Source organism: Vibrio toranzoniae (assembly GCF_024347655.1).
GTDB lineage: Bacteria > Pseudomonadota > Gammaproteobacteria > Enterobacterales > Vibrionaceae > Vibrio > Vibrio toranzoniae.
The window spans coordinates 115344-172721 of record NZ_AP025514.1; the positions used below are offsets into that span (position 1 = coordinate 115344).

General features: G+C 44.5%; 58 protein-coding genes and 1 riboswitch (2 of these 59 running past the window's edge). Of the genes, 30 read left to right on the plus strand and 28 right to left on the minus strand.

Annotated elements, in window-relative coordinates:
- Positions 1–79, plus strand: the 3' end of a protein-coding gene (locus tag OCU50_RS00520; protein ID WP_060466916.1) for a type II secretion system protein M. Its footprint begins 410 nt before the window's first position; the window shows 79 of its 489 coding nt (coding positions 411–489); its start codon lies beyond the left edge, outside the window; the stop codon is at positions 77–79.
- A 1-nt stretch (position 80) separates the two neighbouring features.
- On the plus strand, positions 81–860 hold the full coding sequence (locus OCU50_RS00525; RefSeq protein ID WP_060466917.1) for a type II secretion system protein N: 780 nt from the start codon (positions 81–83) through the stop codon (positions 858–860).
- A gap of 119 nt (positions 861–979) precedes the next feature.
- Here OCU50_RS00525 and cysQ read toward each other — a convergent pair whose 3' ends face one another.
- The 4 genes from cysQ to OCU50_RS20710 form a co-directional block, all read right to left on the minus strand.
- Positions 980–1807, minus strand: a complete 828-nt coding sequence (cysQ, locus tag OCU50_RS00530; RefSeq protein WP_046223426.1) for a 3'(2'),5'-bisphosphate nucleotidase CysQ — start codon at positions 1805–1807, stop codon at positions 980–982.
- A 57-nt stretch (positions 1808–1864) separates the two neighbouring features.
- Positions 1865–2416 carry an ADP compounds hydrolase NudE gene (gene nudE / locus OCU50_RS00535; protein WP_060466918.1) on the minus strand — a complete coding sequence of 184 codons (552 nt, stop codon included), beginning with the start codon at positions 2414–2416 and terminating at the stop codon, positions 1865–1867.
- A 293-nt stretch (positions 2417–2709) separates the two neighbouring features.
- Complete coding sequence (nfuA, locus tag OCU50_RS00540) at positions 2710–3294, minus strand: Fe-S biogenesis protein NfuA (protein WP_029626881.1); 585 nt, start codon at positions 3292–3294, stop codon at positions 2710–2712.
- Positions 3295–3403: 109 nt separating this feature from the next.
- A complete protein-coding gene (locus OCU50_RS20710; RefSeq protein WP_167346758.1) occupies positions 3404–4117 on the minus strand; it encodes a ComF family protein in 714 nt (237 codons plus the stop codon).
- Between the two features lie 93 nt (positions 4118–4210).
- On the opposite strand from OCU50_RS20710, the gene bioH reads away from it, so the two are divergent.
- Together bioH and OCU50_RS00555 are read left to right on the plus strand one after the other, a co-directional pair.
- Positions 4211–4987 (plus strand): pimeloyl-ACP methyl ester esterase BioH, encoded by a 777-nt coding sequence (bioH, locus tag OCU50_RS00550; protein ID WP_060466919.1) that lies wholly within the window; start codon positions 4211–4213, stop codon positions 4985–4987.
- A gap of 193 nt (positions 4988–5180) precedes the next feature.
- Positions 5181–5654 carry a hypothetical protein gene (locus OCU50_RS00555; RefSeq protein ID WP_060466920.1) on the plus strand — a complete coding sequence of 158 codons (474 nt, stop codon included), beginning with the start codon at positions 5181–5183 and terminating at the stop codon, positions 5652–5654.
- Between the two features lie 207 nt (positions 5655–5861).
- Here OCU50_RS00555 and OCU50_RS00560 read toward each other — a convergent pair whose 3' ends face one another.
- The 4 genes from OCU50_RS00560 to lhpI form a co-directional block, all read right to left on the minus strand.
- On the minus strand, positions 5862–8192 hold the full coding sequence (locus OCU50_RS00560; protein ID WP_060466921.1) for a Tex family protein: 2331 nt from the start codon (positions 8190–8192) through the stop codon (positions 5862–5864).
- A 177-nt stretch (positions 8193–8369) separates the two neighbouring features.
- The gene (locus OCU50_RS00565; protein ID WP_060466922.1) at positions 8370–9665 is read right to left on the minus strand and encodes an NAD(P)/FAD-dependent oxidoreductase; all 1296 of its coding nucleotides are present in this window, start codon (positions 9663–9665) and stop codon (positions 8370–8372) included.
- Positions 9666–9699: 34 nt separating this feature from the next.
- Positions 9700–11190, minus strand: a complete 1491-nt coding sequence (gene nhaC, locus OCU50_RS00570) for a Na+/H+ antiporter NhaC (RefSeq protein ID WP_060466923.1) — start codon at positions 11188–11190, stop codon at positions 9700–9702.
- A 127-nt stretch (positions 11191–11317) separates the two neighbouring features.
- Positions 11318–12277 carry a bifunctional Delta(1)-pyrroline-2-carboxylate/Delta(1)-piperideine-2-carboxylate reductase gene (gene lhpI / locus OCU50_RS00575; protein WP_060466924.1) on the minus strand — a complete coding sequence of 320 codons (960 nt, stop codon included), beginning with the start codon at positions 12275–12277 and terminating at the stop codon, positions 11318–11320.
- Between the two features lie 168 nt (positions 12278–12445).
- On the opposite strand from lhpI, the gene OCU50_RS00580 reads away from it, so the two are divergent.
- Positions 12446–13228 carry an AraC family transcriptional regulator gene (locus OCU50_RS00580; protein WP_060466925.1) on the plus strand — a complete coding sequence of 261 codons (783 nt, stop codon included), beginning with the start codon at positions 12446–12448 and terminating at the stop codon, positions 13226–13228.
- A gap of 30 nt (positions 13229–13258) precedes the next feature.
- Here OCU50_RS00580 and greB read toward each other — a convergent pair whose 3' ends face one another.
- Positions 13259–13732, minus strand: coding sequence for a transcription elongation factor GreB (gene greB / locus OCU50_RS00585; RefSeq protein WP_060466926.1), 474 nt, complete (start codon positions 13730–13732; stop codon positions 13259–13261).
- Positions 13733–13902: 170 nt separating this feature from the next.
- Here greB and ompR point away from each other — a divergent pair, with 170 nt between their 5' ends.
- Both ompR and envZ read left to right on the plus strand, forming a co-directional pair.
- Positions 13903–14622, plus strand: coding sequence for an osmolarity response regulator transcription factor OmpR (ompR, locus tag OCU50_RS00590; protein ID WP_017055626.1), 720 nt, complete (start codon positions 13903–13905; stop codon positions 14620–14622).
- Between the two features lie 328 nt (positions 14623–14950).
- Complete coding sequence (envZ, locus tag OCU50_RS00595; RefSeq protein ID WP_060466927.1) at positions 14951–16252, plus strand: two-component system sensor histidine kinase EnvZ; 1302 nt, start codon at positions 14951–14953, stop codon at positions 16250–16252.
- 76 nt (positions 16253–16328) lie between these two features.
- Here envZ and recG read toward each other — a convergent pair whose 3' ends face one another.
- From recG to gmk, 4 genes are all read right to left on the minus strand, one after another.
- Positions 16329–18407: an ATP-dependent DNA helicase RecG gene (recG, locus tag OCU50_RS00600; protein ID WP_060466928.1), complete on the minus strand. Its 2079-nt coding sequence runs from the start codon at positions 18405–18407 to the stop codon at positions 16329–16331.
- A gap of 316 nt (positions 18408–18723) precedes the next feature.
- The gene (spoT, locus tag OCU50_RS00605) at positions 18724–20850 is read right to left on the minus strand and encodes a bifunctional GTP diphosphokinase/guanosine-3',5'-bis pyrophosphate 3'-pyrophosphohydrolase (protein ID WP_060466929.1); all 2127 of its coding nucleotides are present in this window, start codon (positions 20848–20850) and stop codon (positions 18724–18726) included.
- Between the two features lie 53 nt (positions 20851–20903).
- The gene (rpoZ, locus tag OCU50_RS00610; RefSeq protein ID WP_060466930.1) at positions 20904–21176 is read right to left on the minus strand and encodes a DNA-directed RNA polymerase subunit omega; all 273 of its coding nucleotides are present in this window, start codon (positions 21174–21176) and stop codon (positions 20904–20906) included.
- A 116-nt stretch (positions 21177–21292) separates the two neighbouring features.
- Positions 21293–21916 (minus strand): guanylate kinase, encoded by a 624-nt coding sequence (gmk, locus tag OCU50_RS00615; RefSeq protein WP_060466931.1) that lies wholly within the window; start codon positions 21914–21916, stop codon positions 21293–21295.
- A 324-nt stretch (positions 21917–22240) separates the two neighbouring features.
- Positions 22241–22340, plus strand: a riboswitch (purine riboswitch).
- 58 nt (positions 22341–22398) lie between these two features.
- On the opposite strand from gmk, the gene OCU50_RS00620 reads away from it, so the two are divergent.
- The 3 genes from OCU50_RS00620 (at position 22399) to cspE (ending at position 24889) form a co-directional block, all read left to right on the plus strand.
- Positions 22399–23769 (plus strand): NCS2 family permease, encoded by a 1371-nt coding sequence (locus tag OCU50_RS00620; RefSeq protein ID WP_060466932.1) that lies wholly within the window; start codon positions 22399–22401, stop codon positions 23767–23769.
- Positions 23770–23939: 170 nt separating this feature from the next.
- Positions 23940–24365 carry a phosphate-starvation-inducible protein PsiE gene (locus tag OCU50_RS00625; RefSeq protein ID WP_060466933.1) on the plus strand — a complete coding sequence of 142 codons (426 nt, stop codon included), beginning with the start codon at positions 23940–23942 and terminating at the stop codon, positions 24363–24365.
- A 311-nt stretch (positions 24366–24676) separates the two neighbouring features.
- Positions 24677–24889, plus strand: coding sequence for a transcription antiterminator/RNA stability regulator CspE (gene cspE / locus OCU50_RS00630; protein WP_017055634.1), 213 nt, complete (start codon positions 24677–24679; stop codon positions 24887–24889).
- A gap of 332 nt (positions 24890–25221) precedes the next feature.
- On the opposite strand, the gene OCU50_RS00635 is transcribed toward cspE, so the two are convergent.
- Positions 25222–26088, minus strand: coding sequence for a YicC/YloC family endoribonuclease (locus OCU50_RS00635; protein ID WP_060466934.1), 867 nt, complete (start codon positions 26086–26088; stop codon positions 25222–25224).
- Positions 26089–26421: 333 nt separating this feature from the next.
- Between OCU50_RS00635 and rph the strand changes: the two genes are divergently transcribed.
- Both rph and pyrE read left to right on the plus strand, forming a co-directional pair.
- A complete protein-coding gene (gene rph / locus OCU50_RS00640) occupies positions 26422–27138 on the plus strand; it encodes a ribonuclease PH (protein ID WP_060466935.1) in 717 nt (238 codons plus the stop codon).
- Between the two features lie 115 nt (positions 27139–27253).
- Complete coding sequence (pyrE, locus tag OCU50_RS00645; RefSeq protein ID WP_060467030.1) at positions 27254–27895, plus strand: orotate phosphoribosyltransferase; 642 nt, start codon at positions 27254–27256, stop codon at positions 27893–27895.
- 73 nt (positions 27896–27968) lie between these two features.
- On the opposite strand, the gene lpxL is transcribed toward pyrE, so the two are convergent.
- The 3 genes from lpxL to coaBC all read right to left on the minus strand — a co-directional run bounded on the left by lpxL (position 27969) and on the right by coaBC (position 30975).
- Positions 27969–28949, minus strand: coding sequence for an LpxL/LpxP family Kdo(2)-lipid IV(A) lauroyl/palmitoleoyl acyltransferase (lpxL, locus tag OCU50_RS00650; protein ID WP_060466936.1), 981 nt, complete (start codon positions 28947–28949; stop codon positions 27969–27971).
- A 55-nt stretch (positions 28950–29004) separates the two neighbouring features.
- Positions 29005–29595 carry a nucleoid occlusion factor SlmA gene (slmA, locus tag OCU50_RS00655; protein WP_060466937.1) on the minus strand — a complete coding sequence of 197 codons (591 nt, stop codon included), beginning with the start codon at positions 29593–29595 and terminating at the stop codon, positions 29005–29007.
- Positions 29596–29733: 138 nt separating this feature from the next.
- Complete coding sequence (gene coaBC / locus OCU50_RS00660) at positions 29734–30975, minus strand: bifunctional phosphopantothenoylcysteine decarboxylase/phosphopantothenate--cysteine ligase CoaBC (protein WP_060466938.1); 1242 nt, start codon at positions 30973–30975, stop codon at positions 29734–29736.
- Positions 30976–31200: 225 nt separating this feature from the next.
- On the opposite strand from coaBC, the gene radC reads away from it, so the two are divergent.
- The 6 genes from radC (at position 31201) to OCU50_RS00690 (ending at position 35260) form a co-directional block, all read left to right on the plus strand.
- A complete protein-coding gene (gene radC, locus OCU50_RS00665) occupies positions 31201–31875 on the plus strand; it encodes a RadC family protein (protein ID WP_060467031.1) in 675 nt (224 codons plus the stop codon).
- Between the two features lie 291 nt (positions 31876–32166).
- A complete protein-coding gene (gene rpmB / locus OCU50_RS00670) occupies positions 32167–32403 on the plus strand; it encodes a 50S ribosomal protein L28 (protein WP_004728407.1) in 237 nt (78 codons plus the stop codon).
- A 13-nt stretch (positions 32404–32416) separates the two neighbouring features.
- On the plus strand, positions 32417–32584 hold the full coding sequence (gene rpmG / locus OCU50_RS00675; protein WP_002535344.1) for a 50S ribosomal protein L33: 168 nt from the start codon (positions 32417–32419) through the stop codon (positions 32582–32584).
- 206 nt (positions 32585–32790) lie between these two features.
- On the plus strand, positions 32791–33351 hold the full coding sequence (locus OCU50_RS00680; RefSeq protein WP_082710310.1) for a hypothetical protein: 561 nt from the start codon (positions 32791–32793) through the stop codon (positions 33349–33351).
- Positions 33352–33354: 3 nt separating this feature from the next.
- Positions 33355–34164 (plus strand): bifunctional DNA-formamidopyrimidine glycosylase/DNA-(apurinic or apyrimidinic site) lyase, encoded by an 810-nt coding sequence (gene mutM / locus OCU50_RS00685; protein ID WP_060466940.1) that lies wholly within the window; start codon positions 33355–33357, stop codon positions 34162–34164.
- Positions 34165–34255: 91 nt separating this feature from the next.
- On the plus strand, positions 34256–35260 hold the full coding sequence (locus tag OCU50_RS00690) for an NAD-dependent epimerase (RefSeq protein ID WP_060466941.1): 1005 nt from the start codon (positions 34256–34258) through the stop codon (positions 35258–35260).
- Positions 35261–35324: 64 nt separating this feature from the next.
- Here OCU50_RS00690 and coaD read toward each other — a convergent pair whose 3' ends face one another.
- Both coaD and OCU50_RS00700 read right to left on the minus strand, forming a co-directional pair.
- Entirely contained in the window at positions 35325–35807 is a 483-nt protein-coding gene (gene coaD, locus OCU50_RS00695; RefSeq protein ID WP_060466942.1) for a pantetheine-phosphate adenylyltransferase, read from the minus strand.
- Entirely contained in the window at positions 35804–36910 is a 1107-nt protein-coding gene (locus tag OCU50_RS00700) for a glycosyltransferase family 9 protein (RefSeq protein ID WP_060466943.1), read from the minus strand. Before OCU50_RS00700 ends, coaD begins: the two co-directional genes overlap by 4 nt.
- Positions 36911–37005: 95 nt before the next feature.
- Here OCU50_RS00700 and OCU50_RS00705 point away from each other — a divergent pair, with 95 nt between their 5' ends.
- Positions 37006–37722: a 3-deoxy-D-manno-octulosonic acid kinase gene (locus tag OCU50_RS00705; protein WP_060466944.1), complete on the plus strand. Its 717-nt coding sequence runs from the start codon at positions 37006–37008 to the stop codon at positions 37720–37722.
- 25 nt (positions 37723–37747) lie between these two features.
- Here the strand turns inward: OCU50_RS00705 and waaA are convergent, their stop codons facing one another.
- On the minus strand, positions 37748–39010 hold the full coding sequence (gene waaA / locus OCU50_RS00710) for a lipid IV(A) 3-deoxy-D-manno-octulosonic acid transferase (RefSeq protein WP_060466945.1): 1263 nt from the start codon (positions 39008–39010) through the stop codon (positions 37748–37750).
- Between the two features lie 132 nt (positions 39011–39142).
- Here waaA and OCU50_RS00715 point away from each other — a divergent pair, with 132 nt between their 5' ends.
- From OCU50_RS00715 to pseI, 9 genes are all read left to right on the plus strand, one after another.
- Positions 39143–40174 (plus strand): UDP-N-acetylglucosamine 2-epimerase, encoded by a 1032-nt coding sequence (locus OCU50_RS00715; protein WP_060466946.1) that lies wholly within the window; start codon positions 39143–39145, stop codon positions 40172–40174.
- Between the two features lie 9 nt (positions 40175–40183).
- Positions 40184–40972 carry a glycosyltransferase family 2 protein gene (locus OCU50_RS00720; RefSeq protein WP_060466947.1) on the plus strand — a complete coding sequence of 263 codons (789 nt, stop codon included), beginning with the start codon at positions 40184–40186 and terminating at the stop codon, positions 40970–40972.
- A gap of 13 nt (positions 40973–40985) precedes the next feature.
- Positions 40986–42065 carry a glycosyltransferase family 4 protein gene (locus tag OCU50_RS00725; protein WP_060466948.1) on the plus strand — a complete coding sequence of 360 codons (1080 nt, stop codon included), beginning with the start codon at positions 40986–40988 and terminating at the stop codon, positions 42063–42065.
- A 79-nt stretch (positions 42066–42144) separates the two neighbouring features.
- On the plus strand, positions 42145–43158 hold the full coding sequence (pseB, locus tag OCU50_RS00730) for a UDP-N-acetylglucosamine 4,6-dehydratase (inverting) (RefSeq protein ID WP_060466949.1): 1014 nt from the start codon (positions 42145–42147) through the stop codon (positions 43156–43158).
- Positions 43155–44330 carry a UDP-4-amino-4,6-dideoxy-N-acetyl-beta-L-altrosamine transaminase gene (pseC, locus tag OCU50_RS00735; RefSeq protein ID WP_060466950.1) on the plus strand — a complete coding sequence of 392 codons (1176 nt, stop codon included), beginning with the start codon at positions 43155–43157 and terminating at the stop codon, positions 44328–44330. Before pseB ends, pseC begins: the two co-directional genes overlap by 4 nt.
- Entirely contained in the window at positions 44330–45019 is a 690-nt protein-coding gene (gene pseF, locus OCU50_RS00740) for a pseudaminic acid cytidylyltransferase (protein WP_060466951.1), read from the plus strand. The genes pseC and pseF overlap by 1 nt, the downstream gene beginning before the upstream one ends.
- 3 nt (positions 45020–45022) lie before the next feature.
- Complete coding sequence (gene pseG / locus OCU50_RS00745; RefSeq protein ID WP_060466952.1) at positions 45023–46090, plus strand: UDP-2,4-diacetamido-2,4,6-trideoxy-beta-L-altropyranose hydrolase; 1068 nt, start codon at positions 45023–45025, stop codon at positions 46088–46090.
- A complete protein-coding gene (gene pseH, locus OCU50_RS00750; RefSeq protein ID WP_060466953.1) occupies positions 46071–46628 on the plus strand; it encodes a UDP-4-amino-4,6-dideoxy-N-acetyl-beta-L-altrosamine N-acetyltransferase in 558 nt (185 codons plus the stop codon). The genes pseG and pseH overlap by 20 nt, the downstream gene beginning before the upstream one ends.
- Entirely contained in the window at positions 46621–47670 is a 1050-nt protein-coding gene (pseI, locus tag OCU50_RS00755) for a pseudaminic acid synthase (RefSeq protein WP_060466954.1), read from the plus strand. Before pseH ends, pseI begins: the two co-directional genes overlap by 8 nt.
- A gap of 4 nt (positions 47671–47674) precedes the next feature.
- Here the strand turns inward: pseI and OCU50_RS00760 are convergent, their stop codons facing one another.
- The 5 genes from OCU50_RS00760 to rfaD form a co-directional block, all read right to left on the minus strand.
- Positions 47675–48781 (minus strand): polysialyltransferase family glycosyltransferase, encoded by a 1107-nt coding sequence (locus OCU50_RS00760; RefSeq protein ID WP_060466955.1) that lies wholly within the window; start codon positions 48779–48781, stop codon positions 47675–47677.
- Entirely contained in the window at positions 48778–49530 is a 753-nt protein-coding gene (locus OCU50_RS00765) for a glycosyltransferase family 25 protein (RefSeq protein WP_060466956.1), read from the minus strand. Before OCU50_RS00765 ends, OCU50_RS00760 begins: the two co-directional genes overlap by 4 nt.
- Entirely contained in the window at positions 49523–50725 is a 1203-nt protein-coding gene (locus tag OCU50_RS00770; protein WP_060466957.1) for an O-antigen ligase family protein, read from the minus strand. The genes OCU50_RS00765 and OCU50_RS00770 overlap by 8 nt, the downstream gene beginning before the upstream one ends.
- An 11-nt stretch (positions 50726–50736) precedes the next feature.
- Positions 50737–51693: a lauroyl-Kdo(2)-lipid IV(A) myristoyltransferase gene (gene lpxM, locus OCU50_RS00775; RefSeq protein ID WP_060466958.1), complete on the minus strand. Its 957-nt coding sequence runs from the start codon at positions 51691–51693 to the stop codon at positions 50737–50739.
- Between the two features lie 134 nt (positions 51694–51827).
- Positions 51828–52769 (minus strand): ADP-glyceromanno-heptose 6-epimerase, encoded by a 942-nt coding sequence (gene rfaD / locus OCU50_RS00780; protein ID WP_060466959.1) that lies wholly within the window; start codon positions 52767–52769, stop codon positions 51828–51830.
- Positions 52770–52920: 151 nt separating this feature from the next.
- Here rfaD and OCU50_RS00785 point away from each other — a divergent pair, with 151 nt between their 5' ends.
- Both OCU50_RS00785 and OCU50_RS00790 read left to right on the plus strand, forming a co-directional pair.
- Complete coding sequence (locus tag OCU50_RS00785) at positions 52921–54084, plus strand: nucleotide sugar dehydrogenase (protein ID WP_060466960.1); 1164 nt, start codon at positions 52921–52923, stop codon at positions 54082–54084.
- 142 nt (positions 54085–54226) lie between these two features.
- A complete protein-coding gene (locus tag OCU50_RS00790) occupies positions 54227–54865 on the plus strand; it encodes a TetR/AcrR family transcriptional regulator (protein ID WP_060466961.1) in 639 nt (212 codons plus the stop codon).
- Between the two features lie 61 nt (positions 54866–54926).
- Here OCU50_RS00790 and OCU50_RS00795 read toward each other — a convergent pair whose 3' ends face one another.
- The 3 genes from OCU50_RS00795 to gpsA all read right to left on the minus strand — a co-directional run.
- Positions 54927–56078, minus strand: coding sequence for a murein hydrolase activator EnvC family protein (locus OCU50_RS00795; protein ID WP_060466962.1), 1152 nt, complete (start codon positions 56076–56078; stop codon positions 54927–54929).
- A gap of 97 nt (positions 56079–56175) precedes the next feature.
- Complete coding sequence (gene cysE / locus OCU50_RS00800) at positions 56176–56997, minus strand: serine O-acetyltransferase (RefSeq protein WP_060466963.1); 822 nt, start codon at positions 56995–56997, stop codon at positions 56176–56178.
- 47 nt (positions 56998–57044) lie between these two features.
- A protein-coding gene (gene gpsA, locus OCU50_RS00805) for an NAD(P)H-dependent glycerol-3-phosphate dehydrogenase (protein ID WP_060466964.1) crosses the window boundary here: on the minus strand, positions 57045–57378 show its final stretch. The gene runs 713 nt beyond the window's last position; the window shows 334 of its 1047 coding nt (coding positions 714–1047); its start codon lies off the right edge, out of view — the gene reads right to left on this strand; it ends in the stop codon at positions 57045–57047.

A 57378-nucleotide genomic window follows, 5' to 3' on the forward strand; every position in this document is an offset into this window, starting at 1 on the left:
GGTTGAGTTTATGGATATTGATCGCTCTGATAACCCTGGGGTTATAGACGTCAACCGACTACAGTTTAAACGAGGTTAATGTGAAACGCGGTTTATCTCTTAAATATGGCCTGCTATTCAGTGGCACCTTTATTGTCTTTTTCTCTGTCAGCCTGTTGCTGCACTTACCGGCATCTTTTGCTCTTAAGCATGCACCTGCTGTACGCGGTCTGAGTATCGAAGGTGTTGAAGGTACAGTTTGGCAGGGTCGCGCCAACAATATTGTGTGGCAGCGAGTCAATTACGGAGCAGTGCAGTGGGATTTCCAGTTCTCTAAATTATTCCAAGCTAAAGCAGAGCTCGCCGTGCGTTTTGGCCGTAACAGCGACATGAACTTGTCAGGTAAAGGGCATATTGGGTACAGCATGAGTGGTGCATATGCGGAAAACTTAGTGGCTTCAATGCCTGCTATGAACGTGATGAAATATGCCCCAACCATCCCAGTGCCTGTTTCGATTGGTGGACAAGTTGAATTGACGATCAAGCACGCGGCTCATGCCCTGCCTTGGTGTCAATCGGGCGAAGGTACAGTGGCATGGTCTGGTGCGGCAGTGGATTCCCCTGTTGGTTCGTTAGACCTAGGCCCTGTGATTGCGGATATTAGCTGTCAAGATAACGCCATTTCAGCCAAGGGAATACAAAGTAGCCCACAAGTGGGCAGCGAGTTTTCTGCGAGCGTAACGCCGAATCAAAGCTACACCTCATCGGCATGGTTTAAACCGGGTGCTGAGTTTCCGCCTGCGATGCAGAGCCAGCTTAAGTGGTTAGGCAACCCTGATAACCAAGGGAAATACCAATTTACCTACCAAGGTCGTTTTTAGCCCGGTATCTACTTCTGAGCTAGCATCCGTTGGTTATCAAACAGCGAGATATAAAAAATGGGCACCTCACTGAGGTGCCCATTTTATTTGAATATCAGATTGTCATGGCACTACGCGATTTAGTCTTTACCTTGTAAGATCTCGGGCCATGGTAAGTCTGCATCACCAAGCACGATGAAATTCGGGTTCTCAAGCGTCTCTCTTTCATTGTAAGAAAGCGGCTCTAACTGTGTACTCAAAATACGACCGCCAGCCTCTTCAACAATACACTGTGTCCCTGCGGTATCCCACTCGCCCGTTGGTCCAAGTCTGAGATAACAGTCCACCGCCCCCTCAGCTACTAAGCAGGCTTTAAGCGCGGCTGAACCTAGCGGAACCAAATCATAATTCCAAGCTGAGTTCATACGGCTAGTGATGCGATTGATGTCTTGGCGGCGACTGATTGCCATTGCGATGGATTGGTTTGGCAGTTCATGACGATGCGTTTTGATTTTAACGCTGTCGTTAAGGTCTGGGATCTTCCAAGCCCCTTTGCCACTGTAAGCGTAATAACTCACACCGGAAACAGGCGCATACACCACCCCCATTACGGGTTTATTATGCTCAATTAGGGCGATAATTGTCGCGAAGTCGCCACTTCTTGCGATGAACTCCTGAGTTCCATCTAGAGGATCAACCAACCAGTAGCGATCCCATTGAGAACGTTGCTCTAGGCTGATGTCTGCAGCTTCTTCAGATAACACGGGAATATCAGGGGTGAGTTCACTGAGTTTTTTCGAGATCAGTTTATGCGCTGCAAGGTCGGCACTGGTGACCGGTGTGTCATCGCTTTTGGTGAACTCTTCGTAATCTTTCTTCTCGTATATCTCTAAGATGAGCTGTCCAGCAGAACGAGCAATCTCAATGACAGAGGGAAGGAGGTGAGAAAAATCTTTTGTTATTGGCATAAATGTTCTCTTACTCTTCGATCGAGCTTGTTTGGTCTTCGAGTGCGATCGTTTGTTCTAATTGTTATTTAAGACTCGAAGGGCTAATAGTAGGGCAGTAATAGATCGAGCCTCGCAGAAGTCGAGGTGTGTTAGCAGCTCTTCGGCTTGCGAGAGCGGCCATCGCACGACATCTAGTGGCTCTGGTTCATCCCCTTCGAGTTTCTCTGGGTATAGTTCTTCTGCAATGAATAGTGTCATTTTGCTAGAGAAATAAGAGGGCGCGAGGATAACCTCTTTGAGTGGAGTGAGTCTGTTGGCACCATAGCCGATCTCTTCTTTTAGCTCTCGAACGGCGGCTTCAGCAGGTTGTTCACCAGCATCAATGAGTCCTTTCGGGAAGCCAAGTTCATAGCGTTCGGTCCCTGCTGCGTATTCACGCACTAACAGAATATCGCCGTGTTCAGTAATTGGAACCATCATTACGGCATTGCGGCCACTGGGCTTCATGCGTTCGTACGTGCGCTCTTCACCGTTTGAAAAGCGTAAATCGAGCGACTCTATAGAGAACAGTTTTGACTGAGCGACAGTTTGCTGAGCCAATATTTCCGGCTTGGTCCTTTTTGTCATGCGCCCACTCCTTAACTCATTGGATTTTTCGTAGAAAGTCATTCTAATATAGGGGAAATGACGCTGAGTTCCTAGAGGCGAGTTTTCATATCCTAGAATTATTGAACAGGAACCGATTGCGATCACTGCTATTGTTTAAATCAAAGTGGAATCGGGCTTCTACGGCTCAGTGAGTTGATTGAAAAGTGGCATTTTGAATGGCAACAGACAGACGTTCTCTACCTTTAAAAAACAAAAAAAGGTTGATGCTGGTGCATCAACCTTTTTATTCGTTACTAACGCTGAATCAGTGATTAGTAGTAAGAGTGCTCACCACGATCGTGTTCTGTTGCGTCACGAACCGCCGTTAGTTCACCTTCAAATTGTTGAAGAAGTTCTTTCTCGATGCCTTCTTTTAGGGTGACATCAACCATAGAACAACCGTTACAACCGCCACCGAATGCAACGATAGCCGCACCATCTTCAGTGATTTCTACCAAGCTAACGTGGCCACCGTGACCAGCCAGTTGCGGGTTAACCTGTGTTTGAATTGCGTATTCAACACGTTCAGTAAGAGACGCATCATCTGATACTTTACGCATTTTCGCGTTTGGCGCTTTAAGCGTTAGTTGAGAGCCCATTTTGTCTGTTACGAAGTCAATCTCAGCTTCGTCTAGGAATGGTAGGCTTAGCTCATCTACGTACGCAGAGAAAGCGTCGAAAGACAGTTTAGTGTCAGACGCTTCGATAGCATCTGTTGGGCAGTAAGAAACACCACACTCAGCGTTTTGTGTGCCTGGATTTACCACGAACACACGAATGTTTGTACCTTCAGGCTGCTGTGACAGCAGATTGGCAAAGTGAGTTTGAGCTGTTTCTGTAATAGTAATATTTGACACGACGAATACCTGAGTAGATTTGTAGGTTATTAGCGCCATTCTACCCCTGTCAGATTTGTAATTCAGCCCTTTTTTGTTGGATTGCTGTACAAGTAGCGATCCACAGCTGTTATCCAGAGGGCTCAGGAGTGCGGCAGATGCAGTAAATATCAATCCTTTTCACGCCCACTTCAAGTAGTAATTGGCATAATTGATACACAGTGCTGCCTGTGGTTACAACATCATCAATTATCGCGACGTGAGCATAATTGTTCGTTGAAAAATTCATATTGCGCAGCGTGAAAGCGTTTTTTAGATTGATCTGCCTTGCGGACTTGGTTAATCCTTGCTGCGAAACCGTTGAACGAGAACGACGAAATAAAACCGCGCTTTTGACGTCCAACTCTTGGGCTGCGTAATGGGCTAATAACTGACTCTGGTTAAAGCCCCTGTGAATATACCGTCCCCAATGTAGAGGCACACTGGTTATCAATGGCGCTGGGTGTTCAATACGTGGCGCTAACAGTTTTGATAGATCGCGCGCAAACCAAAATTTATCGGCGTATTTCATCTGTTGGATATAGTGTGCTGTTGGAAAGACGTAGTCACCCACACAATAGAGACGATGCCAAGGTGGTGGATTCGATAGACATTGACCACATTGTTCGACGCTAGTTAAGGTTTTCAAGCCACATTGCTGGCAGCGTGGCTGTTGGCAAAAGAGACCGAGGCAAGTCTGGCACCACCGAGGATGAGTATCGCTGGGGAGTTTGTCTAGTTTGCACAGGTGGCATTGTGATGTGACCAGGCGCGGTGTGTGTTTTTGTAGCCAATCGGATAACATAGCTTGTGATGCTTTTGGGTTATGGTGTTCCTTTTACTCACCATAGTGAAAAATGCAGGTTATTGCTGATGGAAAAAGTAGGGAATATTGAGAATGAGTGACGCGTTGTATTGGCATGTATCCGGGCAAGGAACGGATTTGGTCTTGGTTCACGGTTGGGGAATGAATGGGGCGGTATGGCAGCAAACCGTGGATGCTTTAGAGGCTAATTTCCGAGTTCACGTTGTGGATCTTCCGGGGTATGGACACAGCGCGCATTCCCACGCTCAAAACCTTGAAGAAATTGCTCACCAACTGATGGTCGACGCACCAAAACAAGCGATTTGGGTTGGTTGGTCGCTCGGTGGTTTGGTCGCGACACATATGGCTTTGCATCACTCTGATTACGTAAGCAAACTGGTGACGGTCGCGAGTTCGCCGAAATTTGCTGCTGCAAAAGAACCTGTACTATGGCGAGGTATTCAACCCAACGTATTAACGGCTTTTACCGAGCAGTTAGTGGAAGACTTTCAAACTACTATTGAACGCTTTATGGCATTGCAAGCCATGGGGAGCCCTTCTGCAAGGCAAGATGTAAAACAGCTCAAGCAAGCGGTGTTGTCCCGTCCACTGCCTAACCCTAAGTCGTTGTTAGCTGGTTTGAAAATGTTGTCAGATGTGGACCTCCGTGACCAGTTACCTGAGATTTCAGTGCCTATGTTGCGCTTATACGGTCGATTAGATGGATTGGTGCCAATCAAGGTCGCCAAAGACCTGGGCACAGCCTTGCCTCATACCGAGCAATACATCTTTACTCAGTCTTCGCATGCGCCATTTATGACAGAAGCGGATGCCTTTTGTAGTGAACTGGTCAGCTTCGCTCAAAAATAACTGCTAAATTAATAAATAACTTGGTCGATATATAGACTACCCCTAGAGTAGTTCATATGAATTAGGCCAATGTGGTTGTATTCGCGGTATGGATTTGAACTAGAGGGGCTATGTTTGTGAGCGTTGAGTTGTTGAAGATGATGCTCGCGGCAAACTAGCAATAGCGATGGGCGATTCTTGAGGAGAGTTCGCGATGATTGTGTCACCTGCAACTGCAGTGAGTGTGCCACTAATTGCCCCATCCGTTAATGTGCAAACAGAGCAAGTTGCGCGTGATAATAGAGTTCGAGTACCCGTCGCTCCCGCAGTAGCATTGGCCAAAACCAATGCAGAACGAAAGGTAAAACCGGACGATAAGCGAAGGCAGCAGTCAGCTTGGGATCCTTCAGACCATCCTGGTTATGAAATGGAAAACGAGTCAGAGGCCAATTCGATTAGCCATGAAGAACCTCAAGATCCTTTTGAGCGGTTATTCAGCTTATTGGCACTGAGAACATACAGTGCTGACCAAGGCAAAGGCTATACCATGCGTTTCCGCCTGCCAAAGCATGTTTTAGGTGCGGCGATTCAGGAAGGGCAGATGGAGAAACGACGTAAGGTCATAAAATATCATTATGGTCATGCTGTTGCGCCTCATGCTCCATCGGAAGTGTTGGTTGTATTGTGATTATACTCTTCATACTTGTTGCCTCGCAGCAACTCCAATTATTTTGAGTATAAATACGTAGAATACAGCTAAGCTTTGATGTCTTTTTTGAACACATAATAAAAAACCTGCATACCCTTAGGGGTGCAGGTTTTCTGTTTTAGCACGTCAGTTTTGTTGAAGATGAAAACTGACTCGTTAGTCGCCGATTATTCGCTTTAGCGCACCTTATTTCTTCGCTTTCGCAAAGGCAGCAGCGAAAGCACCGCCCATCGCAGCGTTTTGTTGCGGTTCCTCACGACGGCGCTGTCCACCTTGTGAATTTTGATTCGGGCGGTTTTGCGTACGAGGCGCACTTGAACGTTGTGCGCGGTTGTCTTGGCCTGGCTCATCTTTCATGCGCATACTTAGTGCAATACGCTTACGTTGAGCATCGACTTCCATCACCTTCACCTTGACGATATCACCGGCTTTAACCACTTCTCGTGGGTCTGAAACAAAGCGATCGGTGAGCGCAGAGATATGCACCAAGCCGTCTTGGTGAACACCAATATCAACGAAGGCACCAAAGTTGGCCACGTTTGACACCACACCTTCTAGAATCATGCCCGGCTCTAGATCTGAAACGCTGTTTACGCCATCAGCGAAGGTTGCTGTTTTGAACTCAGGGCGAGGATCTCGACCCGGTTTATCCAGCTCTTTAATGATGTCGGTTACGGTTGGTACACCAAAGCTTTCGTTGGTGTAATCAATCGCATGTAAGCCTCGTAGGAAATCTGTATTGCCCACCAGAGACTTGATGTCTTTGTGGTTTTTCTCAGCGATGGTTTTCACCACGGGGTAAGCTTCTGGGTGAACCGATGAAGCATCCAGCGGGTTCTTGCCATTCATGATACGTAGGAAGCCGGCACACTGTTCAAAGGCTTTTGGCCCCAAACGAGCGACTTTTTTCAATGTGGTACGCGCTTCAAAACGACCATTCTCATCACGGAAATCCACGATGTTCTGAGCGATGGTGTTAGACAGACCAGCGACGCGAGTTAGCAGTGCGGCAGACGCAGTATTCACATCAACACCCACGGCGTTTACACAGTCTTCGACAATCGCATCTAGGCGTTTAGCGAGCATGGTTTGGCTAACGTCGTGCTGGTATTGGCCCACACCGATCGATTTAGGGTCAATCTTCACCAGCTCTGCCAGTGGATCTTGTAGACGACGAGCGATAGACACCGCACCACGAATCGATACATCCATGTTCGGGAATTCTTTTGCTGCTAATTCAGACGCAGAATACACCGATGCGCCCGCTTCACTAACAATAATTTTTTGCGCTTTTAGATTGCCGCGCTTAATTACGTCAGCCACAAAACTGTCGGTTTCGCGTGAAGCGGTACCATTACCAATCGCAATCAAATCAACATTGAATTGGCGAACCATCTGCTCAACCACGTGTGCAGACTTGTCGTATTGCTTTTGTGGCGGATGAGGGTAAATGGTTTCTGTCGCGAGAACCTTACCGGTTGAATCCACAACGGCGATTTTCGAACCGGTACGTAAACCCGGATCCAAACCCAAAGTTGCTCGAGGGCCAGCAGGCGCCGCCATCAACAAGTCTTTCAAGTTGGTCGCGAATACTTCAATCGCTTCGATCTCTGCGCGCTCTTTCATCGCGCCCATCAATTCGGTTTCCATGTGCATAGACACCTTGATGCGCCATGCCCAGCTGATCACTTGCTTACGCCAAGCATCCGCAGGTGCACTGCTTAGGGTTATGCCGTAGTGATCAGAGATAATGTTTTCGCAGTATGAACCACGAACACCTTCTTCTTGCTCTGGGTCTGCATTCATTGCCAGGGTTAGGAAGCCTTCATTGCGGCCACGTAACATCGCAAGCGCACGGTGAGATGGCACTTTGCTGAGCTTTTCGTTGTGTTCGAAGTAGTCTTTGAACTTCTCGCCTTCTTGCTCTTTGCCTGCCACAACGCGCGCCACTAGCTCCGAGTTGCGTGTGAGGTGTTGGCGAATTTTCTCAAGCAGGTTGGCGTCTTCAGCAATGCGTTCCATGATGATCGCACGTGCGCCATCGAGTGCCGCTTTAGTATCAGCGATGCCTTTATCGTTGCTGATAAAGTTAGCGGCTTCAGTTTCAGGATCGTGCTGTGGTTCATTCCATAACGTATCGGCGAGTGGCTCTAAGCCTGCTTCAATGGCGATCTGACCTTTAGTGCGACGCTTTGGTTTGTACGGTAGATACAGATCTTCTAGGCGCGTCTTGCTGTCAGCCTGAGTGATATCACGCTCGAGTTCTGGCGTGAGTTTACCTTGGTCTTGAATCGACTTAAGAATCGTTTGGCGACGATCATCAAGTTCACGAAGGTAAGAAAGGCGACTATCAAGGTTACGTAGTTGGGTATCGTCTAAGCCTCCCGTCACTTCTTTACGATAACGGGCAATAAAGGGAACGGTGTTACCGTCGTCAATTAGGTTTACTGCGGCGGTGACTTGCTCAGAACGAACATTCAGTTCTTCAGCGATCAGTCGACAGATAGCTTGGCTCATCCGATGAATCTCTAGTTTGATGTTGATGGCCCTATTCTACGGAGTAAAGTAGCGCAAGCAAGCGGTGATATGTCAATGATGTGTAAGCATGAAGCGATATGTGAAGCGGAAAAATCCGCTTCTCTCGGCCTGTTAAAGATTGGGTTTCAATGGGTGGCTAGCGGCAATCGGTAAGGCTTAAAACCTATCCACCCTATAAGGAGCAACATCAAACTCAGGCTCTGTTTTACGCAACAAGCTGATCACCAACTCCGCGCTAATAGCGGCTTGAGTCAATCCTAAGTGCTGATGGCCAAAAGCAAACAATAATTGTGGATGATGTGGGTGTCGATCTATCACCGGCAGTGAATCGGCAATCGTGGGCCTGTGTCCCATCCATTCACTCACTGGCAACGCCGAATTGTTCAATAACGGCAGCAGTTGCCTGCTGTGATGACGTAGCACATGAAACCTGTGAGTAAACGCTGGTAAACGCAAGCCTCCTATTTCTGTTATCCCCACGACCCTTAAACCAGACGCCAATGGGCTCATAACAAATTTACGCTCTGCTGAGCCAATAGGATGTTTGAGTGGCTTAGATTTCAAATCCGTTGTATCCAAGTCCGTTGTATCTATCGTCAAGTGATACCCACGCTCAGCTTCGAGTGGAACGGAAATGCCCACTTGTTGTAGTAATGGTTTCCCCCACGCTCCCGTGCAAAGTATTGCATGCTCAAACACATGCAAATCCGTGGTGACCACTCTAACGAAATTACCTTGTGGGTGAATTTTGTCTACTTCAGCTTGTTCAAAGCATCCCCCGCGGGCCTGAAAAACCGCAAATAAATGTTTTGATAGGAGGTAAGGGTCTTTAACTCGGCAAGCATTGGGAAAAAACAGAGCATGACTGACCGTCTCAGCCAGCCCCGGTTCTTTTTCCCTCAGTTGTGCTCCTTGCAATAAGACACTTTCTACTTCCCACTGTGCAAGGTAAGCAGCGTGCGCTTTTGCCTCTTCTAATTTGCTTGCTGATTCCCATACCAATAAATAGCCTGACGGTACGAGATGTTCTTGGGCTCCAATATCGGCCAAGCAGCGTTGCCAAGCGGGAACGGCTGCTTGATTGAGTTGATAGAGCGCTTTTCGGCTTGCCTCAACTTTTGAAGAAGAGGCCGACCGAACAAAGCGTGCTAACCAAGGGATCGCCTTGGGTAGATACTGCCACGGTAGTGCCAGCGGACCTTTTGGGTCTATCCACATTTTTGGCGCAGAAGACAATGTCTTTTTCGTTGCCAAAGGATCCATCAATTCTGTGGCTAAGTAACCCGCATTGCCAAACGAAGCCCCTTTACCCGGCAGTCCCTTATCAAACAGTGTAACTTGATAGCCATGGCGCTGCGCTTCTAGGGCTGTACAAAGGCCAACGACTCCAGCACCAATTACTGCAACAGTGGACTGAACTTCATTCGGTGTGTGTATAGCGGATTGTGTCATGTTTTACCTACTGGCTTAGCGAAAGAATCGTGTGTTATATGGATCTGTGGGGGCTGCCACTGGTGGCTGAAACCACCTCATTATTGGTCGCTTCGTTTTTCTCGGTGCGCTTTGAGAACCACCCTGTTTGAGCGTAAATAATGCCGATAGTGGGTGACAACCAACAAGCAAATGCCAATGGTGCGTATAGCAAGGCACTGTAATCACCGGGAGTGACAACCAGCCCTAATGTTCCCATCACAAATGCGCCACCCGCATTCCAAGGGATCAAGGGCGAGACTAATGTGCCTCCTTCTTCAATCGCTCTGGATAGATTTAGTCTGCTATAACCGAGTTTGTCGTATTGCGGTCCAAACATACGGCCAGGTAACGCGATAGAGAGGTACACATCACCCGATACGGCGTTGGTCGCTACCGAAGTGAGGATGGCATTGGTTTGTAACCCTCTGAAACCTCGAGTGGACTTCATTATTGCATTGACGACAGACTCCAAACATCCGGTACGCTCCAGCGCGCCACCAAATGCCAACGCAAACATCATTAAGGTAATCACCCAGGTCATGGATGTGACGCCACCACGATTCAGCAAATTATCCAGCGCTGCAGATCCTGTCTCTATTTTGTATCCACTGTGGGCAAATGTCAGAATGTCATTCAGGTTGTAATCATAATTATGCACCGCCACACCGGCACCGAAAACAAAGCCTGTAAACAGGGCTGGGATCGGCGCTATTTTGTAAAAAGCGAGCACCATCACCACCAAAAGTGGCAGCAAAGGAAGAAAACCAAGAGAGAAATGACTCTCCAAACCCGATTGAATAGCGGTGATTTCTTGTAGCTGCTGAGCGCCTGATGTCGTATCGCTCATCACCACACCACCAAGAATGGAGTACAGCGTTAAAGCGATTAGCATGGCTGGAATGGTGGTCGGCATCATGTTGCGAATATGAGCGAACACATTAGTTTCAGTCACAGCGGCGGCAAGGTTGGTCGTATCAGACAATGGTGAGATTTTATCGCCAAAAAAAGCACCAGATACAACGGCTCCCGCCGTCCAGTAGGCTGGGATACCAAAAGCAAAACCAATACCGACTAAGGCCAGGCCCACCGTACCGACGGTGGTCCAACTCGAACCAATAGAAAGGGAAACGACAGAGCACAATAACATTGTGGCAGCCAGAAACCATTCGGGTTCGATTAACACTAAACCGTAATAGATCAGCGTCGGTACCGTACCACTGGCAATCCAAGTGCTGACTAGCATACCCACAACAATAAGGGTTGCTATTGAAGGCATCGCCACGTGTAAAACACGAAATGCACCGGACTCTATGTCCTGCCACCGAAGCCCTTGATACCAACCAACCAGCGCGGTAATAGCGAAGCCAATGGCCAGCGCAATATGGGGGGTGAAGTCGTCATAATAAAAAATTTGTGTCGCTAACAGCGCAATGGTGAGAATAATCGGTACGATCGCCAAGCCTAATGGTGGTGGCGTCGTATAATCTGAATTCTTTTTAGTCATAGGTATTTTTCCAAATAAAGTCACGAGAACCACACCAAGCAAGGTGCGCCGCGTATGGAAATCCTGCTAGTGGATAAACAGGCGACAGCAAAATAAAAGGCCAAGTACACGTCGGCCTTATTACTATTTAAACGCTCTGTACTGACTGGTAAGCCAGAATCGCGCCAGCCAGATCTTCACGAGAATCACCGACCGATTTGAAAAGAGTGATTGCGGCTTCAGGATCGTCAAGGCCTGCACGCCCCGCATGTTGACCACTGCACAAGGTTGAGAAATCGGCTAAGATACTCTCTTCGGTAATCGCGCCATCACGGATAGGCATGATCAACTCGCCCGTCTCAACCAGTGCTGCTGCTTTCACATCCACAAAAACATTGGCTCGTTTTAGCGCTTCATTGTTGGTTTCACGCATCGTAGGGGTAAAGCTTCCTACTAAGTCTAAATGCGCACCGGGTTTAAGCCACTCACCTTTAATGATTGGGGCTGTTGAAAGCGTTGCACAACTAATCAGATCAGCGTCTCTTGCTATCGCTTCCAGTTGGTCATTTGGGCAGGCAACAGCGTCCACTCCTTCATCGCGTAACTCTGTTGCTAATTGCTCAGCAGCGGACTGATTAATATCCCACACATGAACGGTCTTGATTGGGCGTACACTCATATGGGCTGGGACTAAGCGTCGTGCCACTCTCCCAGCTCCAACCATCAGCATTTTGCTCGCCGTTTCACGTGATAGATAATGAGAAGCTAATGCTGAAGCGGCCGCGGTTCTGCGTGCCGTTAGTTCGTTCCCATCAATCTGAGCTAACATTTTTCCAGTTTTACCACAGCTAAGTAGATAATGGCTGCTGAGCCCTGGTTGATTACGAGCAGAGTTGCCCGGAAATACATTGACCTGTTTCACTCCCAAATACTCACCTTCAATCCATGCCGGCATTAATAGTAAAGTCGCGCTAGGATCTTGCGGTACATTCATGGTGTGGTGATGACGAATCGGTGCCGTTACATCGCGAGTGAAAATATCCTTTAGCGCGTCGACTAAAGGTAGCCACGGTAGTGCGTTGTGAACCTGTTGTTGGTTAAGTTGCATGTCATTCTTCCTTCCCTGTTAATATATTGTTATGTTATCTGTTAAAAGAGATGAACATTTGCCTGAGACTCTGTGGTATTTAACTCAGACTCCGAAAGTGAAAGATTTTGGGGAAGGAAGCACTACAGTGGGAAAACTAAGCACACAGATAAACGTAGGAAAGACACGGTGAATCAAACTCAGATCAGACGAAATGTTATTGCTAGACGCCAGGGTCAGCACCTACACAGCTATGCTCAAGTACTGCTAGGTTGGCGAGGTACCATGGCGTGTGAGTTTGAACGTGAAAGTGGGCAAATAGGTCACGGTACGGTGGCGGTCATCCCCAATAATGCACCGCATTTTTATAATGGCCTAAGTGAAGACAGTGAGTTATTGGTCATTGACTTAGCACCTGCCGATCCTTACATCCAAGCTCTAGAGCAAGCGTGTAATTTGTCATTACAGGAATCGATATTTCAGCAGCCTTACTTTTTAGATTTAGGGGCCGAAAGCCAGATATTATTGGACTTTGCCGCTCAGAAAGTTCGGCAAGATACGATGTCACCACAGATAAACTGCCAGTTAGTGTCGTTGTTTTTAACGCAATTAGGCCAAATGTCGGCATCATCTACCACGCCTTCACCTCACCGCCGTTTAGAAACGAGTTACTTAAATGCTTACATCGACCAACACATCGCGACTGCGTTAACGAATGCTCAGCTTGCTCATGCAATGTATTTGAGTGAGAGCCACTTTTACTGTTTATGCCAAAAACAGTTTGGGGTAACACCACAAAAATATGTTATGCAGCGACGCATGCAAAAAGCACAGCTTTTACTTCGCAACAGCAACATGCCAATGACCGAACTCGCGGCCGAGGTTGGCTTTTCGCAGCTATCGAGCTTTTCTCGAGCCTACAAACGCACCTTTCAACATTCGCCTAGCGACACACGCCGAAAGCCACGCTAATAATAAATCGATAGGTCACGCTTATTCGGTTTATTTATAGCGAATCGAGTTAATGAACCACTCTTTGTCGCCTTCCGGTGTGGTTACCGTAAACTCATCATCCACTTCTTTCTTGAGCAGAGCTCTTGCCATTGGCGAGTCGATAGAGATATAACCTTTAGCATCGCCGTAGATCTCTTCGGGACCGACAATTCGAAACTTTTTAATGTCCCCATCTTCATTCTCAATTTCGACCCAAGCACCGAAAAATACCTTACCTTCTTGCTGCGGAGAGTAATCAACGATAGTGACATCAGGTAGGAATTTGCGTAAGAAACGCACTCGGCGATCAATCTGACGAAGCAAACGCTTATTGAACGTATAATCTGCGTTTTCCGAGCGATCTCCAAGGCTTGCAGCCCAAGTGACTATTTTTGTGATTTCTGGACGTTTTTCGTGCCATAAATGGTCATGTTCTGCTTTGAGCTTGTTATAACCTTCTCGGGTGATAAGTTTGGTTTTCATAAATCGGACTTAATGAAATGATGTTCTAAGATAGAATATATAGAAAGGCAACATACGTTAACAATTATTTAGGCGACTTTTTCCCCAATAATGTTACATTTTTAATGTCTTATACAATTTACCAAAAATGCTTAACCTACGGTTTGAGCTTTAATAGGTGGAACCATTACATGCAAGAAAACTACAAAATTTTAGTGGTCGATGACGATGCTCGCTTACGTGCATTGTTGGAACGCTATCTGTCTGAGCAGGGCTTTCAAGTGCGTAGCGTGGCAAACAGTGAGCAGATGGACCGCCTGTTAACCCGTGAAAATTTTCACTTGATGGTATTGGATTTAATGATGCCGGGCGAAGATGGCCTCTCGATCTGTCGTCGTCTACGCAACGCAAATAACTCACTGCCTATTTTAATGCTGACCGCAAAGGGTGATGAGGTCGACCGTATTGTGGGTTTGGAAGTGGGAGCCGATGACTACCTGCCGAAACCATTTAACCCGCGTGAGCTTTTGGCTCGCATTAAAGCGGTAATGCGCCGCCAAGTGATTGAAGCGCCGGGCGCACCAAGCTCGGAAGAGTCTGTGGTTGAATTTGGTGAGTTCCGCCTGAACCTAGGTACGCGTGAAATGTTCCGCGGTGATGAGCCAATGCCACTGACTTCTGGTGAGTTTGCTGTGTTGAAGTCACTGGTGACCAACGCTCGTGAGCCAATGTCTCGCGATAAACTAATGAACATGGCACGTGGCCGTGAATATGCCGCGATGGAACGTTCTATTGATGTTCAGATTTCACGTCTGCGTCGCCTTGTTGAAGAAGACCCAAGTAAACCCCGTTATATCCAAACCGTATGGGGCCTAGGTTATGTCTTCGTTCCAGAAGGTAAAGCGGTGTAATCTCGCGTTATAAGATCAAAAGCGGCTTTACCGGTTCTGTGATTCAGAGTTTATTATTTACGGGTCATCTCATTGATATGTGATGGCCCGTTTTGTATTCAGCACAATGAGAGATACCAATCGTAGTAAATAACTGCTCATCCTAGCTTGTTAAAACGCTCGATAACTTCGTTAGAAATTTTGATTGTAGAATAACTACTTATCAAAAATTGCTGCCTTGTTCTCAAGCCTTTTTCCGGCGCTATTTATGATCATTTACTTACTGTGATTGGTATTACAGCTATAGTTCCCACTATATCCCTTTATCATCCCTCACTTTAGGCCTTCTATGCGTATACGTAGCTCCTTTACCCAGTCGATAGTGCTCTTGTTAACTTTGCTGGTTGCCAGCCAAGTTTTTTCTTACTACGCCGTATTTAACTATGCTTTGATGCCCAGTTTGCAGCAGTTTAATAAGATCTTGGCTCATGAGTTAAACCTAGTGTTGGATCAAGACAGTGACATGAATATCGAGATTGATGCACCGCTACGTCAGCGTGTGCTTGAACAGCTAGGAGTCACCGTTCATGCCAAGGACAGCGGAGCGGCGGATGAGTATTACCATGCGGTGGCGATTGACCTGATGAGCGAGGAGATGACCAAAGAACTCGGCTCTGAGACGGAAGTGCGGTTAATGTTAGGCAAAGAGAGTTATGTGTTGTGGATGGACATTGCGCAGTTACCTAATTCTTTAATTCGTATTCCGCTATCAGAGTTGCAAGAGGAAGATTTTGCCCCTCTTTTTCGTAATAGCTTGATCATGGCGATGTTGATTGTCGCGGGTGGTTGGTTGTTTATTCGATTACAGAACCGACCATTAATCACCTTGGAGAAAGCGGCGCAAGGTGTCGGGCGAGGTGAGATTCCCCCACCATTGCCAGTTCAAGGTGCACAAGAGATTCGTTCCGTCACTCGAGCCTTTAATCAAATGTCGAAAGGAATACAAGAATTGGAAGAAGATCGAGCGCTGCTGATGGCGGGTATCAGCCACGATTTACGTACTCCATTAACGCGTATTCGCTTAGCGACAGAGATGATGTCTCCAGAGGAGAGTTACTTAGCAGAAGGGATCATCAGTGATACCGAAGAGTGTAACGAGATCATCAGTCAGTTTATGGACTACCTGAAGCCAGTCGACCGAGATTCATTCCAAGCGGTGTTTATCGATGATATTGCCCGTGAAGTTGCGATATCTGAGGGTGGATACGAGGTACAGATTGAAACTGACATTTCAGAATCAATGAAACCCACTTTAGGGAACCCGATTGAAATGAAGCGTGCGGTGAGCAACTTGGTGGTCAACGCGCTGCGTTATGGTCATGGTTGGGTCAAGGTATCGACGGGAATGACAGCCGACAATAAGCTTGCTTGGGTAACGGTGGAAGATAATGGGCCGGGTATTCCGCAAGACCAGGTCGGTAAGCTGTTTGAGCCGTTCACGCGTGGCGATACGGCACGTGGCAGTGAAGGTACAGGCTTGGGCTTGGCCATTGTCAAACGTATTGTCAGCCAGCACCAAGGCGCAGTGGTGGTGAACAACCGTAGTGAAGGTGGTTTGAAAGCGCAGATCAGTTTCCCTGTCAAACCTTAGAGCTGAACTGACTAGTACGAAAAAGGCTTCCTTGAGGGAAGCCTTTTGACGTTTTGGGTTAACGTTACTTTGTTTATTAAGCCTTAGAATACACATCACGCTCGCCCAGCCAACGGTTGATGATCGCTTTGGCATTCTCTGGGTAGCTATCATGAATATGACGCGCAATACGCTGCACTTCAGGAATCAGTCGCTGGTCACGAACTAAGTCGGCAATCTTGAAGTCGGCTAAGCCTGTCTGTTTGGTACCAAGCAGTTCACCGGGGCCTCGAATCTCCAAGTCACGCTGCGCAATCACAAAACCATCGTTACTTTCACGCAGCACACCTAAGCGCTTCTGAGCGGTTTTAGACAGTGGTGAGTGGTACAGCAATACACAGTGACTTGCGACCGAGCCACGGCCAACACGGCCACGTAATTGGTGCAGTTGCGCTAGGCCAAGACGCTCTGGGTTCTCGATGATCATTAAGCTCGAATTCGGCACATCCACACCGACTTCAATCACGGTTGTTGCAACTAACAGGTGCAGTTTGTTCTCTTTGAACTCCTGCATCACTGCTTGTTTCTCGGCAGGCTTCATTCGGCCGTGTACCAAGCCAATTTTTACATCAGGCAGTTTGCGTTGCAGCTCTTCTGCAGTATCAGCCGCGGCTTGCGCTTCTAATACTTCCGACTCATCAATCAGCGTACACACCCAATAGGCCTGCTTGCCCTCATTGAGACACGCATTTCTCACTCGTTCGACAATATCATCCCGTTTGGTGTCAGGAATTGCCACGGTTTGAATGGGCGTTCGACCCGGTGGTAATTCATCAATAATCGAAGTTTCGAGATCGGCATACGCTGTCATGGCTAATGTTCTTGGAATGGGCGTTGCCGTCATCACTAATTGGTGAGGGTAGTAGCCTTGCTTAGCGCCTTTCTCACGCAGCTCTAATCGCTGGTGGACACCAAATCGGTGCTGTTCATCAATGATCACCAAGCCAAGGTTTTTGAACTCGACATGCTCTTGGAATAGCGCATGAGTACCGACTACCATTTGTGCTTCGCCACTGGCAATACGCGCCAGCTCGGTTTCACGAGCCTTACCTTTGAGTTTGCCAGCCAGCCAGCCGATTTGAATGCCCATCGCTTCAAACCAGTTGGCGAAGTTGATCGCATGCTGCTCGGCTAACAGTTCAGTGGGGGCCATCAGCGCCACTTGTTGGTCATGTTCTAATGCTCGAACGGCTGCCAGTGCAGCGACTAAGGTTTTACCTGAGCCTACATCACCCTGCACTAAACGCATCATTGGGTGCGGCTTTTCAAGGTCAGCTTCGATCTCTTTGGTTACTCGTGCTTGAGCATTAGTTGGCGAAAACGGCAACTGAGCCAGTAGCTTATCTTTAAGCGTATTCACTTGAGGAAAAGGTATCGCTTTGTCTTGCTGCCCTTTGCTACGAACCGACAACATCGACAGGTTTTGAGCCAGTAACTCTTCCATAATCAGGCGCAGCTGCGCAGGGTGTTTACCTTCATCAAACAGCTCTAGGTCGATGCCCGGAGGTGGTCTGTGAATGGTGTGCAGTGCTTGGGCGAGGGTAATTTGGTGATCGTATAAACCTGAAGGCAAAAGTTCATTCACGGCGGCCTTGTCGATCAGCTCTAACGCTTGGTCAGTCAGGTTGCGCAGTGTGACTTGTCTCAGCCCTTCGGTGGTTGGGTATACCGGAGTTAAGTTAGCTTCAACGTCAGGTTGCTGCCTTGGGGCAAAGAATTTGTAATCCGGGTGGACGATCTCCAGTCCCATATTGCCGCGCTTGATCTCGCCATAGGCATGCACTTGTTTGCCTTCGGCAAAGTTGTTCTTCATACTGGCGGTAAAGTTGAAAAAACGCAGAGTAATGGTGCCGTTACCATCACTGATTTTTACCGCTAACATCTTACGTTTACCAAAAATGGTATCGACGTGCATCACCTTACCTTGCACTGCCGCCCAAAGGCCCGCGTGCAGTTTTACGATGGGATAGATACGTGTTCTATCTTCATAGCGCAAAGGCAGGTGAAATAGCAGGTCTTGTACGTTGTTAAGCCCAACCTTTTCCAGTTTCTCTGCGACTTTAGCGCCGACTCCAGATAAAGAGTTGAGAGGGATAGCAGATAAAAGCTGTGACATAACAAGGCTCATATACGTAAGAGAGATGATCTATTCAAGCATTTTACTGGATTTTTGTACAGGATAAAGCTTAGAAGCAGATGAGGGATGAGAGTGAACGAGATTCGAAAAGATTAAGAGCAGATACGGGATGCGGGTAAACGAGATGCGAAAAGATTAGAGCATGTTCGGGATTAGAGTAAATGAGTACAAAAGAACAGGGCGGCACAAAAAATTAAAGCAGACTCGAAATACGAAAGGTTGAGTGGTGAAAAGCTTTTGCTCTTCGCATCTCGAGACTCGTATCTCTCATCTGCTTTATCTATCTGCTCTTGGATCAGTTCTTGCGACGTCTTACCTTCAGCGCGTGTGGCATCACACGTAGCTTCTTCATAATACTTGCCAGATGAACACGATCTTTCGTGGTCAGCAAGATTGTCACAGTGTACAAGCGTCCATCACGTTCTTCCGTTGAAATCGCGTGAATGTTAGATCCTGTTTTTGAGACAACATTCGTTAACTCAGCCAGCGCACCTTGGTGGTTTTGTAGATCAACTTTAAGTTCAGCGATGAACTCTTGATCATAACCATCAGACCATTCAACCGCCATGTATTTATCTGGTTCTTTCTGGTAACCACGAACGTTTGGACACGTTTCACGATGGACCACAAGACCACGACCTGGAGAGACATGGGCGATGATGTGATCATCTGGAATTGGGTGACAACATTTAGCGAATGTCAGCAGTAGACCTTCAGCACCACGGATAGGCAATTTCTTCCTAGGTGTGCCGCTGCTGTTTTCCATTTCAGTCAGTTCGTCCGCATCACCGAGTAGACGGCGAGCAATCACGATACTCATCAACTCACCGAGACCAATTGATGTCAGTAAGTCTTCAATGTTGGTCAGGCGAAGATCAGACAATACATGGTCAATATTCTCTTGGCCGATATCGGCAATAGAACGCTCGCCAAGGGCGTGATTAAGTAAACGACGACCTAGCGTAATCGACTCTTCGCGGCGCATTGTTTTTAGAACCTGACGGATCTTAGTACGCGCACGAGAAGTCACCACGTAGTTGAGCCATGCTGCATTTGGACGAGCGCCCGGAGCACTGATGATCTCAATCGTTTGACCATTCTTCAGCGACTTGCTGAGTGGGTAAGGGTTCATGTCTACACGAGCCCCCACGCACATGTTGCCGACATCGGTATGGACCGCGTAAGCAAAATCGACCGCGGTTGCACCTGCAGGAAGTTCAACAATGCGACCCTTCGGCGTGAACACGAAGATCTCATCTGGGAACAGATCAGATTTAACGTTTTCAATAAATTCGAATGAGTTACCTGCGCTTTGTTGAAGCTCAAGTAAGCTCTGCATCCAACGTTGTGCTTTAACCTGTGCGGTTGTCCCGTTGCTGCTGCGCGAGCCATTACCTTTGTAAGACCAATGTGCAGCGACACCTTTGTCTGCCATTTGATCCATATCTTCAGTACGGATTTGAACCTCAACGGGCACCCCATGAGGGCCGATCATTGATGTATGCAGAGATTGGTAGCCGTTGGCTTTTGGTACCGCAATGTAATCTTTCATGCGGCCAGGGCGTGGTTTGTATAGGCTGTGAGCCTGACCAAGTGCGCGATAACAAGTATCTGGGGTATCCACAACGACACGAAAAGCGTAAATGTCCATAATGGTGTGGAAGCGCTGTTCTTTGGTTTTCATTTTGTTGTAGATAGAGAACAGGTTTTTTTCGCGACCAAGCACACGCGCTGGCAAACCGACTTCTTCAAGACGGCCTTCAATTTCGTTATGGATACGTTGGATCATTTCCTTACGGTTACCACGTGCAGCTTTCACTACGTTTTTAAGTACACGATAACGGTTAGGGTAGAGGGCTTCGAAGCCCAACTCTTCCAGTTCGGTCTTGATGTTATGAATACCAAGACGATGAGCTAGCGGAGAATAGATTTCTAGGGTTTCACGGGCAATACGACGCTTTTTGTCAGGACGAAGAGCCCCAAGCGTGCGCATGTTGTGCGTGCGGTCAGCTAATTTGATCAAGATAACGCGGATGTCTTGCACCATAGCGAGAACCATCTTGCGAAAGTTCTCAGCTTGCGCTTCTTTGCGATCACGAAATTTAAGCTTATCCAGCTTAGATACACCATCAACCAGTTCAGCAACGGTAGTGCCGAATTGAGCTTCTAGCTCCTCTTTTGTAACTTCAGTATCTTCAATTACATCATGGAGTAGGGCGGCTTGCAGAGTTTCGATATCCAGACGCATTTCTGCCAGAATTCTTGAAACCGCTACAGGGTGGATAATGTATGGTTCACCCGTTGAACGGGTTTGCCCTTCATGGGCGTTTCTCGCTACCACATAAGATTGACGCAGAGCCTCAACTTGAGGCTCTGTTAGGTATTCTTGGGCAACGTCTTTGAGGCTATCGAATAGATACAAATTAAAGGCCCGGAAGGTTAATTAGTTCGAATGACGCTTTTAGCGGCTGTGAGCTAACGAGTGTGAGTGATGCTGCTTACTGCTGCAAGTTCAGCCGCTTCTTGCTCTTGTTGCTCTTGACGCTCACGAGCATCTAGTACGTCTTTAGTGATAAGGCTTTCTTCGATTTCGCGAAGGGCGATAACCGTTGGCTTATCGTTTTCTTCAGGCACTAGTGAATCTTTACCGCCAGTTTGCATTTGACGTGCGCGGCGAGCCGCAATAAGAACTAGGTCGAAACGGTTGCCAACTTTTTCAACAGCGTCTTGAACAGTTACGCGTGCCATGAGGACTCCAAATAGTAATTAACTAATAAATTTTTAATGACGAGAAAGTATACAAGTTTAACTAGATACTTACTAGCTTACCGTATACTTATCTCAGTGGAAAATCCAGTTAGAGATTATTCCGCCAGTAGTGCTGTAAGCATGCCGCTGTATTTTGCTGCTTGCTTATCTTGTTTTAAACGTTCCGCACGAATGATAGCTCTGAAGTCCATTAGGGCTGCATCAAAGTCATCATTCACGATCACATAATCGTATTCTGCATAGTGAGAAATCTCTGATTTTGCTTCGCTCATGCGTTTCGCAATAACGTCGTTGCTGTCTTGACCGCGAACATTCAAACGACGCTCAAGTTCACCATTTGATGGTGGAAGAATGAAAACACTCTTCGCTTGAGGCATTTGTTTACGGATCTGACGAGCGCCTTGCCAGTCGATATCTAAAAATACATCGATACCGCGGTCTAGGTTTTCTTCAATCCAAACGCGTGAAGTACCGTAGTAGTTGCCGAATACTTCAGCGTACTCTAGGAACTCACCTTTATTAATAAGGTCTTCAAAATGATGTTTTTCTACAAAGTGGTAGTGAACACCATTTTCCTCACCAGGGCGCATACCGCGAGTGGTGTGTGAAACAGATACCTTCATTGCGTAGGTTGGATTGGTTTCTAGCATTGCTGAGATCAAGCTCGACTTACCTGCGCCACTAGGTGCAGATACGATGTAAAGAGTACCTTTGCCCATCTGTATATTTCCACTGTTGGTTGGATTAAGTGCAGGCGATAAACCGACACTATAAAAGATAGCACTGACCTTAATTGTTGTACCGATGGTTGCATCTATAAAGGAATAGCGAGTGAAACCAATAGAGGCAACTGGTGAAAATTAGGTCAGAAAAATGGAGGCGAAGAGTAGCATATTTAGATGATTGAGAACAACTGGCTTGATCGTTATTTATTAGTGAATGATCCTTTGACTGAGTTTGGTATAAATGTAATGACCCTCGACGCTCATTTTTTTATGTGATCTAGGCAAAAAATGTTGATGTTTTAATCTCAATCCTTACAATCCGCGCAAACGATTAAATGCTGTATATGTTTGATGAAATGGGTCGAATGTTTCTACTACCAAGCCTATCTTGGTGACTACAGTTTTTAGTGTAGAGACCTCTCTATTCTCACAGCATTTGAATCACCAAATTCTTAATTTATTGCAAAGGTTTTGTTGTGAGTACCGATTCCACCCTGAAAGCCCAGAATACCTCTGGCTCGCTTGATTCGATGTTTAAAATCACTGAAAGAAAAACCACGATTGGCACTGAACTGTACGCGGGTTTTATTACTTTCTTGGCGATGAGTTACATTCTTGCGGTTAACCCGGCCATTTTGGGGGGGATCCCAGGTATGGACAAAGGGGCGGTATTTACTGCAACGGCATTGGCTGCGGCTATCGCAACGCTCATCATGGGCATTTGGGGCAACTACCCAGTCATGCTTGCACCGGGTATGAGCATGAACGGCTTCTTCAAAGGTTTGCTATTAAGTGGTTCAGTTGCAGTGCTTTGGAATGAGGCGCTGTTCGGCATTTTCCTGTCAGGTATCTTGTACCTCGCGTTTTCGTTAACCAATATTCGTAAGTCGATGATTGAGTCGATTCCTGAAGACTTGAAGTTGGCGATTACTGTGTCTCTCGGCTTATTCATTGCTTTTTTAGGCCTTAAGAATGCAGGTATCATCGTTTCTAACCCGTTCGTACTGGTTGGTTTAGGCGACATTTCCGATCCAAAAGTGGTCATCGCTTACGTGAGCATCTTCATCGCACTAGGCTGTATGGTTCGTGACATCAAGCTAGCGACGTTCATTTCGTTCGTTTCTGCTATCGTATTGACCATTCTTGCTGACTTCTTCATGGGAACTTCAAACGCACCCATTCCAGATCAGTTTGTTGCTATGCCACCAAGCATGGCCGGCAGCTTCGGGGCTATTTTTGATTTCTCTGCTTTCACGCCTGAGAAAATGTTCGATCTAATGTTCATCGTCCTTATCTTCCTGATTGTCGATTTCTTTGATGGCCTGAGCACGATTGTGGGCGTTGGTCGTGATGCGGGTATCATCGATAAAGATGGCAAGGTGCCAAACGCGAAGTCAGCGTTGGTTGCTGATGCGGGCGGTACGGTGATTGGTTCTATTCTTGGTACGACATCAATTACCGCTTTCTCTGAGTCTGGCATTGCTTCTTCTCAAGGTGCAAAAACGGGGTTAGCGGCAGTGATGGTGGCTAGTCTGTTCTTAATCTCGCTCTTCCTATACCCAATCTTCTCTATCTTCTCGGCAGCAATGGTTGCGCCAGCGATGGTCGTGGTCGGTATCTATATGGTGGGCCGTCTTGGTCAGATTAATTGGGAAAAGAAAGAGTCACGTATTGCAGCCTTCTTCACCATCATGTTCACCGTACTAAGCTTCTCACCTGCGAACGGTATGGCGATGGGCTTCATCAGCTACGCATTCACTATGGTTGTCGCGGGTAAGCGCAAAGAAGTACACCCGCTTATCTACGGACTGTGTGTGGTGTTCTTAACTTACCTGATTCTGCTATAAGCTTAATGCGAAGTAACGCTTGTTAAGCAACAGTCGTTAAGTAAAAAACCAATAGATGGCTCTGCAGTGAATGTGGGGCCATTTTTGTATTCGTCATCTCTTAGAATGCGCGACTTATATTGATGCATGCTATTGTAGAGGTTGGATTAATTATTTTTTGAAGAGTGACTATGTCTTTTCATTTACCTGAATCTTTTAGTAAACCGTTTTTAAAAGTGTTCCACATTATGGAAGCGGTATTGCTGGTGGCGATCACACTGGCGACCTTGTTTGCGATGGTCGAAGAGTTCATGCACGTTTTTTCTGAACGCCGAGTGCAACTGACCGATATTCTTCTGATGTTTATTTACTTGGAAGTGTTGGCGATGGTTCAGCAGTTTGTGATGAACGGTAAGATCCCAGTCCGATACCCAATCTACATTGCGATGATGGCGATTGCTCGTTACATCACCTTAGGTATGAAGGAGCTCGATGCAGTATTGATCGTTTGGTTGTCTTTAGCGGCATTTACCCTGGCAGCTGCCACATTACTGATTCGAGTCGGACATCACTATTGGCCCTATGTCGACCTTCGAACTAAGCAACCGGATGAGTAAATGTTAGTTTTCTTTCGACTCAGCGCGTAGCACAAGAGCCCCAGTTCGCTGGGGCTCATAGATGCGAATTGAACGAAAAATAAATTTTATTGAAATAACGCTTTACAACTCAGCTCAGATAACTAATAATCACCTCGCTCTGTTTTCAGAGTTATTAAATGAAACATCCAGTTGTAAAGAAAAACCCTCAGTATTGCTTCGTTGTTATCCTCAGTGTTTCCCTTAGCTTCATAGATACATTAAATAATTCAAGCTTTCAGCGCATCGCACTTTTGGCGATTAATTTTTTATTTTTATATAAGGGACACAACATGTCTAACAAAACAAACGGCGTAGTAAAATGGTTTAACGAAGAGAAAGGTTTCGGTTTCCTAACTCAAGACAACGGCGGCGCTGACGTATTCGTTCACTTCCGTGCTATCGCTTCTGAAGGTTTCAAGACTCTTAAAGAAGGCCAACAAGTGTCTTTCGAAGTAGAGCAAGGCCAAAAAGGTCTTCAAGCTGCAAACGTTGTAGCTGTATAAGATTTAAGTCGACGCAGGTTGTATACAACCTGCGTCACTTTCCCGCTTTACCTTCTGCTTTAATTTCTATCTCCTGCTTCAAGCTTTCATCTCCCTCTGAAATATCTTTAATACCCTTTTACTCTCGTTACCCCCATTACTTCTTTACACCCTTATCGTAATCCACAATCTATACTTCGTTCTAAGCTAATTTCCCGGCTCAATTCTGACCTTCGATTTTTTTGCTGTGTATTATGGTATTGATAAAAAAAGCCCCTAAATTTAGGAGCTTATCTTTAAGTTAATCAACACTGATTCAGCTAATGGTTATTCAGCGTGTTACTGACAAACTGTTATTCAATGTTTTGGATCTGCTCACGCATCTGTTCGATAAGAACTTTAAGCTCTACGCCTGATGCTGTGATGTCTGTGCTGATAGACTTAGATGCTAGCGTGTTTGACTCACGGTTGAACTCTTGCATCATGAAGTCCAGTTTACGGCCACAAGCGCCGCCTTTCTTCAGTACTGCATTCGCTTCTTTCACGTGAGAGTCTAGACGATCCAGTTCTTCGGCTACGTCAGATTTCTGTGCTAGCAGGATAAGCTCTTGCTCAACGCGAGAACCTTCCAGTTCAATTTTTGCATCTTCAAACTTGGTAAGCAGACGCTCACGTTGCCATTCTAGGATCTCAGGCATGCGTGCACGAACTTTCACGACTTCTTCTGTGATTGCATCTAAGCGCTGTACGATAAGCGCCTTCATGTTTTCACCTTCGCGAGCACGAGCATCAATGAACTCTGCGATTGCTTCGTTGAATGCGTCCAGTAGGTCTTGGTTGATGGCATCCATATCTTGCTCAGGTGTTTCCATCACGCCAGGCCAGTTCATCACTTGGAATGGGTTCAAACGGCTCTCTTCGCCTGTCATCGTCATTACTTGGTTAGCCGCATTAATTACTTGCTGTGCCAAACCTTCGTTGATGCTTAGCTCACCTTTAGCGGCTGGGTTTGCTTCGAAGCGTAGGTTACATTCAACCTTGCCGCGCGCTAGACGCTTACGAAAGCGCTCACGTAGGATTGGCTCTAAACCACGGAACTGTTCAGGCATACGGAAGTAAGTTTCTAGGTAACGTTGGTTTACACTACGGATTTCCCATACTGCGCTGCCCCAATCGCCTTTTACTTCTTTGCGTGCGTACGCGGTCATACTATAAATCATCGAATTTTCCTGTCTTTTATCATTCTGAAAATAACGCGCACGCATAGTATCACGATACGGGTTGCACCCGAAGCCAGAGCTTTTCACGTGAGTTAGCCTTTCAGTATCATTCTTTCTTTCACGATAGTTTCCTTTTCGCAGTCGTTTCCCTTTCACGGTAAACCTCCTGTTACGAAAAATAGCTTTCGATGGTAAATCGCTTTGAACGGTAAATAGATTTGAAAGGTAAACTGCTATATAATCTTGCCCCAATCAAAACTGTCTCACCCCTTTCTCAGGTGATGCACTCTTTCGATAGTAAATCACTTCAGACTGTTAATAAGGTAGATACCAATGCGTCCAAATGACCGCGCTGCAGATCAAATTCGTCCAATTAAAATTACTCGTAACTACACAGCTTATGCTGAGGGTTCTGTATTAGTTGAGTTCGGCAACACTAAAGTTCTATGTAATGCAACGGTAGAAGAAAACGTGCCGCGTTGGTTAAAAGGCCAAGGAAAGGGTTGGGTAACCGCGGAATACGGCATGCTGCCACGTGCAACACACACTCGTAACCGTCGTGAAGCGGCGAGTGGTAAGCAAGGTGGTCGTACGATGGAAATCCAACGTCTGATCGCGCGTAGCCTACGTGCCGTTGTTGATCTAAAAGCAATGGGTGAAATCATGATCACTGTCGATTGTGATGTTATCCAAGCAGACGGCGGTACACGTACTGCGTCTATCTCTGGTGCAAGCGTAGCGATGGCTGACGCAATCAAGAGCCTATTAGACAGCGGCAAACTGAAAAAGAACCCAATGAAAGGCCACGTAGCGGCAGTTTCAGTGGGCATCGTTGGTGCACAAGCACTGTGTGACCTTGAGTACGTTGAAGACTCAGCAGCCGATACCGATATGAACGTTGTAATGACCGAAGACGGTAAGATGATTGAGATTCAAGGCACTGCAGAAGGCGAACCGTTCAGCCACGAAGAGCTGATGCAGCTTTTAGCCCTGGCGAATAAGGGCATTGCCGATATCGTCGAAGCGCAGAAAGCGGCGTTGGCAGAATAGTTTTTAGATAGCTCCCAAATGGGGGCTATTTTTTTATTTAGAAAATACAGCATCGTTAGCTTTCGAAGTGATCGGAAGCTAGGAATTGGAAAGTAAATTAATTTAGAGGATGAGCATGAAAGCATATCAACGTGAATTTATTGAATTTGCACTAGAGAAAGAAGTACTTAAGTTTGGTGAGTTTACTTTAAAGTCTGGCCGTAAGAGCCCTTACTTCTTCAATGCTGGATTGTTTAATACAGGTCGTGACTTAGCGCGTTTAGGTCGCTTCTACGCAGCAGCATTGGCGGATTCAGGTATTGAGTTCGATGTACTATTTGGCCCTGCATACAAAGGTATCCCAATCGCGACGACAACAGCGGTTGCACTAGCTGATCACCACGATGTGGACACGCCTTACTGCTTTAACCGTAAAGAAGCGAAGAACCACGGCGAAGGGGGCAACCTAGTCGGTAGTGCACTTGAAGGCCGTATCATGCTGGTAGACGATGTGATCACTGCAGGTACTGCGATTCGTGAGTCGATGGAAATCATCCAAGCGAACGGCGCTGATCTAGCGGGTGTGCTTGTGGCGATTGACCGCCAAGAGAAAGGCAAAGGCGAACTGTCTGCAATTCAAGAAGTTGAACGCGATTTCGGTTGTGCAATCATCTCAATTGTTAGCCTGACAGACCTTGTGACTTTCCTTGAAGAGAAAGGCACAGATGCAGCACATCTAGACGCAGTAAAAGCGTACCGCGCTCAATACGGAATCTAATAAAGTTTGTTGTAGCGATAGAATGCATAAGGGGCTGATGAATCATCAGCCCCTTTTCTTTTGGTTCAAAATATTACTTATAACGAATGCCACGCTCTACTTCTGGATCTTCCATTGTCTTGAAGCGCTTGTGCAGCCACATCCATTGCTCTGGCGCTCGTAAGATAATTTTCTCTAGGTAGCTGTTCATGTAAGCCGCCGCCGCTTTCTCATCTTTTTGTGGATAGTTATCTTCGATCGACTCATCCGCCATAATCTCATACTTGCCATCGGCATTTCTAAAACCTGACCCAGGAACCAGTGCACATCGGCTGGTGTACGCAAGAATACTGGTGCCTGTGGTAGTACATGCATCTTCTACCGCGAAGAAAGGCACAAACACTGATTTGTTACGGCCGTAATCATGATCCGGCAGGTAGAAAAGGATTTCACCCTGACGCAGAATTCGAATCATACGCTTCACGTCTTTACGGTGAATCAGGCGATTGCCATTCTGAGTACGACCACGGTATTGAATGAACTCATAAGCCGGATTATTGTGTGGGCGGTAAACCCCTAAACCTGAAATACCTAGAACAGCCATTGCTCGCGCGGTGATCTCTAAGTTCAAGGCATGCACACAGCACAGAAGAACGCCTTTGCCGTTGGCTTTGTGCGTACGTAGCATTTGAGTGTCTTTATCCACTAAGATGCGCTTGAAGCGCCATGTTGGCCAAAACCACGTAATACCGGTTTCGATCAGCGCCATTCCCGTATTTTTGAAGTTCTCACTGACCATTGCCGCGACTTCATCAGCTGGCTTGTCTGGGAAGGATAGCTCCAAATTACGGGTTGCTACCGCGACGCGCTTCTTGCCAAAACGAGCACCAAGAGAACCCAATGAACGACCTAGCAGTAATAATATACGGTAAGGGAGAACATTAACGATAAGCGCTAATAATCCAAAACCGAACCAAACGCTCCAATATTTTGGGTGGAGTAGCGCCAGAGTAAAAGGTGGCTTAGTAATAACGTGTTGTGTCGTGCCGTTTTCTGGAGAAGTTTTCGTCGTCATAACCATCACTTAAGATTTGATTGCTACTTAATTTAATTGCTACTTAATTTAATTGCTACTTAATCTGAACGCTTAGCAGAGCCCAGTAAGCATCAAAGTTTTCTGTCGGTTGATATTTGAAGTCTGAGCGAACAAATCGATTTAAGCTGCCTTCAACCTGACCGAGCAATTGCGCGGCTAAGATTTTTTCATCAACCGGGAATGATTTCCCTTCACGAAGCTTTCTTTCACGCAGAATTTGGCGAAGTTGAGTCTCAATACGCTCGAAAAGTTGATTGATTCGTTCACGAAGACGCTCATTCTCAAACATTAGAGCATGACCCGATAAAATACGAGTCAGGCCTGGGTTGCGCTCAGAGAAGACTAAGATAAGTTGCATTACTAGGCGTATACGTTCAAGTGTGTCTTTCTCTTCATTGAGAATACGGTTGATTCGAGACATCAACGCTTCTTCAATGAATTCGATTAGGCCTTCAAACATCCGAGCTTTACTTGGGAAGTGGCGGTATAACGCTGCTTCAGATACGCCGACTTGTTTGGCCAACTTTACCGTTGTGATACGAGAAGCACCTTCGGTCGATTCCAACATTTGTGCTAGAGCTTGCAGGATTTCTTCACGACGGTTTGATTTTCGAGTACCAGCCATCTATTTACTTCCTTTCCTAAAGATGAGGATTGAGTGAAGAAGGATTATAAACACCATTCAATTCTGTTCCTAGTTTTGTAAGACCTAGGTCAACAGAATCGAGAGGTGTCAGCAGGTTGTCAGAGTTAAATCGTGTGTTTATTCGACAATAAGTTGCTGGATCTGATCGAGGATCTGGAAACCTAGCGTATCTTTGCTATCAAGAGGCAGAGATTTATCGCCACCTTTCCAATAAAGGTGCAACTCATTGCTGCTGCTATTAAAGCCTTGGCCTTCGACAGACACATCGTTGGCACAAATCATATCGAGGTTCTTTCTTTCCAGTTTGCCGCGCGCGTATTTTTCAATATCTTGAGTTTCTGCAGCGAAGCCTACGGTAAAAGGGCGACCTTTGGTCATTGAAGCAACAGAAGCGACAATGTCTGGGTTCTTAACCATTTGAATTGTCATGTCGTCTTTACCATCGACCTTTTTAAGCTTCTGGTCTGCAATGGTCTCAGGGCGGTAATCGGCAACCGCAGCGCAGCTGATGAAAATATCGTGTTGAGCAGCGTTTTCTGTAACCGCATCAAACATCTGTTGTGCGCTATCTACATCAACACGAGTTACTTTGTTTGGTGTCGCGAGTGATACAGGGCCACTGACTAGGGTGACCGTTGCGCCTTGTTTAGCAGCGGCTTCAGCTAGTGCATAGCCCATTTTTCCTGAGCTGTGATTCGTAATGTAACGTACAGGGTCGATCGCTTCACGAGTCGGGCCTGCAGTAATAAGCACAGAACGGCCAGCAAGTGGCTTAGGTTGGAAGAAGTCTTCACAGCGATGCACGAGCTGCATTGGTTCTAACATGCGTCCCATACCGACATCACCACACGCTTGTTCGCCTGCAGCTGGGCCCCAGATTTCACAACCCCGGCGTTTTAGCGTTGCGATGTTCTCTTGAGTGGCAGGGTGGCTGTACATTTGCTGGTTCATGGCCGGAGATACCGCCACTGGCGCATCGGTTGCTAAAACCAGAGTCGTCAGTAGGTCGTTGCCCATGCCTGCTGTCATGCGCGCAATAAGGTCAGCGGTTGCTGGCGCTAGTAAGACTAAGTCCGCCCACTTTGCGAGCTCGATGTGTCCCATCGAAGCCTCAGCTGCAGGATCAAGCAAACTATCAGACACTGGCCTTCCAGAGACGGCTTGCATGGTGAGGGGAGTAATGAACTCCTTGGCCGCATTTGTCATCACGACTTGTACCTGTGCCCCACGTTCAATTAAGCGACGAGTCAGTTCGGCACATTTATAAGCAGCGATACCACCACTAATACCAAGTAGGATTTTTTTACCTGCTAGGCCTTGTTGGTCAGCGTTACTCAGTTGATTAACCAATGTTTGCATGATTCTGTTCCTTAATTTTTCTGGGACTTACGATATCAGAACAAAGGATTAGTGCCTAGAAGCAGAGTTCGAACAGAGTTGACGCGCATCAAGTTGGTGTTATCAAACTTATCAATTACATGATTTTACAAGCGGCTCGACCCCCTTCTACTGCATTGAAGGATCTCAATGAGCAAGGCCATTAAGCTGATGGGCTGTATTTATGACCAACGAAATAGCCTTTATATGCCTATCAGTAATATTCCTGCCGAATCGATGCCAAGAGAAAAACTACTAAATAGAGGGCCGGATTCTTTGAGTGATGCAGAATTGCTCGCGATATTTCTTCGTACAGGTACGCAGGGAATGAACGTATTAGAGTTAGCCGATAAGTTGATCAAAGACTCTGGCTCGCTGCGGCAACTGTTTTCTGCAACGGAAACGGAATTCTGTGCCCATAAAGGGTTGGGGCAAGCGAAATATGTTCAACTGCAGGCAGTGTTAGAGATGACGCAACGTTATTTAGCAGAGACATTATCTCGAGGGGATGCATTGACGAGCCCCAACCATACCAAGCTCTATCTTTCGAGTATGCTGCGCGATCGCCAGCGAGAAGCCTTCTATATATTGTTCCTCGATAACCAAAATAGAGTGATAAAAGATGAGGTGATGTTTGAAGGAACCATCGATGCCGCATCGGTTTACCCTCGGGAAGTGGTTAAACGCGCACTTCATCATAATGCGGCGGCATTAATTTTAGCGCATAACCATCCTTCGGGTATCGCAGAGCCAAGTCAAGCAGATAGGCGAATCACACGCCGTTTAACCGATGCATTAGCGCTGGTGGACATCCGAATCCTCGACCATTTTGTCGTTGGAGATGGCGAAGTTGTCTCTTTTGCAGAGCGTGGATGGATTTGAATCACATTTTAGGTTGTTAGTTACGTTAAATCTGCTATTATTCCGCCCACATTTTTAGACCTAAAATCAGCTCTGATTACTCAAGCAAGCTGCGCTGCACAAAAAAAGATCACGAAATCCGTAAAAAGGATCTGTTCGGGTCTTGAGCAATGCGTGTCAAGTTAGTATAATGCGCGACCTTTGATAGCCTTGTATGGATTTTCCATAACGGTTTTTACCTTCTATTTTAATTGATAGAGAGGTTCGGCCACCAAGGTTGATATCGAGCTGAAACGATTGGAGAAGACATTCATGTCCCGAGTATGCCAAGTAACTGGTAAGCGTCCAGTAACGGGTAACAACCGTTCACACGCACGCAATGCTACTAAGCGCCGTTTTCTGCCGAACCTACAAACTCATCGTTTCTGGGTAGAGAGCGAAAAACGTTTTGTTAAACTACGTCTAACTGCTAAAGGCATGCGTATTATTGATAAGAAAGGCATTGATGCTGTTCTTGTTGATATCCGTGCACGTGGCGAAAACGTTTAAGAGGAATTAAGCAATGGCTAAAGGCATTCGTGAGAAAATTCGTCTAGTATCTTCTGCAGGTACTGGTCACTTCTACACAACTGATAAGAACAAGCGTAACATGCCAGGCAAATTTGAGATCAAAAAGTTTGATCCAGTAGTTCGCCAACACGTTATGTACAAAGAAGCGAAAATCAAGTAATTGATGCTTTTTTTGCTCTTCTCCAGTAGAAGAAAAAGTTAAAAAACCCAGCTTAATCGCTGGGTTTTTTTATATCTGAAATTAGGCATTATCAATTCTCCCCTTTTAATCGATAGGCAAACAACGCACAGAAAGTCGTGTGCATAGAAAGTGTTGCTCGTTTCACGATATACTGATCGCTCAATAGATTAGATGAGCAGAATCAGATGAGATATCGTGGACGCCGGTGGAACAACATACTCATGTTAAGCGTGATCGCTTTTATTGGGGTGTTAAACCTTCCAACGCTGATCAAAGCGTACCTTATCGAGCCTGAGCCTCAGGTTGAGAGCCCTTACCCTTATCTCCTAAATCCAGCAGCAGAGCTTCAAGCGTTACACTTTGCTAAATGGTCTGTCATTCAACAAGACAATCAATGGGTTTACCAGTTCAAAGATGCAGACTTCCCTCAAACTACCCATGCACAAGAGTTGTCACAGCGTTGGAAAGAGCTTGTGGGTACGGAAGTCGACTCACAAACTTATACAGACCTTACGCCTCGGCTAAATACACCGCACACCATTGAAGTATGGTATCAAGACCAAGAAGAGCCCCAGCGTATTACCTATTATCAATTGCCCGAATTCTGGTTGTTAAAAAACTGGAATGATCAGTGGCTGGCGGTGTCTATTGAAGAGAGTTACCTGTTTCCAAGCCTTAGCTCAGAACATTCATTGAAATCAGACAAGCTATCTATATCAGACAAACCACCTAAATCGGACGACTAAATTATGCCTGAATTACCCGAAGTTGAAGTGAGCCGTATGGGGATCTCGCCTCATTTAGTTGGCGAGACGATAAAAACGATGACTTTTCGGACACCTAAATTACGTTGGGATATCCCACTTGAGTTAAAACAGTTGGAAGGTGAAAAAATACTCTCCATCTCTCGTCGAGCTAAGTATCTGATCATTGAAACTAAGGTTGGTAGTGCCATTGTTCATTTGGGAATGTCTGGTTCACTGCGCGTGTTAGATGCCGATTTTCCAGCAGCAAAACACGATCACGTGGATCTTAAGCTCACTAACGGCAAGGTTCTGCGTTATAACGACCCACGCCGCTTTGGTGCTTGGCTATGGTCGGCGCCTGATGAAGTCCATCCTGTGTTACTTGGTTCTGGCCCCGAGCCGCTAACGGACGACTTCAATGCCGAATATATTACCGAGAAGGCCGAGAAGCGTAAAGTTGCCGTTAAACAGTTCATCATGGACAACAAAGTGGTGGTCGGTGTCGGTAATATTTACGCCAACGAAGCACTATTTTCTTCACGAATTCATCCTTTGCGCCCCGCAAGCAAAGTAACAAAAGAAGAGTGGGTCTTGCTAACCAAAGAGATCAAGCAAGTGCTCGCCACCGCTATCAAACAAGGCGGAACCACTTTAAAGGATTTTGCACAAGCTGATGGCAAGCCTGGATACTTTGCTCAAGAGCTACAGGTTTATGGTAAAGCGAAAGAGGAATGCCCTAATTGTGGTGAGAAACTTGAAGAGCAAAAAATAGGGCAGAGGAATACATTTTTTTGCTCTCAATGTCAGGTATAGAAAAACTGAACCTATGTTCATTTTTTTAAGCTAGTAGATATGCGGTCTAGTAGCTACAATTGCAGTAATTATATGAATTGAGAATGGTAGAATGAAATATTTAGTAACTGGCGTGGCTGGGTTTATTGGCTCTGCAGTTTCAGAGCGACTATGTGCGGCAGGACATGAAGTTATCGGTATTGATAACCTGAATGACTACTATGAAGTCTCTTTGAAACATGATCGTTTAACGCGAATTGAGCATGAAAATCTAACCTTTATCGAGCTTGATCTTGCAGATAGAGAAGGTATCGCCGAGCTTTTCGTACAGCAAAAATTTGACCGCGTTATTCACCTAGCGGCGCAAGCTGGCGTTCGTTACTCAATTGATAACCCAATGGCTTATGCTGACAGCAACCTTGTTGGTCACTTGGCTATTCTAGAAGGTTGTCGTCATAACAAGGTTGAACACCTCGTTTATGCTTCATCGAGCTCTGTCTATGGCTTGAATCAAAAAATGCCATTCCATACAGCAGACAGTGTTGATCACCCGATCTCATTATACGCCGCGACCAAGAAATCTAATGAGTTGATGGCACATACCTATTCTCATTTATACGACGTACCGACGACCGGACTACGTTTCTTTACGGTTTACGGCCCTTGGAGTCGTCCTGATATGGCGATGTTCAAGTTTGCGAATCTAATCGTAGCGGGTAAAGAAATCGACATTTATAACAACGGCGACATGATGCGTGATTTCACTTATATCGATGATATTGTTGAAGGTATTATTCGCGTTCAAGATCGTATTCCAGCCAAGCAACCAGATTGGACGGTTGAGCAAGGCTCACCAGCAACCAGTTCTGCTCCGTATCGTGTATTTAATATCGGCCATGGTAGTCCGGTTAAATTAATGGACTACATCGAAGCATTAGAAAACGCTCTAGGTGTTGAAGCGAAAAAGAACTTCATGCCAATGCAGCCAGGTGATGTGTATGCGACTTATGCAGATACTGAAGATTTGTTTGAAGCGGTTGGTTACAAACCTCAAGTTAAGATCCAAGAAGGAGCAAAAGCTTTCGCGGATTGGTATAAAGCCTATTACTCACTGTAGTAATAGATAGTTTCGAACTAAAAATAGCGCCCACTGAGCGCTATTTTTGTTTTTAAACACAGGGTTATTTCATTATTTTTAGCTTTATTTTGGCTGCTACCTGTTGTGGTACAAACTGGCGAATATCACCGCCATGAATTGCGACTTCACGGACAATCGTTGAAGAGAGGAAGGCATATTCTTCAGAAGGGGTAAGGAACACGCTTTCAAGCCCTGGCAGTAACTTGCGGTACATACTGGTGAGACCAAATTCGTATTCAAAATCCATGGTTGTTCTCAAACCACGCACCAATACGTTCGCTTGCTGTTGTTTAGCAAAGTCGACCAGTAACCCTGAAAACCCTTCGACAGAGACGTTCGGGATATGAGCTACGGCATCACGCAGTAGCTCTACTCGTTCATCTAACTCAAACATGGTCTTTTTACTTGGGCTCTCAGCTACCCCAACGGTGATATGGTCAAACATGCTAGCGGCGCGAACGATGATATCAAGGTGCCCATTGGTGACTGGATCAAACGTTCCAGGGTAGATGACATGTGTGCTCATATTAGCGTTCCTTGCTTAATGTTCTGTTTGGAATTCAGTACGTTGTCTGAATATCGTGTCGGGCGAGAAGTGAGTGCTTTATCGAGTCGCTGCTTGACCATATCGACGGTGATGTCTTTCATCAGGTCATCGCCCTTGGCACGAGTTCCCCATGGAAGCTCTTGCACGGGTTTACCTTGTTGTGCTTCTACATGCTGTTGGTACACACTTGCCACGATATCGAGATCGTTGTAAGGGCCAGTTCTACGAGGATCGCTGTGTGCGTACAAGCCAATTACCGGTGTTGACTGTGTGGTTGCCAAGTGGGCTGGACCAGTATCAGGTGCCAACACAACCGTTGCATGTTTCAGTACGGCAGTCAGTTGCTTCAAGTTCGTCTTGCCAATCAAGTTAGTGACAGGCGACTGGCATAATTTTTCGATGTCGTTACCTAGGTTAACTTCTCTTGGTGCCGGAGAACCACAAAGTACCACTTGCATGCCTTCTTCTGAAGCATGGTCGGCAATGGCGGCATATCGCTCTGTTAACCAGTTGCGCGAGTCTTTGCTGGCAGCAGGCGAGATAACCAGTGTAGGTTTGTTGGCTATGGTGCTGATTGCTAGCTCTTCATCTTCTGGCGTTAATGGAATAGTCCATTGAGGTTTATCGAAAGGCACGCCAATGTAGCGCGCAAATTCGGCAAAGTTATCCAATACATGAAACTTGTCTGAGATAGGAAGTTGGCGATTGGTGAACAGTGATTGACCTTCACGAGTGCGGTTTTTACCAAAGCCTACTTTATACCTTGCTTTGATCCCCCAAGATAGCACGCTGGCTCTCAGTGCCGCTTGCATGTGCAGCAGTGCATCAAATTTACGATCAGATAGCTGACGCCATAATTCACGCATTCCTTTGAAGCCTTGTTTTTTATCGAAAACAATCACCTCAATACCGGGAAGATCACCGATTAGCATGGCTTCGATTTTTCCTGTGATCCAAGTGATTTTCGTTTCAGGCCACTGCTTCTGAATGGCTTGAACCACAGAAATAGCATGACAAACATCGCCAATAGCGGAAAGACGAAGTATGCAAAGAGATTGAGGTGCAGTTGAGAACAGTGACATAAAGTGCCCGAAAAAGTGAATAACATCAGAATTATGCAGATACTCGCATTAGTTGTAAAATAGCAATGACGAAAAGCGACCCAAAGGCCTCATAGATGGAAACGATTAGCACCAATAACCAAACAATTTGGTATGACCCTGAACTTCTGGCTCAAGTGCCAGAGGATGAGATGGTTCAGATCTTTGAGGCAGAATACTGGCAACAAAGAGGGGCTATTTCTGGAAGTGCTCAGGGCCGTGGCACGACATGGTTTATCCAACTTGATGTAATACAAGCCGCGTTGCGCCATTATCGCCGTGGCGGATTGTTTGGGAAGCTAGTCGAAGATCAATATCGTTTCTCTGATTGGGAAAGCACGCGTTGCGCGATGGAGCTCAACGTTCTCAATGTCTTGGCTAATGCAGGTGTCAATGTACCGAAGCCCATTGCTGCTAGAGCCATTAAAAGCGGGCTGCTTTATCGAGCGGACTTAATGTCTGAACGAATTCCTAACGCTAAAGATTTGGTCGATATCTTGGTTGCTCATCCGATCGATGCGGATATTTACTGTAAAATTGGCCAAGAGATAAGAAAAATGCACGATACAGGGGTCAATCATACCGATCTCAACATTCATAATATCCTGCTTGATGATTCGCAAACGGTGTGGATTATTGACTTTGATAAGTGTGGCCAGCAAGCGGGTGATGACTGGAAAGAAGGTAACTTGAATCGCCTTAAGCGCTCGTTTCTAAAAGAAGTGAACAAGCGCCAGATTCAATGGCAAGAGTCCGATTGGATGCATTTGCTTAAGGGTTATCGAAGCGAATAATAAAAAGCGAATTGACCAAATGTGATTAGCTTAAGATGTGCTCCAAGGTTTTTTTCAATGCCCCTCGGTTTTGCTCTATCACTTGATAAGCCGCTAACCCTTTGTCTTTACGTAACTCAGGTTGCGTGAACAGCGCTCTGAGCTGGCCTGCAATTTCATCGCTATTTTGACAAATAGTGACCGCTTGAGCTTCAAGCAGTTTGTCGGTGATCTCACTGAAATTAAAGTAGCTAGGACCATTCAGTAAAGGCAATTGCAGGGCTGCTGGTTCAAGCAGGTTATGGCCCCCAACTTTATCGCCAATCAGGCTTCCGCCCATAAAGCACACATCAGCGCCGCCGAGTAGTACTAACATTTCTCCCATCGTATCCGCTATATAGACTTCAATATCAGAGGCGATGGGATGTTGGCTCGTTCGAGTGATGGTATTGAACTGGTGCTGCTTAGCCAATTCAGTGACTTGACTAAATCGCTCAGGATGGCGAGGAACAATAACGAGTAACGCAGTCGGGTGGTCTTTTAGAAGCTGCTTATGAGCGTCTAAGATAATTTCATCTTCGCCTCGGTGAGTGCTGGCCGCTATCCATACACAGCGCTCAGAGCCAATTGTTTCACGTAGCGCTTTGCCTTTTTCAACCTGCTCAGCAGAGACCTCAATATCAAACTTGATGGAGCCAGTCACATGCACACATTTATCGTCTAACCCTAATCGTACAAAGCGTTCAGCATCGCTTGGGTATTGGCAAAGTACTTGAGAGAGGTTTTCGGCTAACAGATCGAAAACCGATTGGAATTTAGCATAACGCTGGCACGAGCGTTCAGATAGGCGAGCGTTGAATACCGAAATCGGTATTCCGGCTTTCGCAACGCAATGCAGTGTGTTTGGCCACAACTCTGTTTCCATTATCAACATTTGCTTTGGTTGGACGACTTTAAGAAAGGCTCGAATACACCAAGAAAAATCAATCGGCATGTAACGATGCTCAACCAAATCACCAAGTTTGGCTATTTGCTCTGCACCTGTACTCGTTGTCGTGGTGACAATGATGGCTTGATCTGGTGCTTGTTGTTTCAATTGCTTGATGATTGGCGTTGCGGCAATCGACTCGCCTACGGATACGGCATGAATCCAAATAGGATTTTTACCATTGATTTGCGGTGTGATGCCGAAATGCTCTTTCCAACGTTGGCCGAAACTCGGTTTTCCAGGTTTGTTCTTATAGAGCCCATACAGCAGTAGCGGAGAGGCTAATGACAATATGAGAGTATAGAGAAGTCGTATAAGCATAAGAACAGTGACACCAGAGGGTAAAATCAGTATTCAGAAGAGTATTTTCTTCAATCTCGAAAGTAAAGAGCGTTATAATTAAATGCTTAGTTGCACTTTCAAACGGACATGGTGAATTTTATCTCCTCGCTTATGCAAACCGATCAAACCTATCGTTTCTTGCTCTACGTCGAGCAAAATTATTCATTTGCTATCCTTCGCCCATTTTATGACTATGCGAAGCGACTTGGCCATGATGTAAAATGGCTGCTGGTGGGTGACGATGCGTCCGAGCACTTGTTATCAGAGCAAGAGCAAAGAGTCTCTTTAGCCGAAGCGGTGACCTTTAATCCCCATGCCGTCTTAGTTCCCGGCGATCGTGTTCCTGCATTTATTTCAGGGATGAAGGTACAAGTATTCCATGGCTTGAACGAGAGCAAACGTGGGAACTTATACCCTGAGCGTGGTCTATTTGATTTGTATTGCACAGAAGGCCATGAAAGAACCAATTCACTTGAGCCATTAGCCAAACAACGTGGCTATTTTCAAGTAAAAGAAACCGGGTGGCTGAAGCTGGATAGCTTGTTTAATTATCAAGCAAGTGAGCACAGTTACGAGAGACCCCAAATTCTATTTGCTTCGACGTTTTCGCCAAGCTTATCGTGTGCTGAGTTGGTTTATGAAGAACTTAAGCGTCTCAGCCAGCTGAGTCAGTGGCAATGGTTAGTGACATTGCACCCTAAGATGAAGCAAGAGACCCGAGCAAAATATCAGGCGTTGGAAGGCGATAATCTTTTGTTTTTCGATAATGACCGAGTGATTGAAATGCAACATCGTGCTGATGTGATGGTATGTGATAACTCATCGATATTTCAGGAATTCTTATTGCTCAATAAGCCGGTAGTCACGGTGAATAATCGAGATCCTCAAGCAAGCTTTATTAACATCACTCAAGCCGAGCAATTAGAGTCAGCAATTAAGCAAGCGATGCTACCTGATGAAACAAGAGACAAAGCTATCGCCAGTTATGGCCCATCAATCACTCCTTACTTAGATGGGCAATCTTCCGCTCGGGTTTTGAGTGCCATAACAGACGCACTAGAGAGTGGCTGGCAAGATAGAAAGCCAAAAAATTGGATTCGTAACTTTAAAATCCGCAAATCATTAAACTATTGGAAATTCTAGGGCTGAATAATGAGAAAACATACCCTGTCTGTCATTGTTATTACCAAGAATGAAGAAGACCGAATTGAAACGTGCCTTAAATCTGTTGTTGATATTGCCGATGAACTGATTGTTTTAGACAGTGGCTCAACAGATGCAACCGTTGAAATATGCCAAAAATATACAGATAACGTGACAATCACTGACTGGCCGGGCTTTGGTAAGCAAAAGCAGCGAGCGCTAGATAAAGCAACATGTGATTGGGTGCTATCAATTGATGCTGACGAAGCTCTCGATCAAGAGATGAGCGATGCTCTTGTTGAACTATTAAAACAAGAGCAAATCAAACACACGGCGTATAAACTGCCTTGGGGAGTGACGCTTTATGGAACAACGCTTAAGTATGGTCGTAGCGCTCGTGCTGTGTTGAGACTCTTTAAAAGAGAAGGCTCTCGTTATACCTTGGATGAAGTGCATGAAACCGTTATTCCGGAACAAGGAACTACTGGAACTCTGAAAGGCTACTTGCTCCACTATACCCACCGAGATTATGGTCATGGTTTAGACAAAGCAGCGCAGTACGCTTGGCTTGGGTCGCAAAAGTATCATCGCAAAGGTAAGAAATCACACGGCTTATTTTTAGCTTTATTACGTGCAATATGGACGTTCTTCCTTGTGTATATCATTCGCCGTGGCTTTATGGATGGCAGTGTCGGCTTCATTATGGCGATGACTTACGCTCAAGTGAATTTCAATAAATACGTCGGTTTGTGGATCCTTGAAAATCGTTCAGAAGACCGTTTAACAGACCAAGCTTAGTAGGAACCGATAGATGAAGATTTTAGTTTGTGCATCTTACTTACATGCATGGAACAGCTTACGCCCTGAAGCCGCGATCTTTATTGAGCTTGCGCGTCAAGGTCACCAAGTCACAATCATGACCCAAGGTGAGTCTGAGCATGTATCAAAGTTAGAAGAGTGCGGCATTCGAGTGGTTGATGGTTATCCAAAGCGTAAAATTTGTTTTGATACCATAAAAAAAATTCGCCACGAGCTGAAAACGCATGATTACGACATCTGCTATGCTTTTAACTCAAAGACGATACCTAACGCGGCGTTTGCGTGTATGGGTTTCAACGTTAAATTAATCGTTTATCGAGGCACTACTGGAGGTTTATATCGACATGACCCAAGTGCTTATCTAACTCAGTTACATCCTCGTGTAGATGGCATTGTGTGTGTGTCTGAAGCAGTACGACAAGATGTGGTGAAGCGCGTTTGGAAGAACAAAGATAACGTTGTTACCATATACAAAGGGCATGAATTGGATTGGTATAAAGTACCGCCAACCGAGCGCTCTGAGTTTGGTTTGCATGAAGATGATGTAGTTGCGATTACTGCAGCGCACGTAAGGCCAAGTAAGGGCATCTCTGTTTTACTTGAGGCGACCAAATACATTACTGCGCCCAACTTCCATTTGATCTTAGCGGGCAGCGGCTACGAGCCTCATTTTGATGAGATGAAAGCGAGCCCTATGAGTGAGCGAATTCACTACATTGGTCATCGTACTGACATCCCTTCAATCATGTGTATGGCTGACTTTCAAGTTCAACCATCGATCAGCGGAGAAGGGCTACCTCGCACGATTGTCGAAGCGATGGCAAATGGCACAACCTCAGTAGTTACAACTACCGGTGGAGCCCCTGAGCTCGTTGTAGATGGTGAGACGGGTTATATTGTTCCTACTGGTGACGCAAAAGCACTGGGCGAGGCAATGGACAAGTTCGCACAAGACAAGGCCAAGTGCACCGTCATGAGTGAAGCGGCTAAGAAGCGCCTAGATGAAAGCTTTAGTTCACGAGTGACAGTGAAGAAGCATTTGGAATTTTTTGAGAAACTGCTAACCAGCTAAAGTAGCTAGATATCAAATTGGAATTCAAGTACCTAAGTTTGAAACTTAGAGAAATAGAAATATATTAGAGTAGTTGAGTATGCTAAATAACAAGACAGTATTAATTACAGGTGGCACTGGGTCGTTTGGTAAGCAATTTATCAAAACAATTCTTGAGCGATACCAAGACGTAAAGAAGATCATTATCTTTTCTCGTGATGAACTGAAGCAGTTTGAAATCAAGCAGCAATATCCTCACAAGGATTTTCCTCAATTACGCTTCTTTATTGGCGATGTTCGTGATCGTAACCGCATGATTCAAGCGTGTGAAGATGTTGATGTCATTATCCACGCCGCTGCGATCAAACAAGTAGATACTGCTGAGTACAACCCGACTGAATGTATCCGCACCAATATTGATGGCGCAGAGAATGTGATTAGTGCGGCTCTTGCGTGTGGTGTGAAAGATGTTGTTGCGCTTTCGACAGATAAGGCCTGTGCACCAATTAACTTGTACGGAGCAACTAAATTAGCTTCGGATAAGTTATTTGCAGCTGCAAACAATATTAAAGGCTCTAAAGATATTCGTTTTAGTGTTGTTCGTTATGGCAATGTTATGGGCTCTCGTGGTTCGGTTATCCCATTCTTTATGCAGAAAAAAGAAGAAGGTGTACTGCCAATTACACATGAAGAGATGACACGTTTTAATATTTCTCTTCAAGATGGCGTGAATATGGTGATGTATGCACTGGAAAACCATCTAGGAGGTGAGATTTTTATTCCTAAGATCCCTTCATACAAAATCCTAGATATCGCTGAAGCTGTTGCGCCTGGTATGCCAACTAAAGTGGTTGGCATTCGCCCTGGTGAAAAGCTTCATGAAGAGATGATTACTGATACGGATTCTCTCAATACAATTGATTTAGGTCGTTATTACGCGATCCTTCCTTCAGTCTCTTTTACATACACAGAAGATGAGTACATGAATCACCATAAGGCTGAGAAAGTGCCTTTTGGTTTTAAATACAACTCAGGCACCAATACTGAGTGGGAAACGATTGAAGGTCTACGCGACCTAATCAAAGAACATGTTGACCCTAAATTTACAGTGTGAGTAAAACAGTGATTCCATACGGCAAGCAAGATATCAGTCAGCAAGACATTGATAGTGTAGTTGATGTCCTTAAATCTGATTTCCTGACTCAGGGACCACAAGTTCCTGCGTTTGAAAACGCGTTAACAGAACATACTGGTGCTCAGTATGCGTTAGCTGTGAATAGTGCAACCTCCGCTCTGCATATCGCTTGCTTGGCTTTAGGTTTGGGTGAAGGTGACTGGTTGTGGACAACACCGGTTACTTTTGTCGCGTCTGCAAACTGTGGTCTTTATTGCGGAGCTAAAGTAGACTTTGTTGATATAGATTCAGCAACTTATAACATGTGCCCTAAAAAGCTAGAGCAAAAGCTAATTACTGCTAAAGCCACCGGAACTCTACCGAAAGTCGTCGTTCCTGTTCATTTGTGTGGTCAGCCTTGTGATATGGAATCTATTGCTAAATTAGCGAAAGAGTACGGCTTTAAAGTCATTGAAGATGCTTCTCATGCTATTGGTGGTCAATATCATGAACAACCAATCGGTAATTGTAAGTATTCTGATATTACCGTATTCAGTTTTCACCCTGTAAAAATTGTCACAACGGCTGAAGGTGGTGCTGCATTAACGAACCAGAAAGAGCTAGCGGATAAAATGGCTCTCTTGCGCAGTCATGGTATTACACGAGATCCTGAAATGATGACCGAAGCTTCTCATGGTGGTTGGTACTACCAACAGGTTGATTTAGGTTTCAACTACCGCATGACAGAACTTCAAGCGGCATTGGGTGTCACGCAAATGCAGCGTCTTGACGAATTTGTTGCGGCGCGCCATGTGTTGTCTAAACGTTATAATCAAATGTTATCTGAATTACCTTTAGTACTTCCTTATCAACTGGAAAACACGTACTCAGGTCTGCATTTATTCGTAATTCGTTTGAAGTTAGATGAGATATCACTAACTCATAAACAAGTGTTTGACGCATTGCGTGAAAATGGTATTGGCGTTAATTTGCATTACATACCGGTTCATACTCAGCCATATTACCAGGTTATGGGCTTTACTGAAGGGGACTTCCCTGAATCAGAACGCTACTATCAAGAAGCGATCTCACTGCCAATGTTCCACGGTATGACGGAAGCACAGCAAAATACCGTTGTTCGTGTAGTAACCGAAATTTTGACAGGTAAATAATGAACGTTGCTATTATTCCTGCACGTGGTGGCAGCAAGCGTATTCCTCGTAAAAATATTAAGCATTTCCATGGCAAGCCTATGATCGCTTACTCAATCGAAGCTGCACTTGCTTCGGATCGTTTTGATAAGGTTATTGTCTCTACTGACGATACGGAGATAGCTGAAGTAGCGAAGAAATATGGTGCTGAAGTACCATTTTTACGACCTTCAAATATCTCCGATGATTATGCTACCACCATGGATGTGATGCACCATGCAATAACTTGGTGCGATAACAATGGCTGGGATGTTGGTGATGTTTGTTGTTTGTACGCCACTGCTCCGTTTGTTTTACCTGAAGATCTTCAGAAAGGCTATGAGCTACTTAGGGGGACTCGTGTACAATTTGCATTTAGTGCCACATCGTTTCCGTTTCCGATTCAGCGCGCAATTAAGCTTGATGAGCAAGGTTCTGTTTCGATGTTTGCCCCTGAAAACGAACAGGTAAGATCACAAGACTTGGAGGAAGCGTATCACGATGCTGGCCAATTTTATTGGGGTCGTAAAGATGCTTTCTTGAATAAATTATCGGTGTTTTCTAGCCACTCTAAGGCCGTGCTATTACCGAGAAAACGCGTTCAAGATATTGATACCCAAGAAGACTGGGAACTGGCTGAATCTCTTTTCTCAGCATTAAGGTTAGGATAAACAATGAAGGTTACCTTCCGAGTGGATGCGTCACTATTTATCGGTAGTGGCCACGTCATGCGCTGTTTGGTGCTTGCTGATATATTAAAGAGTAGAGGCTTCTCCGTATACTTTGCTTGTCTGCCTCAGCCTGGGGACATGATTGCATATATCCGTGATAGAGGCTTTGACGTATTAGAGTTGACTCCCTCTTGCCTACCAATGACTCCCTCCCATAGCGCTGATTATAAAGCTTGGCTTCAACGTAGCGTTAAAGAAGATGCAAATGACTTTTTATCCAAAGTTGATTATTCCGAGTGGGTGATTGTGGATCACTATGCGCTGGACCATGAGTGGGAAAGTATTATTGGCAAGCTGTCATGCGCTATTTTATCGATAGATGACCTTAACCGTGAACACTGTAGTGATATTATTCTTGACCAAAACCTATGGCCGAACCTTGAAGAAAGATATTCAAACTGTTCTTCTACCAAGCTCCTTGGTCCTGAATATGCTCTTTTAAGAGAGAGTTTTTCAATATTGCGAGATTCACCCCGAGACTCAATATCCAATCAACTTTTAGTCTTTTTTGGTGGAACAGATCCTACCAATGAGTGTGAGAAGTTTATTCTTGCAGCAAACGAATTTGAAAGGCTCCCGTTTAATACTATTTTGATCACGGGGAGAATTAACCCTCGTTTTGATACTTTGTCAAAGCTTAATCAAAATCGAAGTGTAGCAATATATAAGAACTTAGAGAGCTTCGACTTATCTTTAAGCAACAGTAAATATGCGATTGGTGCTTCGGGAGTCAGTAATTGGGAGCGATTCTGCCTGAAAGTTCCTGCTTCAATAGTTTCCGTCGCGGAGAATCAAGTAGTACTTTCTAATTACTTGTCTGATTTAGGATTTGTTGAATATTTAGGTGAAGGCACAACGACTACTACCAATACTTATAGGGATGAGTTAACACGTCTATACGAAAGGTGGGAGCACATCAAACCTTTTAGTGATTTTGAAGTTGATGGCTTCGGTGCGAATAAGGTCGTTCAAACAATGGAGAGCTTTTGTCGTGAAAAAAAGAGTGATTAAATTTAGGCTACTTGAAGAAAGCGATTTAGAAGAAATTCTCGCTTGGAGAAACTCTCCAGATGTTAGAAAAAACATGTACACCTCTCATGAAATCACTATGGATGAGCATAAGTCATGGTTTTCTAGTATGTGCAAGGATAGTTCAAAAGAATATTTTCTAGCAGAGTTAAATGGAGAGCCAGCAGGGGTTGTTGGATTTACTGATATAAATCGAATTCCTGGAATCGCTTCTTGGGCATTTTATGCGTCGCCCAATGCGGTAAGAGGTACCGGATCTTTGATGGAATATCGAGCCCTAGAGCACGCATTTACTGAATTAGATTTGCACAAATTACGCTGTGAGGTTTTAGGCTTTAATCAACCGGTGGTGAAATTACACTCCAAATTTGGCTTTAAAGTTGAAGGTACTCATCGAGATGCTTTCTTCAATGGGACTGAATATCACGATGTAGTACATTTGGGTATCTTTTCACATGAGTGGAAAGGTATTAGAAACCTTATGAAAGATAAATTGAGAGTATACGAAGAGAATGAATAAAAACATATACATCGATAATCGAGAAATTGGTCCTAATTGCCCTCCCTATATTATTGCGGAGCTGTCTGCTAATCATAACGGTGACATTAACCGTGCTTTTCAGATAATGGAAGAAGCAAAAAAAGCAGGTGCTGATGCGATTAAACTTCAAACCTATACCCATGAAACGATTACTATGGATAGTGACTCGGAAGAGTTTCAAATTCATGGTGGCTTATGGGATGGCCAAACTCTGTATGAGTTGTATAAAGAAGCGCATATGCCTTGGGAATGGCACAAGCCTTTGTTTGAAAAAGCAAAAGAGTTAGGTATTACGATATTTAGTTCACCATTTGATTTTACCGCTGTCGATTTATTAGAAGAGCTAGATGCTCCTGCATACAAAATAGCATCTTTCGAAGTGGTTGACTTACCTCTGATCAAGCGTGTTGCTCAAACCGGTAAGCCGATGATTATCTCAACCGGAATGGCCAACGAGGAAGAGATTGCAGAAGCAGTAAAAACAGCGAGAGATAATGGATGTAAGGAATTGGTTGTATTGCATTGCGTAAGCGGTTATCCAGCCCCTGCAGAGCAATATAACTTAAAGACGATTGCCGATATCGCAGAGCGGTTTGACGTTTTATCTGGTCTTTCTGATCACACAATCGACAATGCTACCGCCGTTGCTTCAGTTACTCTAGGTGCATGTTTGATTGAAAAACATGTCACAATGGATCGTAACGGGGGCGGTGCAGATGATAGTTTTTCTCTTGAGCCTCATGAATTAGCTGCATTGTGTAAAGACACGAAAACGGCTTGGCAAGCGATGGGGCAAGTGAACTACGAAAGAACAGAAGCTGAAAAGGGGAATGTTAAGTTCCGTCGTTCTTTATATGTAGTAAAGGATATTGCTAAAGGTGAAACTTTGACACCTGAAAATGTTCGTAGCATCCGTCCTGGGTTTGGTTTAGCGCCAAGATACTACGAAGAGATTATAGGGAAAAAGGCTTCAGCTAATATAGAGGCAGGGACTCCTTTATCGTTGGGTTTATTTATATAGTTAGTTATTTGATATTAGATAGCTGTAGAGATATTAAATCTTGAAGGCTATCTTGTTTTTTTTCTAATTCAATTAATATGTTTTCTAAGTCATGAACTTTGCTGTCCGGGATTATTTTATATATTTCACAATATTCCTCGATCCCCATTCCGGCTGAAGAGTTAATTGATATTATGTTAACCTTATCTTTACTAGATAGTAGATAAATTTCCAAAGGTAGTTTATTAGATAAAAATCGCACTCCTTTTTCTTTGAAAGATAAATAATCTGACGCGCTTTCCTTTGGGTGTAACTTTAAAATTGGGGTTAAACCTTTATGTTTACTTTCTAATATTAACCTACTATAGATGTCATAAAAGAAACCATTGTCTTTAAGCTTACCTTTTAATTTGTTAAATATGGGTTGTGTGGCGATGATCAATGTTTTATTGTCGAAATTATTAGTACTGTCAAATTTAAAGCATTGTTGAATTTTTGATATTTTTGCTTTATCTTTTGATAAAACAAGTCTTCTTCCTTTGTGTTGTACTGATTTTGGTAACTTTTCTGGGTGTACCACATAAATGTGGTCACATTGCTTTCTTTCACCAAATATGTAATGCTTAGGCGGTTGATTTGATAGCAAACGAAATAATTGCTTGGGCTTGTCATCAATCTGGTGCTTAACGTAATTACCCATTCCATCTTCTATCATTGAGTAAGATTTAACTAGAAGGCGAAATAGCCTAGACATCTTATTGTTATCATTGAATAAGAATAGTTTATTTATCCCCTTCTTTAAGTCTACGTTGTTATTACTTTCATATATTGATGACACCAATATGTTTTTTAATGGATCTGGTATTGGCCAACCACGAAGTGAACAAAATAAAATATATTTACCAATATATCCAATTTTCTTTATATGATTAACTAATGACTCTCTGTTCATTAAGACTAACTCTATTTTTTTAGGGAGTTGAGTTGTGTCTATGTCTTTGGGGTCTATATCTTGGTAATCATAGAAATAAATTATGGTTGAGAGATTTACCTCATCTTGTGCTTTATACAAACTAAGTAATAAGTGCCTTACCGTAGAGCATATATATATATCTTTATGTGTTGAGTTCATGATTTATTTCTACTCAGTTTGAATTTCAAATTATGTAAGTGGCGTTGAATAGTTTCATTTAAATTGAACCACTCACGCTTACATTTCTTGAATAAACTTCTGTTGCTGGCGCGTTTTTCATAGCCGATATCAGAATCAAATTTAGGGTCGTTTGTTAAACAAGGAACTGCAGTCCCATAACACTCAACTTCATTTTGCCAGAATCGGTCCATATAGATATCTACGGCCATATACCATTCTTGTGAGTGTTCAAGAAGTTTTTTTGCTCCCGATGGTTTTAAAAAATAGGCTGTAGCACTCATGTGCCCTTTAGTGAACTTATGAATACTAGTTGAATTGCATTTGAAGACTTCGTAAGAGTGATATTTTCGACGCTTATTTTTAAATAATCGAATACACTCTACAGTTTCTGGTATATCTGAAATATCTTGAATAAAATTAAGAAACGCCTCTCTAAATAAAAGAGCGTCATCTTCAATTACGATTATTGGTTGGTTGATGTCTATGCATTTTTCCCATAATGAATAGTGGCTCGCATAACACCCTAGTTGACCTGCGCTTAGTGTTTTTGCTCGGAAGGCCTGGCTCAATTCATCCTTATAACGGCTGAGAAGCGGGTGAGGTGGCGACATTCTTCCGTCTATTGCAGGAAACAGCTCAAAAGGAAGGGATAGCTCGTCTAATTGACGACTAATATTCTCTTTTCTCTCGGTAGATGATTCTAAATTTATGACAAAAACTTTAGTCATTGGTAACTCTCTTACATCTTGAGCAAATAGGGACTAGAAATAATAAATATAACATCAAAGGTTGAGGGTGATTGAAAGGGACATCTGTTAATCCAGAAATAAAGAAAAGTGATGTCAAACCAATGACAATGAATTTTTCATAATCCACCAAGTATTTAAAGGTTAAGATTGGGTAAGCTAATAATCCAACTAGTAATATTAATCCTATAATTCCTGATTTTACTAATTTGTCAATTATTTGGTTATGGTAATGGCTAGAAGCATAATAATAAATATAATGAGAAATAGATTTGGTTTCTAGTTTTTCCTTTAATATTTTTTGATAATTATCACCATGACCTTGACCTATAATTGGGCTTTGTATATAAAGTTCTGGTGCTAATTCCCATAACTGAAGCCTCCAACCAATCGAAGTGTTGTAATTCCCTGACTTAATATTATTAATCTCATAAATGGTATGTTCATATCGATGGCTAATTTTATCTTTAAAAATAATTGAGCTAATAGATAATAAAGTTACAGTTGTAAATAAGGACAATAAGACTTTATTTTTAGAGGGTGGGGTCTTTATGCATCTAATAATAATTATTATTAGAACACTTAATAAAATAGCTAACCAAACACCTCGAGCTTCACTTAAAATAATTGGTGGTAAGTAAAGCAGAAATGCCAAAAGGTTTATAGCATGATGTTTAAAGGTTGATTTACCCATCAATAAAGACAGGGCTACAATAGCGAGTAATGCTGAAGTTGTAGCGTATGGTATGGGGTTAATGTATCCAGCATCGCGTTCAACCCCCATATATACATTAAAATAAAGACTATTAAAGCATATGGCGAAGCCACCAACTAAAATGATCCAACGGATTATTTGCTTGGTTAGAAGCTTATAAGGGAAAACTAATAAGAAGAGTGTTGTACCAATTAATGCTCTGATTTCCCTAGAGCTAGAACCATGATAATAGTAACTAAATATAGCATATAGGCATGAGGTTATTATTAGCCATATAAAAGGGTTGCGTATATTATTTAATATGGTGTCTTTTCTGATGGCGGTAATGCTAATTGCGATAGTAACTAAAAGTAATGGGATTATTTTTTTATCACCATTATCTAATATTATCATACCAGTAACAGCGAAAAAATAAGGTAATAGTAATAGGATTGTATATGTATTTTTTTTGGTAATGTTCATTTAGTTCTGTACTAGCTATTGTACGGATTGAGATTACTTTCAGGACGAGTCTTAAGCAGCCTTAAGATCCACATATATTGCTCTGGTTTTTTACTCACATAATCTTCAATACATTGATTCATCATACGTGCATCTTGTTCTTCACTTCCTGTTGGAAATGGTAGAGCAGGGTAAAAGTCTAAGGTGTATTGGCCTGTATTACTATCGTATTGAGCAAACAAGGGAACAATTTTAGCTTTGCTCAGTTTAGATAGACGACCAAGGCCTGAGATGGTTGCTTTTTGTGTCGCAAAGAAGTCAACGAAGACACTGTGCTCACGGCCAAGATCTTCATCTGGTAAGTAGTAGCCAAGATAACCGTCACGTACTGATTTGATGAAAGGCTTGATACCGCCGCTACGATCGTAAACTCGTCCACCATATTGAACACGTTGCCTGTGCATTAACCAGTCACTAAGCTTATTTTTCTGTGCTTTTGCCATGGCTGATACCGGAAGGTTGCGCGATGCCAGCAATACCGCTGGAATATCGATAGCCCATGTGTGCGGAACCAGCAAGATCACATTCTCGCCACTGTCTGTAATATCGGTTAGGTTACTAAGACCATTAATTGAGGTGTTGTTTTCTAGCCAGCCTTTACTCTTTAAGGTCAGTGAGGCAAACCCCATCAAAAATGAGATGGAAGTAACGTATGACTGATAGAGAGTTTCTTCGCGCTCTTTGATAGATTGCTCAGGGAAACACATCTCAAGATTCACTCGAGCCCGACGATTAGCCTTATTCTTAATTTTTACAGCTTGCTTAGCCATAAACTTAGCTAATGCTAAACGAATGCTATTAGGTAAGATGCAGACTAAAGACGATAACAAAACAGCAATCCAAGTTCCCCAGTATTTAGGTGCTAGAAACCCCCATTCAAACTCAGGATTGTAAGCTTTTGGATCAAAATCATTGCGTTGTGTGGTCATTCATTCACTACATTATTTAAATCAGAGAGTTAACTTTATATCGGTTACTCTGGGAATGATTATATTCGTTAGACATTCCCAATAATACACGCTAAAAGTAGGGTGTATTATTGGTCCTAATCTGAAATATACCGTTAAGCGTTTACGATCTTCATGTACTCAGCAACGCCATCGGCTACTGCTTTAAACTCGATATCGCAACCTGTATTGCGAAGCTTCGTTAGGTCGGCTTGAGTGAATTCTTGGTAAGCACCTTTCAAATGGTCAGGGAAAGGAATGGTTTCGATTTCACCTTTATCATGGTGTTTGATGACTGCCTTGGCGACTTCTTCAAACGACTCAGCATTGCCAGTACCTAGATTAAAGAGGCCAGATACACCATTCTCTAAGAACCACAAGTTGACCGCCGCGACATCACCGACATACACAAAATCACGTTTGAAAGTTTCGCTACCTGCAAACAACTTCGGGTTTTCACCGGCGTTCATTTGATTGTTGAGATGAAATGCGACTGAAGCCATGCTGCCTTTGTGCTGCTCACGCGGACCATAAACATTGAAGTAACGAAACCCTACGATTTGCGAAAGCGTTTCGTTGTGTGCTGCAGCATCCGCGGTTAGGCGACGAACATAGTTATCAAATTGCTGTTTTGAATAGCCGTAAACGTTTAATGCACCTTCGTACTCTCGCTCCTCGATGAAAGTATCGGTTTCACCGTAAGTCGCCGCTGAAGAGGCGTATAAGAAAGGGATTTCACGCTCAACACAGTAATGAAGTAGCTCTTTTGAGTATTCATAGTTGTTGAGCATCATGTATTTTCCATCCCACTCGGTAGTGGCAGAGCATGCTCCTTCATGGAAAATCGCTTCAATGTGACCGAAATCATCACCAGCCATGACTTGAGTTAGGAAATCATCACGATCCATGTAATCCGTGATATCTAGGTCGACAAGGTTCTTAAACTTCTTGCCATCTTTTAAGTTGTCGACGACTAGAATATCGTTGTGGCCCGCTTCATTGAGCGCCTTAACAATATTGCTGCCAATCATGCCAGCACCACCCGTTACGATAATCATAACTTTCTAACTCTTTTGAATACAAAACTCCCACCAGTATAGCAAGAATTGGATAAAGCGGGCTAGTGGAATAATTCCCCAACCGGAGTATGATACGGCAAGCTAAGTTATAATTTTTATTGAGTTAATAGCTCAAAACATAGGTATTATCATGAAGATTGCAGTAGCCGGTACCGGATATGTGGGTCTATCAAATGCAATGTTGTTGGCACAACATCATGAAGTAATCGCGGTAGATATCATTGATGACAAAGTGACAATGCTAAACAACAAGCAGTCGCCGATTGTTGATAATGAGATTGAGCACTTTTTGTCAAACAAGACGCTGAACTTCAGGGCAACAACAGACAAAACGGCTTACCAAGACGCTGAATTTGTCATCATTGCCACACCAACTGATTATGATCCGAAAAATAATTATTTCGATACCAGTTCTGTGGAGTCGGTTATTAAAGACGTCATGGATATCAACCCTGAAGCCGTGATGGTGATCAAATCAACGGTGCCAGTAGGCTACACCGAACGTATTAAACAAGAATTGAACTGTGAAAACATTATGTTTTCCCCCGAGTTTTTACGCGAAGGTAAGGCTCTATACGATAACCTACACCCATCACGTATCATCGTGGGTGAGTGTTCAGAGAGAGCAAAAGTGTTTGCGAACCTTCTGGTGGAAGGGGCAGAGAAAGAGAATATCGACGTACTCTTTACCAATTCAACAGAAGCTGAAGCGGTAAAACTATTCTCTAATACTTATCTCGCGATGCGTGTTTCTTATTTCAATGAACTTGATTCTTACGCCGAAGCCCATGGTTTGGATTCACGCCAGATTATCGAAGGTGTGGGCTTAGATCCTCGTATTGGTAATCACTACAATAATCCTTCATTTGGTTACGGTGGTTACTGCTTACCGAAAGATACCAAACAGTTGTTAGCGAATTACCAAGATGTACCGAACAACATTGTCGGTGCCATTGTTGATGCTAACCGTACCCGTAAAGATTTTATAGCGGATTCAATTATCAAGCGTTCACCTAAAATTGTTGGTATCTACCGTTTGATAATGAAGGCGGGTTCGGACAATTTCCGAGCCTCTTCGATTCAAGGTATTATGAAGCGCTTGAAAGCCAAAGGTATTGAAGTCGTCGTGTTCGAACCGGTGTTAGAAGAAGAACACTTCTTTAACTCGAAGGTTTATTCTGACCTCGAAGCGTTCAAAGCCGTATCGGATGTGATTGTCTCCAACAGAATGGTTGATGAACTCTCCGATGTTGCAGGCAAGGTATACACACGGGACCTCTTTGGCAGTGATTGATTACAGTAGCTATTGATTACAGCAGCCGATTCATTGCAGTTGAATTTTAGCGATTGCTAATTCGACCAGATGTTAACAGCTCGATCTATCCGTTTAGTGGCGATATACTGAACCATTGAACGGATAGGGATACTAATGACCAATGAAAACACGTGACAAGATTGTTTACGCGGCACTAGAACTTTTTAATGAGCACGGCGAGCGTAGTATTACGACCAATCATATTGCTGAGTATATCGAGATCAGTCCTGGTAACCTTTACTACCACTTTCGCAACAAACAAGAAATTGTCCGTGATATCTTTACTCTTTATTCGACAGAGTTGCTTGAAAGATTCACCCCAATCCAAGGGCAACAAGAAAGCCTGACGCTACTAAAGCGCTACTTAGATTCTATCTTCACGCTGATGTGGAAGTACCGATTCTTCTATGCCAATCTACCGGAAATATTGTCGCGTGATGAAAAGCTCCATCTTGATTACATGGCCGTACAAGAAAAGCTGCAAACCAATCTTGTGGGTATCATGAGAGCCTTCGTAGAGTTGAACTTGCTCAAAGCAACAGATGCAGAAATGAAATCGATGGTGACGTCTCTCCACTTGATTGCATCGGGTTGGTTGGCGTATCAGTCTGTCATGTCACCAAAAGCTCAAGTTACCGAGCAAGTGGTCCATCAAGGAATGCTGCAGATGATCGCCACCGTTAAACCGATTGCGACAGCGCAGGGTTTTGAACAGCTAACATTATTGGAAGATGGTGTCAGGGCGTTGAACTCTAAGTAGAAAGAGACGAGTAAGCGAGATACGGGTAACGAAGAGCTTTACTCGAATTCCGTATCTGCTCTTACCTAACCAACCAACTCTTCGGGTTTTGAGCTTTACTATTTCTACGGATTTCAAAGTAAAGCGATGGACGGGTTTGGCCGCCAGTGTTACCGACAAGTGCAATGGCTTCACCTGCTTTCACCTTATCACCTTCTTTTTTCAATAGCGCTTGGTTAAAGCCGTAGAGTGTCATATCGCCTTTACCGTGGTCGAGCAATACAACCAGTCCATAACCCCTTAAATATTCGGCAAAAACGACCGTTCCTGAGTAAACCGACTTTACTTGCTGACCGTAATTAGCGTTGATCACCATGCCTTTCCAGTTTACTTGGCCAGTTTGACGAGAGCCGTAGTTATGTAGGACATTCCCTTTTATTGGCCAAGGCAGCTTTCCTTTGCGCTTGGCTAAACCATCCATAGGGACAGAGTTCTGTCTCTCGCGAGCGGCTTTTTCTGCTTTGGCAATCTCGGCTTTGAGGCGAGTTTCATTGCGCTGGAGTTCCGCTAAGTAACTCTTGTCACCGGAGATATTATTTCGAATATTACCAACCGTTTTCTTACGTTGAACTTGTGTCTGTGACAGCTTATCGCGCTTTGTCGTTTGTTGTTTTAAAAGCGTTGTTATTTGTTCTTGCTCAAGTTGGCGTTGCTTCTGGCTTTCTGCTAACTCCCGTTGAGTGTGTTCAATCGTATTTATCGTTGCAGAGCGAGCTTTAGCAAGATGTTGGTAGTAGTGGCTAATGCGGTCTTCTTCAACACCGGTATTGAGGATATGAGAAGAGGCTTTCGCTCGACTTGTCATATAGTAAGTTTGAATCAGCTGTTCTAACTTGTCTGTCTGCACTTTTTTTTGTGCGGTGAGTTCTGTGATCTTTGTGTTCAAGTTGGCAATGTTAGCATTGGCCGTCTTGAGTTGATTTTTGCTATCTAAAATCGCTTTTTCAAGTGAAGCAATGGCGAGCTCTTGCTTCTTTAGGTTGGCTTGCAACGTATCCAGTTTTTTTTGCTGTGAAGATAGGGCTTTTTGTTGACGAGATATTTCGCTCGACACACCTTTTAGCTCACCTTGCGATGCGGCAAATGACGATGAAGATAAAACAGCAACACAAAGGCTGGTCGATATCAAAAGAGTCGTATTAATGGCGAGAATTTTTTTCTTCATTATTGTCATTCAGTGTCTTTTTTTAGTTATCAGGTCGCACGCGTTTTTCGAATCTCTTACCAGAGCAAGCCTTTTTCATCCCGACACTCGCATCTCATTACTGCGCTTAAATCCCATCACCATAGATAAAATGCTGTGAGCGACCGTTAAACCCTTGGTCCATATCCAAAGACGGTTTATCCGTTTGTGGTTTGCCGACAATCTTGGCTGGAACACCAGCAACGGTAGTATGGGGAGGCACGGCTTGCAGTACCACAGAGCAAGAACCTATCTTAGCCCCTTCGCCTACTTCAATGTTGCCTAAAATCTTCGCGCCGGCCCCAATCATGACCCCTTCGCGAATCTTAGGGTGACGATCGCCACCTTCTTTACCGGTACCACCCAGTGTAACGTCTTGAAGAATCGACACATCATTTGCGACTACAGCCGTTTCACCAATCACAATACCTGTAGCGTGGTCGAGCATAATTGCTTTACCAATACGAGCCGCTGGGTGAATGTCCACTTGGCAGGCGACTGAAATTTGATTTTGTAAGTAAGTAGCAAGCGCGATGCGTCCTTGTTTCCATAACCAATTCGCCACTCGATAGCCTTGTAGAGCATGATACCCTTTTAAATAAAGCAGAGGCATTGAATACATTTCAACGGCGGGGTCGCGGGTGACCGTCGCGCAAATATCACAAGCGGCAGCGTCAATGATGTTTGCATCTTCCGCGAAGGCTTGTTCAACCACTTCGCGCACAGCCATTGCTGGCATCGAAGCGGTTTTGAGTTTATTGGCAAGGATATAACTAAGCGAAGCACTCAAACTGTCGTGATTGATAATAGTGGCGTGGTAAAAACTCGCTAGCATAGGCTCTTGTTCTGATTGCTCGCGAGCTTCCTTCACGATGCATTGCCAAACTTTTTGCTGTTCACAGTGTTTCATTTTTCCATCCATCTTATCTATTTTATTCCACGACTTAATACGCGATGTTATCGCTCTGACTTTTTGTCTCGAGCAAGTAGGTCTTGCGCCGCTAAGTGAGCATCTTTCCCTTGATACAACACTTGATAAATTTGTTCAACAATCGGCATCTCAACGCCCATACGCTCTGATAGTAACCAAACTTCTTTGGTGTTGCGATAACCTTCGACCACTTGGCCGATTTCTTCTTGCGCCGTGTCGACGTCTTTACCTGAACCTAAAGCTAAACCAAAACGACGGTTACGAGATTGGTTATCGGTACATGTCAGCACTAAGTCGCCTAATCCAGCCATGCCCATAAAGGTTTCTGGTTGCGCACCAAGTGCGGCGCCTAGTCGGCTC

What these genes read in the sequence shown, in the direction of transcription:
- cspE (WP_017055634.1), top strand. Translation starts at nt 24,677, where the DNA reads ATGTCTAACAAAACAAACGGCGTAGTAAAATGGTTTAACGAAGAGAAA.
- pseI (WP_060466954.1), top strand. Translation starts at nt 46,621, where the DNA reads ATGAATAAAAACATATACATCGATAATCGAGAAATTGGTCCTAATTGC.
- rph (WP_060466935.1), top strand. Translation starts at nt 26,422, where the DNA reads ATGCGTCCAAATGACCGCGCTGCAGATCAAATTCGTCCAATTAAAATT.
- ompR (WP_017055626.1), top strand. Translation starts at nt 13,903, where the DNA reads ATGCAAGAAAACTACAAAATTTTAGTGGTCGATGACGATGCTCGCTTA.
- gmk (WP_060466931.1), bottom strand. Translation starts at nt 21,916, where the DNA reads ATGGGCAAAGGTACTCTTTACATCGTATCTGCACCTAGTGGCGCAGGT.
- OCU50_RS00690 (WP_060466941.1), top strand. Translation starts at nt 34,256, where the DNA reads ATGAAATATTTAGTAACTGGCGTGGCTGGGTTTATTGGCTCTGCAGTT.
- lhpI (WP_060466924.1), bottom strand. Translation starts at nt 12,277, where the DNA reads ATGCAACTTAACCAACAACAGGTTCACAACGCACTACCGTGGCTACCT.
- OCU50_RS00725 (WP_060466948.1), top strand. Translation starts at nt 40,986, where the DNA reads ATGAAGATTTTAGTTTGTGCATCTTACTTACATGCATGGAACAGCTTA.
- OCU50_RS00680 (WP_082710310.1), top strand. Translation starts at nt 32,791, where the DNA reads ATGAGATATCGTGGACGCCGGTGGAACAACATACTCATGTTAAGCGTG.
- recG (WP_060466928.1), bottom strand. Translation starts at nt 18,407, where the DNA reads ATGTCACAGCTTTTATCTGCTATCCCTCTCAACTCTTTATCTGGAGTC.
- OCU50_RS00625 (WP_060466933.1), top strand. Translation starts at nt 23,940, where the DNA reads ATGTCTTTTCATTTACCTGAATCTTTTAGTAAACCGTTTTTAAAAGTG.
- nudE (WP_060466918.1), bottom strand. Translation starts at nt 2,416, where the DNA reads ATGACAAAAAGGACCAAGCCGGAAATATTGGCTCAGCAAACTGTCGCT.
- nhaC (WP_060466923.1), bottom strand. Translation starts at nt 11,190, where the DNA reads ATGACTAAAAAGAATTCAGATTATACGACGCCACCACCATTAGGCTTG.
- cysE (WP_060466963.1), bottom strand. Translation starts at nt 56,997, where the DNA reads ATGAAACACTGTGAACAGCAAAAAGTTTGGCAATGCATCGTGAAGGAA.
- pseB (WP_060466949.1), top strand. Translation starts at nt 42,145, where the DNA reads ATGCTAAATAACAAGACAGTATTAATTACAGGTGGCACTGGGTCGTTT.
- mutM (WP_060466940.1), top strand. Translation starts at nt 33,355, where the DNA reads ATGCCTGAATTACCCGAAGTTGAAGTGAGCCGTATGGGGATCTCGCCT.
- rpoZ (WP_060466930.1), bottom strand. Translation starts at nt 21,176, where the DNA reads ATGGCACGCGTAACTGTTCAAGACGCTGTTGAAAAAGTTGGCAACCGT.
- OCU50_RS00785 (WP_060466960.1), top strand. Translation starts at nt 52,921, where the DNA reads ATGAAGATTGCAGTAGCCGGTACCGGATATGTGGGTCTATCAAATGCA.
- bioH (WP_060466919.1), top strand. Translation starts at nt 4,211, where the DNA reads ATGAGTGACGCGTTGTATTGGCATGTATCCGGGCAAGGAACGGATTTG.
- rfaD (WP_060466959.1), bottom strand. Translation starts at nt 52,769, where the DNA reads ATGATTATCGTAACGGGTGGTGCTGGCATGATTGGCAGCAATATTGTT.
- cysQ (WP_046223426.1), bottom strand. Translation starts at nt 1,807, where the DNA reads ATGCCAATAACAAAAGATTTTTCTCACCTCCTTCCCTCTGTCATTGAG.
- OCU50_RS00635 (WP_060466934.1), bottom strand. Translation starts at nt 26,088, where the DNA reads ATGATTTATAGTATGACCGCGTACGCACGCAAAGAAGTAAAAGGCGAT.
- OCU50_RS00555 (WP_060466920.1), top strand. Translation starts at nt 5,181, where the DNA reads ATGATTGTGTCACCTGCAACTGCAGTGAGTGTGCCACTAATTGCCCCA.
- rpmG (WP_002535344.1), top strand. Translation starts at nt 32,417, where the DNA reads ATGGCTAAAGGCATTCGTGAGAAAATTCGTCTAGTATCTTCTGCAGGT.
- pyrE (WP_060467030.1), top strand. Translation starts at nt 27,254, where the DNA reads ATGAAAGCATATCAACGTGAATTTATTGAATTTGCACTAGAGAAAGAA.
- OCU50_RS00790 (WP_060466961.1), top strand. Translation starts at nt 54,227, where the DNA reads ATGAAAACACGTGACAAGATTGTTTACGCGGCACTAGAACTTTTTAAT.
- OCU50_RS00705 (WP_060466944.1), top strand. Translation starts at nt 37,006, where the DNA reads ATGGAAACGATTAGCACCAATAACCAAACAATTTGGTATGACCCTGAA.
- coaD (WP_060466942.1), bottom strand. Translation starts at nt 35,807, where the DNA reads ATGAGCACACATGTCATCTACCCTGGAACGTTTGATCCAGTCACCAAT.
- OCU50_RS00765 (WP_060466956.1), bottom strand. Translation starts at nt 49,530, where the DNA reads ATGACTAAAGTTTTTGTCATAAATTTAGAATCATCTACCGAGAGAAAA.
- pseG (WP_060466952.1), top strand. Translation starts at nt 45,023, where the DNA reads ATGAAGGTTACCTTCCGAGTGGATGCGTCACTATTTATCGGTAGTGGC.
- lpxM (WP_060466958.1), bottom strand. Translation starts at nt 51,693, where the DNA reads ATGACCACACAACGCAATGATTTTGATCCAAAAGCTTACAATCCTGAG.
- OCU50_RS00715 (WP_060466946.1), top strand. Translation starts at nt 39,143, where the DNA reads ATGCAAACCGATCAAACCTATCGTTTCTTGCTCTACGTCGAGCAAAAT.
- waaA (WP_060466945.1), bottom strand. Translation starts at nt 39,010, where the DNA reads ATGCTTATACGACTTCTCTATACTCTCATATTGTCATTAGCCTCTCCG.
- slmA (WP_060466937.1), bottom strand. Translation starts at nt 29,595, where the DNA reads ATGGCTGGTACTCGAAAATCAAACCGTCGTGAAGAAATCCTGCAAGCT.
- pseF (WP_060466951.1), top strand. Translation starts at nt 44,330, where the DNA reads ATGAACGTTGCTATTATTCCTGCACGTGGTGGCAGCAAGCGTATTCCT.
- greB (WP_060466926.1), bottom strand. Translation starts at nt 13,732, where the DNA reads ATGAAAACCAAACTTATCACCCGAGAAGGTTATAACAAGCTCAAAGCA.
- OCU50_RS00760 (WP_060466955.1), bottom strand. Translation starts at nt 48,781, where the DNA reads ATGAACTCAACACATAAAGATATATATATATGCTCTACGGTAAGGCAC.
- OCU50_RS00700 (WP_060466943.1), bottom strand. Translation starts at nt 36,910, where the DNA reads ATGTCACTGTTCTCAACTGCACCTCAATCTCTTTGCATACTTCGTCTT.
- OCU50_RS00770 (WP_060466957.1), bottom strand. Translation starts at nt 50,725, where the DNA reads ATGAACATTACCAAAAAAAATACATATACAATCCTATTACTATTACCT.
- rpmB (WP_004728407.1), top strand. Translation starts at nt 32,167, where the DNA reads ATGTCCCGAGTATGCCAAGTAACTGGTAAGCGTCCAGTAACGGGTAAC.
- OCU50_RS00795 (WP_060466962.1), bottom strand. Translation starts at nt 56,078, where the DNA reads ATGACAATAATGAAGAAAAAAATTCTCGCCATTAATACGACTCTTTTG.
- OCU50_RS00720 (WP_060466947.1), top strand. Translation starts at nt 40,184, where the DNA reads ATGAGAAAACATACCCTGTCTGTCATTGTTATTACCAAGAATGAAGAA.
- OCU50_RS20710 (WP_167346758.1), bottom strand. Translation starts at nt 4,117, where the DNA reads ATGTTATCCGATTGGCTACAAAAACACACACCGCGCCTGGTCACATCA.
- OCU50_RS00560 (WP_060466921.1), bottom strand. Translation starts at nt 8,192, where the DNA reads ATGAGCCAAGCTATCTGTCGACTGATCGCTGAAGAACTGAATGTTCGT.
- lpxL (WP_060466936.1), bottom strand. Translation starts at nt 28,949, where the DNA reads ATGACGACGAAAACTTCTCCAGAAAACGGCACGACACAACACGTTATT.
- radC (WP_060467031.1), top strand. Translation starts at nt 31,201, where the DNA reads ATGCCTATCAGTAATATTCCTGCCGAATCGATGCCAAGAGAAAAACTA.
- coaBC (WP_060466938.1), bottom strand. Translation starts at nt 30,975, where the DNA reads ATGCAAACATTGGTTAATCAACTGAGTAACGCTGACCAACAAGGCCTA.
- OCU50_RS00565 (WP_060466922.1), bottom strand. Translation starts at nt 9,665, where the DNA reads ATGACACAATCCGCTATACACACACCGAATGAAGTTCAGTCCACTGTT.
- envZ (WP_060466927.1), top strand. Translation starts at nt 14,951, where the DNA reads ATGCGTATACGTAGCTCCTTTACCCAGTCGATAGTGCTCTTGTTAACT.